Genomic DNA, 57,671 nt, shown 5'->3' with positions numbered 1-57,671 from the left:
GCTAAACGCCCAGGCGTGATTGCTGAAATTAAAAAAGCATCACCTTCAAAAGGGGTGATTCGTGCCAACTTCAATCCTGCTGAAATTGCTCAACAATATGAGCGTGCGGGTGCAGCATGTTTATCCGTCCTGACTGATGTCGACTTTTTCCAAGGTGCAGATGAAAATATTCAGATTGCACGCACACATTGTACATTGCCTGCTCTACGTAAGGATTTCTTGATTGATCCTTACAATGTGGTTGAAGCACGTGCTTTGCATGCAGACTGTATTTTGCTGATTGTGGCGTGCTTGTCCGATCAACAACTTCAGGAAATGTCACAAACTGCATTCGAGCACAACCTTGATGTTTTGGTTGAAGTGCATGATGAAGCTGAACTTGAGCGCGCATTACAACTCGATGAACGCTGCTTACTCGGAGTCAATAACCGCAATCTGAAAACTTTTGAAGTCGATTTAAACACTTCATTACGTTTGAAAAAACTACTTGATCCACAGCGATTACTCGTAACAGAAAGCGGCATTGCAACAACAGAAGATGTCAAAATCATGCAAGATCATGACATTCACAGCTTCCTTGTTGGCGAAAGCTTTATGAAACAACCTGATCCTGCACAGGCATTCCAAGCCCTATTTGGAACACCTGAACAGTTATAAAAGCATCTTGATGCAAGCCGAATTTAGATACGTCTAGATTCGGTTTTTGTATTATTTTGATTGCTTAGCGGGATTAAAATAATTCAAAACCATCCCTTGCCGACTTAACAAAATTTATATTACAAATAAGCATTCAGCTTTTGATCTCTCACCCATAGCATTTCGTACTATACTGACTAAGTCAAATTTCACTTTTTTATGTTTATTATCATGAGTAATAAAGATTCTGCTCTGTCTAAAGAGCAACAATCACTGCTCAAGCAGTTTAAAAAACAAATCACTCATCCTCAGACGACTCAACTGTTACAACAACAGGCTGTAGAAAAAGCGAAAGCTGAAGAACCTGAGAATGACTGGGATTTATTTAAAAAAGCTACCCAAGGCGTGCAAAAGTTAGATCACGCCAATATTGCCAATCTCAATCAAACCAAACGTAAAAAACTCGATGCTCAGACGCTTGCAAAACGCGTTGCTGCGGAAGGTTCAGCCGAAACTGAAGGAGCTGAACTCTCTGATACTCAAGCTGCACTAAACCCCGTTGGCAGCCAGCAAACTCTAAGTTATCGCATTGCAACTTTACAGCATCGGGTATTTGAAGATTTAAAAGCAGGCAATTTACGCTGGTTCGAGGCGGTAGACCTGCATGGCTGTACTGTTGAACAAGCGCGTGCTGCTGTTCTACAAGTCATTCAAATGGCAAAAGATGAAAATCAAAATGTCATTAAAATTGTACATGGCAAAGGCCCTGAAGCCATTTTAAAAACTTATGTGAATGGCTGGTTACGCCAACATCGAGATGTACTGGCATTTGTCAGTGCGCCTGAAAACCAAGGCGGAACAGGTGCAGTTCTGGTGCTTCTGAAACGTACAGAGAAAAATCCAAAGTATAAACAGTAAGCTGTTTTAATAATTATTGTCGGTCTTTGGCAAGTTTTCTGTTAAAATGCCGACCTTGCTCAACCAGTGTAAGTGAACACCTGTTATGTCTATGCAGCAATCCTACGAAAAAATTCTCACTGCGGTCGGTGAAGACCTTCAACGTCCGGGTCTTAAAGACACGCCTGTTCGTGCGGCGCGCGCTTTTTCGTATTTGACTTCAGGTTATAACCAAACGCTTGAAGAAGTTACAAACAACGCGGTTTTCCCATCCGAAAACCGCGAAATGGTTTTGGTGAAAAACATCGAATTTTATTCGCTATGTGAACACCATTTATTACCATTTTATGGTCGTGTGCATATTGCCTATTTGCCTGAAGGACAAGTCTTGGGACTTTCTAAATTTGCCCGCATTACTGAAATGTTTGCGCGTCGTTTGCAAATTCAGGAAAATTTAACGCAGCAAATCGCGGAAGCCGTTGCAAGCGTAACGCATGCACGCGGTGTTGCCGTGGTGATTGACTCGGCACATATGTGTATGATGATGCGTGGCGTTGGCAAACAAAACTCAACAACGCGTACGGTCTCTTTTGTTGGTGAATTCAAAACTGATGAAGAAGTACGCCGCGAGTTTTTACGCGTTGTGCCTGAGAGCTATTAAGCTTGAACGACCAAAGGCAAGTTTTTACTTGCCTTTTTTATGTCTGCGATGTTGAACATATGCTTCGTGTAACTGCCAGTTGCCCTGTGCGTCACGTTGCCCCAAAATTTTCAGCACCAGCACCAAACTGAGCAGTAGCAATAAGTACCACGAGCCAATTTTTCCCCACCAAACAATGTGCCAACCATCCATCTGACTTGGATAAACCCAAATGTCATAAAAAGTACTAATATTTTCCGCAATCCAAATCAGAAAAGCTAAAAATAGTAAGACTGGCAGCATGGGCAAATGCCATGAGTGACTTAAAATCTGAAAATTCACCTTGGTCTTCCAGAAAATCAACACACTCCACACAAATAAAATACTGCGAATATCAATAATAAAAAACTTACTGATGAAGTTGATATAAGCACACAATGCCAGTGCCAACATATTGACCAAGTTTGGCAATTTTTCAAATGAGAGATGAAATAAACGAATTGAACGCGCAAAAAAACTGCCAATTGCCGAATACATAAAGCCTGCAAATAAAGGCACAGTCAAAATTTTGAGAATTGCAGGTTCAGGATACTGCCATGAACCAATATTCGGTGCAGTCAGTACCAGTTCCATAATCATCGCCATCACATGAAATAGCGCAATGACTTTCGCTTCCTGCCATGACTCCAGACGAAAATACAGCATCAAACCTTGGATCAGAATCGCACAGAAAAACAAATAATCGTAACGATACAAGCCCCAATAAGACTGATGCCCCATTTTAAAACTCAAGGCAAAAACGATCAGCAATAAAATACCAAAAAGTGCAGCGGACATGGCACGCTGCACTACAGTAAAAATAAATCGAACGGCAAGGTTCACGCAAATTTAGCCTAGATACTTGGCGCTATATTCATGAACAGTATCGACAAAAACTTTGGCATGATCTGGATCAACCCATTGAGTGATACCATGTCCAAGGTTTGCGATATATCCTGTTTTTTCACCATTTGCATAGGCATCATCAAGCATGGCATGAACGGCTTTTTGAATCGTGTCTGCTGAGCCATATAAAGTTGCAGGATCTAGATTACCTTGTAATGCAACTTTACCCTGCACCATTTCACGTGCAGTCTGTAATGATGTTGTCCAGTCTAGTCCTAACGCATCCGCACCTGTGTTCAGCATTGGTACTAACCATTGCCCACCACCCTTGGTAAATAGAATGACAGGAATACGCTGACCATCTTTTTCACGCTGTAAACCTGCAATAATTTTCTGCATATACTGCAAAGAAAATTCCTGATATTCACGATGTGCTAACGAGCCGCCCCAACTATCAAAAATCTGAATCGCCTGTGCACCCGCATCAATTTGCGCATTAAGATAATCAATCACAGAGTCAGCCAAATGATCAAGCAATGCATGGAGTAACTCAGGCTGTGCGTACATCATCTGTTTGGTAAAACGAAAGTCTTTGCTTGAACCACCTTCAACCATATAAGTTGCCAGTGTCCAAGGGCTGCCTGAAAAACCAATCAGTGGAACTTGCCCCGCCAATGCCGAACGAATGGTTGAAACGGCATTCATCACATAAGCCAAATCAGTTTTGGCATTCAATTTAGGTAACTGAGCAATATCTTGTTCTGTTCGTACTGTTTTATGAAATTTTGGCCCTTCGCCTGCTTCAAAATACAGACCTAAACCCAAAGCATCTGGCACAGTTAAAATATCTGAAAATAAAATTGCAGCGTCCAAATCATAACGACGCAAAGGTTGCAGTGTCACTTCACATGCAAAATCAGTATTTTTACATAAAGAAAGGAAATCACCCGCTTGGGCACGTGTTGCACGATATTCTGGTAAATATCGACCTGCTTGACGCATCATCCAAACAGGGGTGGTATCGACAGGTTCACGCAATAAAGCACGTAGGAAACGATCATTTTTTAAAGTCGTCATGTCCTTTCCATGAGTTAGAAAAAATTTACCTATCATAACAAAAAGCCCGTATTTTGAATAATCAAGCTGTTGGTTATTTTTATGGGTGCAATATGAATACGAAATAGTTAATGCATGGGTTTACAAATTCTGTAATACTGACCGCGTTTTTTCATCACAGATACATAATTCTTAAGGTTGAATTAGATGTTCGTTCGCTCATTGCTCGCTATGAGTTTAAGCTATCTCATGCTAAATACTGCTTTTGCAGCTTCTAATGCAGAGCAACCATTAACTCCTAAAAAAGTCGCTTCAGCGGCGACCATTCAAGATCCGATCAATCCACTTGCGCTAGATACTAAAGCCGCATCAGAAGTCATGGGTGATGAGCATTCGGCATCAAATGTTGTTAGTACAGCAGCATCCGATGTCAGCTCAACTACGGCTACATCTGAAGTACAAATCTCTCAGCAAGAACAAAAGAATCTTAACCAAGTCACTAAGACCGTTAAAACCATTGATCAGGGTTCTGAGAAAACGACAGCACCAACAAAAAATAATGCTGCACGTAATGCATGGACATTAGACAATTTAAATAATATTCAGTGGTATGCAGATATTGCTAAGGGTCAATTCCCTGTCTATGCACGTGCACAGGTTATGCTCAATAATAACCATGCTTCGCCAGGCGCAATTGATGGCAGCAGCGGTAAAAATACATTAAAAGCATTGGCTTCATTCCAACAAATGCAAGGTCTGCCAACAACAGGTGAGCTAGATCAAGCGACTTGGAATGCACTCGTCGCTACTCAAAATAAGCCTGCTTTTATTGAATACACGTTGACCGAAGCTGATCTAAAAGGGCCTTATGCAAAAAGCATTCCTTCTGATTATGCGCTACAAGCTAAAATGCCAGGTTTGTACTATACCCGCGTAACAGAAATGCTTGGTGAAAAATTCCATATGGATGAAGCATTCCTCAAACAGCTCAATCCTAAGGCAACGTTCAACAAAGTTGGGGAAAAAATTATTGTGACCAACATTCGCAATAATCTCCCTGAAGATATTCACTTGATCGTGGCACATAAGGGCGCAAAACAACTGTACCTGTTTAATGATCGCAATCAAATGATTGGCTCATTCCCTGCAACGATTGGCAGTACAGACACACCATCGCCAACAGGAACTTATAAGGTTGTGGGCGCAACCAAGAACCCTTACTACAGCTACTCGCCGAGTAACTTTGTTCAGGGTAAAAACTTAAAACCTTTAATGCTACCACCAGGCCCTAACGGTCCTGTAGGGAATGTATGGATTGGTTTAAGCAAGCGTTCATTTGGTATTCATGGTACGCCAAACCCATCTTTAATCTCTAAAACAGCATCTCATGGTTGTATTCGTCTAACCAACTGGGATGCCAATGATTTAGCAAGTAAAGTAAAAGCTGGTGTTACAGTTAAATTTCTTGAATAATTAAACTTCAGTATTCCAATAAGCTCAGAATTTCTGGGCTTATTTTTTATGCTTTTCGCTTTAAAGTGCAAAAGCTTAACGATATAAGAAGAATAGTCATGGATATGAAGCAGATCTTTTTCCTGCCAGGTGCATCAGGAAGTACCCAATTTTGGCACCCTGTCCAACAAGCACTTGCGGACACCTACCAAAGTCATGTGATTGGCTACCCTGGTTTTGGGCATACACCAAGCATTCACAATCTCAATAATTTTGAGCAGCTGACGGATTATGTCATCAATCAAATTCAACAGCCTTGTTATCTCGTTGCACAATCTATGGGTGGCATTTTTGCAGTTGCCGCAGCATTAGCCAAACCCGAATTGGTACAAGGATTGGTACTGGCTGCGACATCTGGCGGCATAGACCTTGATCGCTTTCATGTTGCAGACTGGCGGCAAATGTATAAAGAAGAGTATTTAACTCATCCTGATTGGTTTATCACCACTCAAACCAGTTATGAAGATCAATTACAGCACATTCAGTGCCCGAGCTTATTACTTTGGGGAGAGATCGACCCAATTAGCCCTATTGCTGTCGGTGAATATTTACAGCAACAATTGACCCAAGCCGAACTCCATATTATTGCTCAGGGTCAACATCATTTTGCAAAAACACATGCGGATGAGGTCAGTCATCTAATCCGAACATTCCTTGCCCGACATGAACAATAACCACCAAAATCAAAAAAGCCTGTCATTCTTAGACAGGCTTTTTGATTAAAAAACTGAATTTAATTAAAGTTTAGGGTCGCGTAACTGTACCAATGATTGGTTGGCTTTCGTCAACATCTCAGTAAATTTATTCATCACTACAGGCATAAGCTGATCGGCAACCTGTGCTGCCTGTAAACCCAACTTTTCTCCTAAAGTTGGCTTACGGCGAGTATGAATCAAATAAACATCATGATCTGGAAGTAATTTTAAAATGACTTCATCTGATGTTTGTAAGGCATCAACCAAGTTCAGTTCTAAAGCGTCCTGACCATACCAGTGTTCACCTGTTGCCACTTTTTCAACATTGAGTTTTGGACGGTATTTTTCAACAAAGTGTTTAAATAAAGTATGGGTTTGTTGCAATTCCTGCTCAAACTTATCTTTACCCTCTGGTGTATTTTCTCCAAACATGGTGACTGTACGTTTGTACTGCCCTGCAGTATAAAGTTCAAAATCGACATGATGTTCGCGCAGTAAACGATTAAAGTTTGGCACCTGCGCAACAACACCAATTGACCCAACAATGGCAAATGGCGCTGCGATAATTTCGCTGGCAATACACGCCATCATATAACCGCCACTTGCAGCCACTTTATCAACCACAATCGTGACATGAAAACCTGCTTCACGTAGGCGAACAAGCTGTGCAGCCGCCAAGCCATAACCATGCACCATACCGCCTGGGCTTTCTAAACGAATCAGAATACGATCCTGCCCTGCTTTTGCAGTTGACAAAATCAGGGTAATTTCTTCACGTAATGCACTGACCGCAGATGCTTGAACATCACCTTTAAAGTCAATCACATAAACTTTTTTATTGTTTTTCTTACGCTGTTTTGCTTCTTTCGCTAACTGTTTATTAAATTGCAAAAATTCAATTTTTGATGTGGTACTTTGAATAATTTTCTTTCTTTGTTCATTGACACGTGCATTTAAATGGGTCACGTGCATTTCAGCAGGAATTTTGGGCAATTGAAATAACATATCTTCGCCTAATACATAAAGTTATAAGCTCAAGATGAGGGTTACAGCATTAAAAATCAATAGCCAAATGATCATGACTACAATTCAATAAAAATCCCCATGCCTGCACATAGGGATTTGATCACAATCTATAAAGTCGTTTAGACAAGAATTAACCAAAACGACCTGTAATATAGGCTTCTGTAAGTTGATGATCAGGTTGTGTGAAGACTTTCTCAGTTGAGTTGACTTCAATCAAATCACCTAAATGGAAATACGCCGTACGATCTGAAACACGCGCAGCCTGTTGCATCGAGTGAGTCACAATCGCAATGGTATATTGATCAGATAATTCTGAAATCAATTCTTCAATTTTTGCTGTTGCAATCGGATCAAGTGCTGAACAAGGCTCATCCATCAAGATCACTTCAGGACTCACAGCAATGGTACGTGCAATACACAGACGTTGTTGCTGACCACCTGACAAACCCGTACCTGATTGTGTTAAACGGTCTTTCACTTCATCCCATAAACCCGCTTTACGCAAGCTATTTTCAACAATTTCCTCTAAATCATACTTGTCACGCGCTAAACCATGTAATTTTGGCCCGTATGCAACGTTGTCAAAAATTGATTTTGGAAACGGGTTTGGTTTTTGGAAAACCATACCGACTTGTGCTCGCAGCAAGACCACATCAAGATTTGGATCATAAATATCTTGCTGATCCAAAGTCACTTTCCCCGTGACACGACAACTATCAATGGTGTCATTCATACGGTTTAAAGTACGCAAGAAGGTAGACTTACCACAACCCGATGGCCCAATAAAAGCAATCACTTCATTTTGGTAAATGTTCAGATCAATACCTTTAATGGCTTCGGTTTCACCATAATAAACATGGACATTTTCAGTGCTGATTTTGACTTGCTGTGCTGCTTTTTTCTTTGCACTCTCAGGTTGTTGATCAAACTGTCCAACATGAATATTGATTGGACGATGAGCTGTACCTTCATGTGAAGTATGAGATTCTGGAACCACCTGTGTATCCTGCGCTTGGAATGGACTTGTATTTGCTGTATTCATTTTTTTGCCTCAATTACCAACGTACTTCAAATTTCTTACGTAACCAGATTGCCAAACTATTTAAGCCGATCATCAAGCCTAACAACACAATAATGGCTGCTGCGGTACGCCCTTCAAAGAAGTTACGCAATTCATTACCCTGCCACAAATAAACTTGTACAGGTAATGCAGTTGCTTGGTCTAATGGAGTATGTGGAATGTTTGCAACAAAGGCGCTCATTCCGATCAAAAGTAATGGTGCAGTTTCACCCAATGCGTGAGCAACACCAATAATTGAACCCGTCATAATCCCGGGTAATGCCAATGGCAAAACATGGTGAAAAACGGTTTGTACATTTGATGCGCCTAAGCCCTGTGCGGCTTGACGAATCGATGGTGGCACCGCTTTTAACGATGCGCGTGTTGTAATAATGACTGTTGGCAAGGTCATTAGACTCAAGACCAAACCACCAACAAAAGGCGCTGACAAAGGTAAATGCATCCAACCCACAAAGATCGCAGCACCCAATAAACCAAAGACAATCGAAGGAACTGCTGCCAAGTTGTTGATGTTTACTTCAATGATGTCAGTGATAATATTTTTCTTAGAGAATTCTTCAAGATAAATTGCACTTGCCACACCGATTGGAATCGAAATAAAGATCACGATCAGCATCATGAACAATGAACCCATAAACGCACCTGCCAAACCGCTGCTTGCTGGTGAACTACGTGAGTCTGTATTGGTAAAGATCTTGAAGTTAAACGTATGCTCAAGTAAGCCTTGTTTCTCCATACGATCAGCAAGCTTACGCACTTCTGGACTTAACTGCTGCTGATCATCAGGCAAACTGCGATCAATTTTACCTGTTAACCAAACATCGATATTGGCATCGGCAAGGAATTTAAGATCAAGCTTCTGACCAATCAGACTGGTATCTTTAAATACCATGTCACGTACACGGAAAGCTTCTGAACTGGTGTAGATACTGCGTAGATCATCTTCTTGACTAGCAAGGCTTGGGTCTTTAGCGATCATGCCTTTTACAATCAGACCATCCCAGTCCACCATACCCATTTTGGTTTGCCAATCGACATAACGCTCTTGATATTGAGCAGGTGATTCATTGGCAGTTTGGATAGGCTTTGGCCCTGCATCAATGATTTTCGGGTCAAAATAAACAGGTACAGTCAAACTGGTTTGCCAAAATGCAGGCACACCTTTATACAAAATACTGCCAAATAATATCGCAACGAAGCATAGACCCGTAACAACCGCAAATAACCCAAAAAAGCGGAAGGTTTTTTCTTTACGATGGCGCTTTGCCAAAGACTGGGTAATGGTTCTTTTACGTTTTTCACGCAATTCAGCCGCAGTATTTGGGTCAAATACTGGCTGCTGCGTTGAGGTATTTGTCATACTCATTCGTATTGCTCACGATATTTACGCACAATGTAGAGCGCAACAATATTAAGACCAAGGGTGATTACAAACAGGGTGAGACCCAATGCAAAGGCAACCAATGCTTGTGGACTTGCAAAGTCAGTATCACCTGTTAATTGCTTCACAATCGTAACAGTTACAGTCGATACCGCTTCAAGTGGGTTAACATGTAACAATGGACTATTTCCTGCTGCCAATACCACAATCATAGTTTCCCCAACAGCACGAGAAACTGCCAATAAGAATGCGCCTGTAATCCCTGGCAATGCAGCTGGAAGAACCACTTGTCGTATGGTTTCAGATTTGGTCGCACCTAAACCCAATGAACCATCACGTAAAGCACGCGGAACTTGGGTAATAATGTCATCTGACAAAGATGAGACAAATGGAATAATCATCACCCCCATCACAAAGCCCGCGGTGAGTGCACTGGTCGCATTAATTTCAACGCCAACTTGATCACCCAAATATTTGAAAAATGGCCCAACCACCATCATGGCAAATACACCATAGACAATCGTTGGAATACCCGCCAAAATCTCAATGGTTGGTTTTGCCCATGCTCGCAAACGTGGTGAAGCGTATTCAGCTAAATAAATCGCAATCATTAAACCAACAGGAATAGCAACCAATAAGGCAATGGCACTGACCATGAGTGTGCCCCACAACAATGGTAATAAACCATAACTGCCTTCTGCATTACCTGTGGTACTAAATCCTGGGTTCCATTCTGTTCCAAAGAAAAATGCTGCAGGACTGACAAAGTGAAAGAAATGCAAAGCTTCGCTAAGCATTGACATCACAATGCCGATGGTTGTCAAAATTGCAACACCTGAACAGAGTGCCAAGCCAATACGAATAACTTTCTCAACACCATTACGGGCACGGTATTTTTGATTAATTCTTTTTTGTGCGAAGATAAGACCTGCCATTGCAACACAGATCACAACAGCAAACTTGGCATAATCACCAATTTTTGCCATCTGTGCATATTGTTCTGCCGCTTTCAACTCATACGCTTGTGGCTGATCGGTCACACCAAATCCTGAAGCGATGGCTTGTACACGATCGAGCAAGACGGTTCTGCTCGCTTCATCAAGACCAGACAAGATCGAACTTGGAACTTGGTTGAAAACCGCCTGATGTAACAGGACAGGTTCCAAAGCATTCCACAATATAAGAATGATAAATGCAGGAATACCACACCAAATCGCGACAAGTGCGCCATAATATCCCGGACGAGAATGCAAACTGACTGAGCTATTGCCTTTCCCTGCCAGTTGGCGGCTTTTTTTCAAGCCTAACTGGTATGCAACTGCAACAAAAGCCAGCAGTACACCCAAAAGAAGCAGATTCATCTTATCTCCGCTCGGTTTCCATTTTAATTAAAACGCCCAAGGGTCAGTCCAAGAACCTCAGACTGACCTCTTTTTGAGCACAACCAATTACTTAACAGTTTTACCTGATTTGAAATCTGCCAATACTTTTGCACGTTCTGCATCAGACATTGCGATCAGACCCGCACGTTCAAGTTTTGAGCCTTTACCTGAAACACGTTTGTTCAAGAAGAATTCAGTGTATTGTGGTAAACCTTTAATCACTTTGACATGCTCACCTTTTACATAGAAGAACAATGGGCGAGATACAGGATATTTACCACTCAAGATGGTTTTTTCGCTTGGTACAACATTGTTTACTGTTGCAACACGAAGTTTGTCACGGTTTTGATCATAGAAACCTAGACCAAATACACCCACTGCACTTGGAGAAGTTTTTAAGCGTGCCAATGTTTCTGTGTAGTCACCTGCAATTTCAATTACACGACCATCTTTACGGAAAGTTGAACATGCTTTTTTCTGAGCATCTTTATCTAACTTTTTGAAGTAGTCATAAGTTTCACAGCCAGCTTCAACCATTTTTTCTTGGAACACTTCGCGTGTACCATGGTTAGATGCAGGAATAACTAAAGTAATCGGTTCATTTGGTAAAGTTGGATCAATTTGATTCCAGCGTGTATATGGGTTTGGAACAAGCTTACCATTTGAAGGAAGTTTTTCAGCCAGTGCTGCAAACACATGATAAGGCTTTAATTTATATGCTGGCTTTGAGCTGTTTGATGCAAAAACAATACCGTCATAACCAATTTTGATTTCTTGGATTTTGTTTACACCAGCTTTTTTACATGCTGCAATTTCTGTATCTTTAATTTTACGTGATGCATTTGCGATATCGATTGTGTTATCGCCTACACCTTGACAGAACTGTTTTAAACCAGCAGATGAGCCACCAGAACCTACAACAGGTGCTTTAAACTGTGGAAAAGTGTGCCCAAAATCTTCAGCAACAATACTTGCATAAGGAAGTACTGTAGAAGAACCTGCAATTTGAATGGTATCACGTGCAGCATGTGCACCTGTTGCCAAAGTTACCCCAGAAAAAGCAAATGCCAAGGCAAGGTATTTTTTGCTAAAATTCATTTTCATCTCTCAATTTATGTCAAGAAAGCTGCTGTTTTTCTTGCACGAGTCCGTATTTGATAGATGCATTTTGATTTTTTTATGTGACACTTCGGTTACAGCTTTATTACGCTTTAATGATATTTATACAATCAAAATAAAATTTATATAAATCAAATTATTATGCAATTTAAAATTTATTTTCTTATTCAGTATTTTTTTAAATATGTCACAAAAGGTTCTAAAGTTGGCTTATCTAAATACAATTTGAGTGCTTTTCTGGTTATTTTTAAACCAATAATTGGTGAATTTATAGCAAATCTGTTCAGTATTTATGACTATTGTGTATCGAATGTATCGCTGGTCTAATACGTTAATCTCAGCCACTTAGATGGCTTTCAAGACACAAAAAATAAAAACCGAGCTAATGACTAGCTCGGTTCAATATTCAGCCTTTAAGAATGCAATCTAGACTTAGTCAATCGCTGGAACATAAGTTCCTGCTGCAATCGCATCTTTAATACGATCTGCTTCAGCCAAGACCAATGCAAGCAAGTTCTGAACATTTTCTAGTGTTGCTACTGGGCTTAAAGTAGTCATTTTCAATGATTGAACATCGCCCACTTTCGTTACACCAATATTTGCCTCACCACGTGCAAACAATTCATCTGCAACGTTCTGGTTCAAGCTATCCAAGAATTCAGCAGGATAACCTTCAGGCACAACACGGAACAACACAGACGCAAATTGTGGCTCAACCAACAATTCTAGACCTGCCGTTGCTTGAATATAGTCAGCAACTTCACGTGTCAATTTAACACCGTGATCGATCATTGAACCGTAAAGTTCTTCACCCAATGCTTCAACTGTCATCCACAATTTCAATGCATCAAAACGACGAGTCGTTTGTAATGATTTAGAAACAAGGTTAGGTACACCATGTTCTTCATCATAAGCAGAGTTTAGGTATTCTGCTTCATAATGCATAAAGCGATAGTTGGCTTCATCTTTCAACAAGAACGCGCCACAGCTAATGCTTTGGAAATAGTGCTTATGGAAATCCAGTGTCACTGAGTCTGACAATTCAATACCGTCCAGCATTGAACGATAGTCATTAGAAAGAATCAGTGCGCCACCCCAAGCTGCATCGATATGCATCCATGCGCCATACTGGGTGGTCAGTTCACGGATTTTCTTGAGTGGATCGATTGCACCAGCATCGGTTGTACCTGCTGTTGCAACCACACAAGCCACGATTTTGCCTTCAGCTTGTAAATGCGCCATGGTTTTTTCAAGCGCATCAACATCCATCTGTGCATTTTCATTCACAGGAACAGTAACAACTGACTGGAAGCCCATGCCCATCATTGCCATGTTCTTTTGCACAGAGAAGTGTGCATTTTCAGAACAAATGACTTTGACTTTTTTCAACGCATCGGCAGGTACGCCATCACGCTGAACAGACCATTCCTGACCGTCTTCATTTTTCCAGTTTTTAGCAATACACCAGTCACGTGCAAGCAATACACCCATAAGGTTAGATTGCGTACCACCAGAGGTAAATACCCCTGCCTGACCTGAGCCATAACCGACTTTTTGACGAAGCCAGTCAATCAACTGAACTTCCATCAATGAGCCCGCTGGGCTTTGATCCCAAGAGTCCATTGATTGGTTGGTTGCATTGATTAACACTTCCGCGATTTGGCTCATCACCATGGTCGGGCAGTGTAAATGTGCTAAAGAATGTGGATGATGTACTTTTAAGCTTTTATTGAGAAAAAGCTCAACCATACGTTGCAATGAGTCTTGTACACCCAAACCATCTTTTGATGGCTTGAAAGAAATCGCTGCACGCAAATCTTTGATGCTGCCGCCCGTGTACATTTTGTCATTTTGCAACCATGCTGAAACTGCTTTTACAGCTTCACCCATTGCTGACTCATAGTCAGCAATAGATTGTGCATCATTACAAAGTAGAGCTTTACGATGTTGCGCAAAATCAACCATTAAGCACCTCGAACGGCAACAAGCGCCTCAGCAATTGCTTTCTTGAAGCGTGCAATAACTTCTACACACTCTTCTTGAGTGATGATCAATGGGCAAAGTAAACGAATTACTGTACCGTTACGACCACCTTTTTCTAACAACAATTTGTTGTTAAAGCATGCTGTCTGAATTGCTGCTGCAAGTTGTGCATCTGCTGGTAAAGAACCCATGTGATCAGCCGCTTTGCGCTCATCTACAATTTCAATACCAACCATCAAACCACGGCCACGTACGTTACCGATACATGGGAATTCTTGTGCCAATTGTTTAATTTCAGCTTGTAAGAAATCACCGCGTTCTTGGGCATTTTGAGCAAGTTTTTGTTCAGTAATGGTTTTTAATACCACTAAACCTGTACCCATTGCCAATTGGTTACCACGGAAAGTACCCGTGTGACCCGCTGGTTGCCAAGCATCAAATTTACGTTTAATACCCAATACAGCAAGTGGTAAACCACCGCCAACCGCTTTTGACATGACAACAACATCAGGCTCGATTCCTGCGTATTCAAAGGCGAACATTTTACCTGAACGTGCGAAACCAGCTTGAACTTCGTCCAAGATTAAAACAATGTTGTGCTTTTCAGTCACTTCACGGATTTTACGTAACCATTTGGTTGGCGCAACAACTACACCACCTTCACCTTGAATGGCTTCAAGAATCACAGCTGCTGGCTTAGTTACACCACTTTCAACGTCTTCAATGAATTGTTCAAAGTAGTAAGTTAATGCATCAACACCCGCTTCACCACCAAGACCGAGTGGGCAACGGTATTCGTGTGGATATGGCATAAATTGCACGCCAGGCATTAAGTTATTGACTGCATTTTTTGCACTCAAGTTGCCTGTCATAGCCAATGAACCGTGTGTCATACCATGATAGCCACCAGAGAAGCTGATCACTGTTGAACGGCCAGTATATGTTTTTGCAAGTTTAATTGCTGCTTCTGTTGCATCTGCACCAGATGGACCACAGAACTGTAAACAATATTCTTCTTTACCACCTGGCAAGTACGCCAATAAAGCTTCGGTAAATGCATCTTTTAAAGGAGTCGTTAAATCCAAAGTATGCAAAGGAATGCCACTTGTCAGTGTGTCCTGAATACTTTGAACAACCGCAGGGTGGTTATGACCTAATGCCAATGTCCCTGCACCAGCTAAACAATCAAGGTACTCAGTACCTTCAACATCAGTAACCCAACAACCTTGTGCTTTCGCTATCGCTAACGGTAATTTACGTGGATAACTACGAACATTCGATTCCATCTGACTTTGGCGAGTCAAATAATATTCGTTAGTAGAATTGGTGGCAGGATTTACAGAAGTAACGCTCATATCGAATTACCATCTCTGATATGGGTTGAAAGAAATAAGTCTGGTGACTTGTGGTCCTTTGACTCGGTGCTTGTAGAGTTCTAGTTAGACAAAATTTATATCTTTTAACTAGGAGGGCGATAATACCCTTTTTTCTATAAAAATAAAGACCTTTTAGCTCTTTATTTAACCTAATTTCATTGAAAAAAACATTTATCTAATCAATGAGCTTCATTATCATCATACTCCATGACAAAAATAAGAAAATCCATGTATAAAGAAATATTTTTCTATCTTTCAGTCAATCGCTTTCATCATCCATTACTCAATATTTAAGCTACTGAATTTAAAAATTTTTATACTTTAACAACAGATACAAAAACCAAAAAACTATATACAAAGAAGCGACAATTTCACTTTATATAATCCGTTTTATACAATTAACATGAGTCTGATAACAAACACAGTAAATTCAAGGAACTTTTATGCGTCATTTACTCTTATCGAGCCTATTACTTGTCAGTGCTAGCAGCCCTGTTTTTGCAGCAACTGCTGAGCCGTTAAACTACAATGTTGTGAACATTCAAGCTGATGCTTCCCGCGAAGTATCTAACGATCAAATTCAAGCCGTACTTTATATCGAAAAGAATAACAAGCAGCCTGCCGAGCTTTCCAATCAAATTAATCTGAATATGAATCAAGCGTTGGCAATTGCAAAAAAATACCCTCAAGTAAAAGTCACAACAGGCGCTCAAAGTACCTATCCAGTGTATGACAATGACAACCAAAAACTCAAAGAATGGCGTGGTCGTGCTGAGTTACAGCTTCAAAGCCGAGACTTTAAGGCGGCAAGTCAACTGATTGCTGAATTACAGCAAAACTTTCAAACCGAATCGATTGGTTTTAGCGTATCTGATGAACAACGCAGTAAAGTTGAAAGTGAACTGATGCTTGAAGCATCAAAGAACTTCCAGCAACGCGCCCAATTGCTGGCACAGTCTTGGCATAAAAATAGCTATAACTTAGTCAATTTAAATATCAATACCAACAGCAGCTATCGTCCAATGATGATGAGTTCCTTACGCACTGCAAAATTTGCTGAGGCTGCGCCCGTTGCGCAAGACATGAATGCGGGTGATTCTAAAATTAGTGTCAGCGCAAATGGTTCAATTCAATTAAAATAAAGAATTGAACCCATGAAATGGAATGAACTCAATGAAATCTTTTTATGCCAATCATATTTCTTGCAGCCAAGATGATGATGTTCTCAGTATTGGTTTAGCAGATGATGAGTTTGATCCGATTGATTTTGTTATTTTAAGTCGTTTTGCTGAGCCTGATCGCTCTGCCGATCAACAGATTGGACTTTTAGTCAATGAAACTGATCTGGAGTTTCAGCATGCCATCACAGCAATTCGTCTTTTTGGTAGCCAGATGGTGATTCATTTAACTGATACAGTTGCCGAAGAGCTAGATTACGACAGTATTCATATTGAGTTAGAAGCTCCACACGATCATTTGTATAAGTCACTCAAACAGATGTTGATTGGCTCAAGTATCAAACTGAGTTCTAACTAATCAAAAAAGCGCAGTTTAAACTGCGCTTTTTTTATGCTCAAGAGCTTATTTTTTAAATGGTAATGAATATTTCAAGATACGCCCAATCACTTGTCCATATTGTTTAAACAGGCTGGCATTGTTGTAGTTCAAACCATATTTTTTACAGACTGCTTCAACTTTTGGCCCCATTTTACGATAACGACGCGCAGGAATTTCTGGGAACAAATGATGCTCAATCTGATGGCTCAAATGCCCAGTCAAGATATGAAAGGCTTCTGAACCCGTTAAGTTCGAAGAACCACGAATTTGGCGCATATACCAATGTCCACGGCTTTCGTTTTCCAAGACACTCTTTGGAAATACTTCAACATCTTTGGTGAAGTGACCACAGAAAATAATACTGAATGTCCAAATATTACGAATACCATTCGCCGCCAAGTTTCCTAAGAATACAGGCACTGCACTTGGACCTGCAATCAGTGGAAAAAAGACATAATCTCTAAATAATTGCTTTTCGGCTTTACGCTGTACAGGACGCATTTCTTGCAAAAATCTAGCTTTGGTTTTACGACCCATCATCAGTTTCCCGACTTCTAGGTTTTGAATCGCAACGCCCCATTGGAACAACAAGCAAAATGGAATACTGTACAATGGTTGCAATAAATAGCTTTTCTTCCAACGTTGTTCTGGGAATAAACGTACCAGACCATAGCCAATATCATCATCCATGCCTTTAATATTGGTATACGTGTGATGCTTATAGTTATGGGTTTGGCGCCAGTTATCCCCTGTCCCTACGTTGTCCCATTCGTAAGTTTGACCCATGAATTTCGGATCGTTCATCCAATCATACTGACCATGCATGACGTTATGACCGACTTCCATATTTTCTAAAATTTTAGATACACCCAACAAACCTGTACCTAAAACCCATGCTGGTGGAAACCAACCTGCGAACAATAATGTACGACCTGCAAGGCTGCTATAACGCACTACTGAATAAACACGGCGAATATACTTGGCATCTTGCTCGCCCAAGTCATCCACAACTTCTTGTTTGATCGCATCTAACTCTTGAGCAAGCGCATCTAAGTCTGCTTCAGTAAGTTCACGGTTCTTTGGATTTTTAAAATATTGTGTTTTTACTTGCATATTCATAATAGATGCCTCTCTTAAAGGTCTAACACAAGGTCAGTTTGGGCGGAGTTGACACATAAACGGAGTAAACTGTGTGGTTCAGTATTTTCAGACTGATCATTTAAGTTTTTGGTTGCACCCGAAACTTTCGTACATGAGCATTTATTACAAATTCCCATACGGCAACCATGTGTTGGTTTTAATTGAGCCTGCTCCAAACCCACCAAAATCGGTTGACCTTTTGCTACCGTCACGATTTTGTTTGATTTGGTCAGCGTAATATTGACGACACCAATATCATTGGTTTCGATTGGTGTTAAGCTAAATGCCTCAGCTCGAAATAATTTTGCACCTGAGAAAACACGTTCAGCAGTGTTGACAAAACCTGATGGACCACAGGCAAAAACACTACGCTCAGTAAAATCAGCAGCGCACTGAGTATGCTTTTCATTAATACGTTCAGCAGCTGGTTCATCACGTGTACATAATGCTGTAAATTTGAAATTTGGATAGCTATTTTGCCACGCTTCAAATTGTGTTTTAAAAGCCAAGCCTGTTGCATGCTGCGCCCAGTACATCAGGTGAATGTCATAATCTTTGAGATGTCCTGAACGGTGTAAACCTTCAAGCATACTGTACATTGGGGTAATACCACTGCCCGCTGCCAGTAACAAAACCTTTTTCTGGTTTTGTGTTGTCAGTAACATGTCACCATAAGGAGCTTCAAATTCAATTACATCACCAATTTGCGCTTGCTCACAAAGCCATGTACTCACAATCCCACCTTGAATCTTCTTCAAAGTCAGCTGTACATGATGTTCATCAAGTTGAGTCAAACTATACGTCCGCTCATAACGGCGACCCTGAATTTCAACATGAACAGGATGATGCTGCCCTGCGATACCAAATTGCATACGTTGGTTACAGTGAATTGTTAAACTCACCATGTCATCTGCAATACTTTGCTTTTTGACAATTTGACCCAACATTTCATGGGTTGACCATAATGGATTTATTTTTTGAAGCCAAAAATTTACAGTGTTGCTGTCATAAACACTGCCAGAGAGAAAATTTAAAAGCTGTTTTTTAGGTGCGACTACATGATGCATTGTGGCCATCTCAATTATGCCTTTTTAATTATTATACACATGTATATATATTTGTATAGTATTTATGCACTCAATAAACAATTCCTTGCACTATTTCTTCTCAGTCAGTTCTAAGGCTATAATCTTGCAATAAATCCGAGCTTGCTACATGAGTTTACATGCCATCTTTATCGACAACTGCTATGCCGACTGATCACGCATTACTTGACGCTTCTGCGGTTCAAGCCAAATCCCCTGCACGCAGTGCAGGACGAAAAGCCACCATTACCAAAGAAGAATTATTTCAGGCGACGCTTAACTTAATTGGCCCAGAAAAAAGTATTTCAGCATTAAGTCTGCGTGAAGTTGCACGTGAAGCAGGGATCGCACCAAACAGTTTTTATCGGCATTTCAAAGATATAGATGAGCTTGCGATTGAACTTATCAATCGTGCGGGTGTGGTGCTACGAAAAATTATTCGTGAAGCCCGTCTAAAAGCATCTAAGCAAGAAAGTATTATTCGTACCTCTGTTGAAGTTTTTTTACAGCAGCTTGATGCTGATGATGGCAACTTAAGTTTACTATTGCGTGAAGGCTATACAGGTTCTATTTCCTATAAACGTGCAGTAGAGCAACAACTGAGTTTTTTCCAGCAGGAATTACAAGAAGATCTCATTCGTTTAGAGCGCCTAAATCACAATAAATTATTCCACCCCGATCTTGTTGCCAAAGCGATCACTCAACTTGTGTTTAATATGGGAGCGAAAGCAATCGACTTACCTCGTCATGAACGGGATTTAGTCGCACAGCAAACCATGATCATGATTCGGATGATTTTGGAGGGCGCGCGTCGCCTTGATGAAGCACGAATTCGCTAAACATAAAAACCGATTTTTTTATTTCTAAGTATTTCAGAAGTGGTTAAAATGACTCCTTGTCTAGGGTGAATCTTATACAGCGATGGCAATTTTTCTGCCTAGCACATTTCTTCTTGCAAAAATCGGGTCAAATTCACCATGAATATTTTGAGCGACAGACAAAGTACTCTGGCAAGCTATATTCTTGTTATTTTGTTTCTGTTAGTGGTTATTCCTTTACATTTACTGCCAAGTTTTTTTGCAGGTTTCCTGATCTATGAAATTATTCATAGCTTGAGTAAAGTTATTGACCGCTATATTGACAGCCATCGAGCAAAACTGATTATCAGTATCGCGCTCAGCATCGTGATTGTTTCTTTATTGAGTTTCTTAATCACCAGTCTAGTCAGCTTTGTCATTTATGATCTGCAAGGCCCTGGTCTTGCAGCATTTAGTGAAAAGGTCGATCAAACACTGATCCTTCTACAGCAAGAAGTTTCAAAATATGTTCCGATTTATATTCCAAATAGCGTGACAGATCTCAAAAATCATATTTTCATTTTACTTAAAGACAATGTATCTCTCCTAAGACATACGGGTTCCGATATTCTGCATAATTTTGCTACGATGTTGATTGGTCTGATTATTGGTATTTTGATTTCAATCCATTCATTTACCTATCGAGAAGCTCAGCCTGTTTTTAAAACAGCACTGATGCTACGAATCGAAAAACTCGCATTATCATTTCGCAATGTGGTGTTTGCACAAATTCAAATTTCTTTAATTAACACTATTTTATTTGTGATCTTTGTGTTTATTGCGCTCCCTTTATGCAATATACAACTCCCTTTTGCCAAGACATTAACCATCTTGACCTTTATTTTTGGGCTAATCCCAATTGCTGGAAATCTGATTTCCAATACCCTGATTATTATCTCAGGTCTAACCATTTCTTTACCTGTCGCAGCGGCTGCTTTAGTTTATTTGGTTCTGATTCATAAACTTGAGTATTTTATTAATGCCAAAATTGTTGGCAGTAAAATTAATGCTCATGCATGGGAAGTACTGCTTGCCATGCTGATTTTTGAAGCAATTTTTGGCTTTGGCGGACTGATTGCAGCGCCAATTTTCTATGCCTATATCAAGCTTGAGATGAGCGATGCCAAACTGATCTGATTCATCTGCAACTTAAAATTTTAGTAGGTCAATGTCACTGTTACCGTATCATTATACTGCCCAGCAGGTTGGTTTGCTTGACTAGCATCAATTGTTGCTGTGTAGTTAATGGTCTGTGCAAATCCCGTACCTGTACTACTATAATCATTGGTCTGTGTCCAAGCGACATTAGAGCGATAGAGCTGATACAGTAAATAATAGCTGGTACTGTTGATATTGGCAGACATACGGCGAAGGTTGTTGACCTCACCATTGGCACTGGTCAGTTTTACGGTATATGTTGCTCCCTGTGTACACCGTGTCTGCATGCTGCTATTGATACTCGTAAAAGCATTCGGCAAAGCTGCGCTTCCAAAATCTATATCAGGTGCACTGTCGATATAACAATAATTACTCACCACCAAAGTCACTGTAATAGTTGAATCTGCTGAACCCGTATCATAAAGACAAGCGCCCAATACACCAACATCACAGAGAGTCCATGTCCAATGCATATTAATGGTATCGGTATATGTACCTGCTGGAACATTAGCACCTGCTGTTGTCCGTACATAAATCGGTAAACTTCCATCCGTGCTATTAAATAAGCCCAATAAACCAAGCAGTGTTGTTGAACTCCATGTAATCGTATCTCCAACTTGATAAGTAGTTGTACATGCAGATGTTTTGCATAAACTATAAGGAACATAGCTCCCTGTCGTTGAATTATACAAACGTGGTGTACTACCACTTTGGTTGTTCGTAGATACAATGTTTCCTGAAACCGTGTTAGTACCTAAAATGCTAGCTAGGCTTCCCGTACAGAAAAAACCTGTTGTTCCACTGGTAATTTGTGGCTGACTTTGAATAAGAAAAGAATTCAAAGTCCCAAAATTAGCTGATCCTGATGTTGCATGACAATGTGCAGCATGTGCTGAAGATGTAAATAACAGCAATACATAGCATAGAACACTATAAATAAACATTTTTTTCATTATGGCACTCCTTGTGGAGGTGACAAACTCAAAGGGCACTGTATGGTCGCATGATTAATATGACCCTCTTGTATATGCAGGTCTTGCTCGCACTGTTGTCCATTTGCCAATTTAATCTGCAATTTATTATCTTGATTTAAATGTGTCAGGTATGCCCAACCATCATAGCCAACAATGGTACTTTGCTTTGCTTCAGGAATATCAATCAATGTGCCAACAGGTAAAGCTTGCTGATTTTGATCCACAACTTTAATATTCGCTGCTCTCATTTTCTGAATTGGAAACTTAATCACAGCACCTTTATGCTCAGCAACAGCAATACGTGTTTCTGTTTCTAAAGCCTCGACATCCGCGGGCAAATTTAAGGTATCAACATATAATTTTGCTGGATAATAAGCACTGACCCACGGCACAAGGACTTGTCCATTCTTATCTGTTCGTCCTACAGGACGATTATCATAATACACAGGAAGATCAGGAAAACCGCTCGTATTTACAACCAAGAATGCATCATTGACTTTATTTGTAGCAAAAATACTTCGATCCATATAAATCAATGAACCACTAAATTCCGCCCAATAATTTGTTGCATCATTATTGCCATACAAGCCACCTTGCAAATTAAAATGTTGGGTTTTCCATGTCAGAGCAGCCTGTCGATACTGATCATCGCTAATGCTATAGCCTAAATTCCAACCAAAACCTTGGTCTGTTGGTGTTGGCTTTGTATAAAGAAACTGCTGAGCATATTTACCTTCGGTATCCCGTATTGTACTGGTACTCAACGTACCGCGGTTATGATCCAATGGAATCGTCAACTGTAACTGACTATTAAACCCTGATGTTCCAATGATTTTATTCATTGAAAAAGTGAGAGAAGTATTTTTCCAAAAACGCTGGCTATATGACAAATTTGCTAGCCGCGTTCGTGAATTATCTTGAGCTAAAATATCAAAATATCCTAAGCCAATTGAACCATACGTCTCCCCAAATGGCTTAAAGCTGAAAGATCCTTGAAAGACTTGTTTGCTCAAACTTAATTCAGTATTGAGAACTGACAAATCTGTAAATTGAGAGCTTCGTTTTAGAAATTGTAAGTTTAGATTAAACTTCTTACTGTTATACGAATAACCCGTACTATATTGATAATCTGTTCCTTGATCACTATGACTTTGTGCAATCGCATTGCTCCAAACGCCCCAATAACCCAATCGGGTATCTGTACCCGCTCCCCATAAGGTCAAGTCTTTATTCCACTCAACATGACTAGAAACAGTCATATAATTGGTTAAACCATAACGATAAATTCCACTAAATGATGGGGTATGTTCATAATCAAAGCTTTTATCGCCATAATTTAAGCGGCGTGCGCCTAAAGAAAAATCAAAATCACTTAATCCTTTTTTTAATAAAGTATTGGCAACATAAAAAGGAAGTGTTGTTGCAACCTGACGCCCCAAAGCATCCGTTGTGACCACTGTTGCTTCGCCTGCACCATTGATAAATGGTGTATTGGTTAGCGTAAATGGACCAGGATTGACATTATTATTACTAATTTTATTGCCATTAATAAACAAGTCGATGCTACTTGGTGCTGATGCGACTCCCGTATAATTAAACAACGGATATGTAACCAAGTCAGGACGTACAGAGAAATTTCGACTGACACGAACACCCCCCATTCGTGTTGCATTACTCCAGCTCAATGCATTACTAACAAAGTCCCCCAATTGATAACTAACCAAATATTTTTGGTTGCTATTTCGCCAATAGGTATCGTATCGCAAATAGCCATCTTCAAGATTACTATCCTGATTATCTTTGAGTAGTTGCCGATAAACCCCCGTATTGATTAATACGCCTGCTGGGCTAAAATAGCGCTGCTCCAACCAAGTATTGAGTGCATATGATTTGGTTGTTGGGTTTGCAACAAAATAACTGTCATAGTTCAGTAAAAGACCTGTGCTACTTTGCGCAGGGAAATAGTCCAGATTAGATTGATTATCTAAATACTGTTTAGGTAACCAGTCACTTGGTACCGTAAGTTCTAATGTTTGCTGTGTCGAAACATATTTGACACTCACTTGATCCAATGTGCTTATATTGACCAATTGGCTAGAATCAGCCACAGGAATATAATTACGCACGAGATCGTGAGCACTAACCCAGTATTGCCCATCTTTATATAACACTGTCGATAAGCGTTGATCTGCCTGACCATTGACCGACAATGTCAAATAGTATGTCATTTGTTGAAACTGAGGCACCTCACGAGGTGGCTCAGGCAAACTGGTATATTCTTGAGCACAAATTTGTTCCGCAAACACCATCAAAATTAGACACGGCAATATATTTATAATGCCTGTATGTTTCATATCAGAACCTAATTTTGTTAGTTTTTAGGTATTTCTATCGCTGGTCTATTGTCTTCAAGCTGAATAAAGAGTTTCTTATCGCTTGGAATTTTCTGATCCTTAGCAAGTGTCCAAGCCATTTTTTTCTCAGGAAGTACATATCCCAACAACCCTATTCTTACCACTGCTGTGGCTTGTCCTATATTGTTATTGTCTCCAAAGAAGACATTGCTGATCCTTGCATGAACTTTTCCTTGATTCACCAACACAAGAAAATGCTGATTTCCTTTCGTTTCAATACTCCAAGACAACTGTGGTTGAGCTGCTGTTTTTAAATCACGTTTTTTATCTGTACGCTCTGCTGTCCAAATCCCATCTCCCTGCATAAATAATGGCAGTACATAGCGCATTTGCAGATTTAAACCAATCATAGGTTGTGTTGGTTTTGTTTGCTGAGCAGGTATTTCATCAATCACGATCCGATATGCCGATTCTTGTTGTGGTGACATATCTATTTGTCTAAGTAGGCGAACAATTTGACGCTGCCCAGCTGGCACCACCATAAATGGTGGACTGGCCAATACATCCTGTTGATCGGCGTACACATCCTGTTGATCTTTTTGACTCCAGCGTAATATCCTTATCTGTAAGGTCACATCGTTTTTCCCACGATTTTCCAACCATAAAATCGAACCTCGCTGATCAGCTTCGATTGTCTGGTAGACTGGCCAAACCAGCATATTACTTGCTGCTAGACTCCACTGGCAGATCATGCTAGCGAGCCACATCATTATTATTTTTTTCATATTATTCAATTTTAATAAGTTAATGTAACCGTTACGGTGTCCGTATATGTTCCCGTAGCAGGCATTGTTGCTGTTGCAAAGAGTCGTGCATACACGGTATAGGTTTGGGTCGCACTCGGAAATGATGCGATGTTATAAGCCAAACCATCTGCCACTGTCCCCCATACTTGACTATGAGATGAATCACGATACAACTGATATGCCAAACTGGTTGTACCATTACTCACATAACGAGCACTACTGCTACCGTTATGTAAGCCATAATCTAAAGCCAAACTGATTGAGGTACCTGGGGTGCAGGTTACTATGACAGAACCTGCACCACTTGAACTTGCAATATCGACATGATTTGGAATATCCACCATAGAGCCAAAATTGATTGTCCCAAAGTCAACTCCATTCACAGCTCCAGAACTCCCTAATACACAACCGCTTGTAACAGTTGCTGTAACAGCAAAGCTATCTGTAACCGTATCAGCATATACTCCAACACAACAACATAACCCTGCTAGAGCACATAGAAAGCGATATAAAGCCATAACACATTCCTTATGCTCTAGGCCATTTTCACCACATTACTGTTGCAGTAATGGTATCGACATAAGTACCCTGAGTTGGTGCGACCTGAGATTGATCTGACGGTAAAATACGACCGTAGATTGGAATACTCACGAGATTACCAGTCCCTGTAAAACTAAGCGTACCTCCTGATGCAATTTCAGTGGAACGTGTTGCATCTGAGTAAAGACGATACGGCACTGCTGTTGAGCTGGCAGTATCGAAAACATTACGTAGACTGTTGGTGTCTTCATTTAGACCACCATCAAGACTAAGACTATATGCCAAACCATTAGTACATGTGACTTGTAAACCTGATGTACCACCTGTACCCATAACAGAACCGTCAATTGTATTTCTCAAGTCAGCATACGAACCAAAATCAAGGGAACCCCATGTATTGGTTGCTGTAGTTGAACTATTTGCAATTGAACATCCTGTACCAATAGTTAATGTCACGCCGATTTGCCCACTCAGTGTTCCTGCTGCATTGGTAACACCACTAAAACCCAGTGTTGCAACTGCCGTAGAAAGTAAGAGTGCCGATAATTTTAAACTTTTTTTCATTTTCTGAATCCTCAATACTGTTTTTACTATTTTTCCTTTTGATTCTTATCTAGGTCATGTATTGAAATATAAATATTCTGCATGCCCTGAATATCAATATTAATTCTTGCTTAAAATATAGTGTTTATTTTTTATTCTGTTTTTGTTGCCCAAAATAAACGAAAAATATAATCATTATTAATAAAAGTATTCTAATTTTAATAATGTAATTACATATTAAAATTATGCTATTTTTAAATAATAATCAACCCATTTATAAATAAAATCAAAAAGATAAATAATTTTTTAAAAATACTTGAATAGTATTATATAAAATAAATAAAAATACTTTAAAACTATTACCAAAAATAAAAAAGACACTCTAAAGTGTCTTTTTAAAATAAAGAATATTCAAATAAATTTAGGGCTTAACCACGACCAAAACCTGAATCGCCTCTGGTGTAATCGACAAGCTATCTAACAAACTCAAACCTTCCTGCTGGAATTTTTGCAGGCGTTCAATTTCATCCTGACGAATACTTGGGTTGAACTGTTTTAAATAGCTTAAACGTTCAATTTCATACTGCCATTGCTGACCGTAATTGTTTTTCGCTTGCTGTTTCAATTCAGGCAACACAGTTTTAGCGATGTCGAGTGCCTGACGATAGCGTGATTCAATCACATCACGGCGCGCTTTCACCACTTGGCGACAACTATTGCCATCGAGATGATGCAAATGTGGTCTCAACATCATTGGATCAATCTTAGCTGACAAGTCCTGACCATTTTCACTGAGCAATACACGCACCAACTGCTGTGGCAAGCTTGCAGGTAAATTCAGTGACTTCGGTGCAATTACATCGACCTTAAACCAAACTTCAATCAGCACTGAACCTTGTTTCAAGGCATTCGATTTCAACACGGCAACGTTGGTACTGCCAAACGCTTGGGTGTTGATCATTTCCATCATACTTTCAATGAATGGATGCTCAAGGGTCAAATACTGTGCATCTTCACGAATCTGCGCCTGATCACGATAGAAAGTCGCAGTCATGCCTTCTTCATCCAGTGTTAAACCTTGAACCTGCATTTGATCGGTTGGCTTGATGATGACTGTCCCATTGCTTTGCTCGTCAAAGTCGATGTTGGTCGAAGACATAAAACGCTTCACAAACATTGGTAAGGTTGTATTGTCATCGTAGTCTTCAAGTGCCTGTACAATTTCCTGTGCAATCACTGGACGGCATGAGTTGTACTCAAGCAAACGGTCACGACCTGCTTGGAGTTCTGCTTCAAGTGCTTCACGCTGAACATTGACTTCTTCAAGTAAATCTTCAAACTTCTGCCCCATATCCGCCAGTAAGCATTCTTTCAGATCAACAATAAAGTTTTCTTGTAGAGTCTGTGCAGTTGGTGAAATGTTGCCAAAAATATTTAAGGCTTCGTTATACCAACGGAACATGCGCTCTTGCGCTGTCCCTTGTAAGTATGGCACATGAATCTGAATACGGTTTTGCTGACCAATACGGTCTAAACGACCAATACGCTGCTCGAGTACATCTGGGTTGGCAGGCAAGTCAAATAAAATCAGGTCACTGGCAAACTGGAAGTTACGCCCTTCTGAACCAATTTCAGAACACAGTAAAATTTGTGCACCGTAGCTTTCTTCAGCAAAATATGCCGCTGCTTGGTCACGTTCGAGTAGGCTCATGCCTTCGTGGAACATTGCGGTACGTACACCCGCATGCAAGCGTAAAGCACTTTCCAATGCTTCAACCACTGGCCCACTACGTGCAATCAATAAAACTTTTTTGTGTTTTAAATCTTTACGCAGAATTTCCATGAGCCAAGCCACGCGTGGATCTGTTTCCATCCAAGAACCATCAAGCTGTTCTTCTTCTGGCCACATTTGCTCACGTAGCTTACCATCGATTGACCAATCCGCAGGTGCAGGCAATGCCGCAGGCTGACAGTCACGTCCTGGGAAACCTTGAATGGCTTCACGGGTATTACGGAATAAAATACGACCTGTGCCATGACGGTCAAGCAATTCATGAATCGCCTGATAACGCTGCTCAGGCTGATCTTCAATACGATGCCCCAACAAACCTTCAAGCGCAGTTAAATGCTGTTCAGTCAAGGCTTCATCGGACATTAAAACTTCTGCAATTTTTGCAGTATGTTGATATTGTTCTTCTTCATCCAAGAAACGATCTAGGCTGCTAAAGCGTTGTGGATCAAGCAAACGTAAACGGGCAAAATGGCTTTCAACACCCAACTGTTCAGGTGTCGCAGTGAGCAATAAAACACCTGCTGTTTGTTCTGCCAGTTCCTCAACCAAGTCGTAACGGTCATTGCCGCCCTCTTCTTCACTCCACATTAAGTGGTGTGCTTCATCGACTACCAGTAAGTCAAAGCCTGCTTCTACTGCCTGTTCACGTAAATCTTCATGGTCAATCATCAAATCGACGCTGGCAATAATACATTGCTCAGTCAGGAACGGATTGAGTTCAGGATCATGTTCTTTAATCGATGCTGTACGGGTCAAATCAAACAATGAAAAATTCAGATTGAAACGGCGACGCATTTCAATCATCCACTGATATTGAAGTGAATCTGGCACCAAAATCAGGATACGTTCAGCACGCCCAGTTTTAAGCTGCTGATGTACGATTAAGCCTGCTTCGATGGTTTTACCTAAACCGACTTCATCGGCGAGTAAAACACGCGGTGCAAAACGCTTACCCACTTCATGTGCGATATAAAGCTGATGTGGAATTAAGCCGACACGTGCGCCCAACAAACCACGTAAACGACTGGTTTGCATGCCTGCTTGTAGTTGTAGAGCCTCAATACGCAGGTCATACCAAGCTTTAATATCAACTTGGCTTGCCAATAAACGATCGAGGGGTTTAGAGAGCTGAATTTGTGCGCCAATACGGGTTTCATTCAGCGTTTTACGCTCTTCTTCACCGTTGTCTAAGGTACGAACAGCATTGTAACGAATTACGCCAAAACGCTCTTCTAATGACTCAACCAGCCACAGCTGACCTTCCTGATCGTGGATTTCATCATTGATATTAAAGATAATTCGAGATAAAGGTGCATTGCTACGCGCATACACTCGTGTTTCGTCACTTTTTGGGAATAAAATGCTGAGGGAACGCTCATCTACATCAATGACCACGCCCAGACCAAGTTCTGTTTCAGTATCGGATAACCAACGTTGACCAATAGCAAACTGTTGCAATTTTTTCACCTTTATTTCAAGTTTGCACTAAAAGCACGCATTGGCTTTTAGCTTCAATCTAAATATTTTCGCACAAAGCATAACAAAACGTCAGGTTATGCTGCTGATTTTTTAAAACGGTACGGCACATTCAAAGTTTAGCAATTCATCCGTTTTGGGATGATGAAAACTGAGCTGCTGTGCATGTAAGCACAGACGATCGGTCAATTGCTGGTGTTGCGCTGTTGCATACAGGGTATCTCCGACAATCGGATGTCCCAAGTATTGCATATGTACACGAAGTTGATGTGAACGCCCAGTAATTGGAGTTAATTTGACACGTGTCACCACCTGACCTGCCAGTTCAAACTGTTCGAGTGCTTGCCACTCGGTGAGTGCTGGCTTGGAATGTTGTGGATCGACCATGTGAAGTGGTGGTCGGCTCGGATCATAGACCACAGGAATATCAATCGTTCCCTGACTTGAAAGTGCGCCTACCACCAAAGCTTGATAGGTTTTATCGGTTTGGCGTTCTTGGAACTGCCGTGAAATACGGTTTTGCCCTAAGCGAGACAATCCAAAGACCAAGATGCCTGAGGTATCTCGATCTAGACGATGGATCAGCAAAGTTTTCGGCTCAAGTGCCACCAAACGGGTGAGCATACTGTCTTGTAAAGCTTCGCCCTTTCCCGGTACGCTGAGTAACCCTGCCGGTTTATGGATGACCATAAAATCTTCATCTCGATGAATCAGATGATCGGTTAAAAAATTACTCAAAATTTAATCCCAGGCTGATCGCGAAAACAAGCGGGCAATAATAAAAAGCTTAGGACTGAAATACAATAGACAATCTGCAACAAAAGCATAAATTCCCGATATTTCATCCGAAAGTACGCCCAATAAAAAACGGAATCTGTTGATTCCGTTTTGATGGCACTGGCTTAGGTCTGTTTCATCTCGGCAAAGACTGCTTTGGCTGCCGCAATGGTATAGGCAATATCTTCATCACTATGTGCAGATGAGATAAAGCCCGCTTCAAATGCAGACGGTGCAAAATGAATGCCACGATCTAACATGCCGTGGAAGAACTGTTTAAAGGCATTCACATCACATTTCAAAATGTCATCGAAACTGGTAATTTCAGTTTGATCGGTAAAGTACAAACCAAACATGCCACCAATTTGTTCAGTTTTCAGTGCAATGCCCTCTTCCTGAGCCACTTGTTTGAAACCTGCAAGTAATTTCGCCAACTTTGCAGACAAATCGCTATAGAAGTTCTCTTGACGCAAATGTTTGAACATTTCAATGCCTGCACGCATAGCCAATGGGTTACCTGACAATGTACCTGCCTGATAGACACCACCAAGTGGCGCGATGCATTCCATGATTTCACGTTTACCGCCAAATGCGCCTACTGGCAAACCAGCACCAATAATTTTACCTAAAGTGGTTAAATCTGGTTTAACGTTATACACCGATTGCGCACCGCCCAGTGCAACACGGAAACCTGTCATCACTTCATCAATAATAAAGACAGACTTGTATTCATCACACATTTCACGGATGGTTTCCAAGAAACCTGCAATCGGTTTCACCAAGTTCATGTTGCCCGCAACTGGTTCAACAATCACCCCTGCAATCTCACCACCAAATTTGGCGAAACACGCTTTGATCGCTTCAATATCATTGTATGGCAAGGTAATGGTGTGTTTGGCAAAGTCAGCAGGTACACCTTTAGACGTAGGTTCACCCAAAGTCAACATGCCTGAACCCGCTTTTACGAGCAGTGAATCTGAGTGTCCATGATAGCAACCTTCAAACTTCACGATTTTGTCACGCCCCGTATAGCCACGCGCCAAACGGATCGCTGACATAGTCGCTTCTGTACCTGAGTTGGTCATACGCACCATTTCAATGGATGGCATGATCTCGCAGATCACATCGGCTAAAGTCGTTTCATGAACTGTCGGTGCACCAAAGCTTAAACCGTCTTGTGCTGCTGCTTGTACTGCTGCAACAATCGCAGGATGAGAATGCCCCAAAATCATCGGCCCCCATGAACCGATATAGTCGACATAGCGTTTACCATCGACATCCCACAGATATGCACCTTGTGCTTTTTCAATAAAAACAGGCGTTCCACCGACACCATTAAATGCACGTACTGGCGAATTGACACCACCTGGAATATGTTTGCTGGCTTGTTTAAAAAGTTGCTGTTGTTTTGCAGAAAGGCTCATAGCATTACTCAAATGGATTGAATGATTTAGGAATGTTTGACAAATAAACTTGCCCATGCATTCACACGTGCAGGAATCTCAGCGACCGACCGCCCTAATATATCACTAATCACCGCACATAAGTCTGCACCTGAGTCGACCACAACTTGAGAATTCTCAACACTTAAGCCACCAATCGCACAGATTGGCACATTTTTAAACTGCGATGATGCTTGTTTTAAAGTCTCTAAACCAATATTTCCCGCTTCAGGTTTGGTCGATGTTGCATAGATTGCACCAAATGCAACATAGCTTGCCCCTTGTGCAATTGCCAGTTCAGCCAGTTCAAGTGAATTGGCGCAGGTTCGCCCAATAATTGCACCGTCAGCCAATTGGGCTTTCGCATCGGTAATTTCACCGTCTGTTTGACCTAAATGCACACCAAGACCAAATTGGGCTGCCAGTTTTAAGTCATCGTTGATCACAAATGGTGTTTGATATTTTTCACAGAGTTGTTTGATTTGTTCAACTTCAGCAGGCTGATCAGCTTTAGCCACTTTTTTACGGCGATATTGCAAAATTGCCACCTGAGCTGTCGCCAGTGCAGCATCGAGTTTTTCGAGTAATGTTTCTAAAGGGTCATCATTGGTAATGAGATATAAACCACGCATAAAAGCTCTAAATCACAAACAAATTTGGGGTTAGTGTAACGCTCGACTCTCTGAAGCTCAAACTACAAATAAAAAAACCGAGAAGTAAACTTCTCGGTTGATTGACTCACTTTAGTTAATCTTAGAAACGGTAACCTATCCCCAAGTACGTCACAACTGGGTTAATCTCAATTTTACTTTTACCCTGTACATAACGAGTATTACCCGCATAGACATCTAACGTTGCATCTGTACTGAGATGTACATAACTGACTGAAGCAGTTGCAAACCAGTTTTTATTAATATTGTAATCAGCGCCAATAAATGCAACTGGGGCAACAGCATCATCAATTTTTACATTACGAATACTTGCACCATAATTGGCTAGATACGAGCTAACTGCAGAATCTAATTTAAAATTATGGAAGTGAGCATACATAATCCCTGCACCAACATAAGGGCGGAATTTACTATCGACTGTACCAAAGTGATATTTACCCGTTAAGACTGGACTATAAACTTCAACATCACCCACTTTACTAAATTTATCTAGATTTAGAACCCCACCCAGTAAAGAGCCTTTCCCTTTAATATCGAGCTTTGGCGGTACACCTAAAATCAATCCGAGACTAACATTATCATTGACTAAATAATCAAGTTTAAATTCTGCAGTATCTGTATCTTCAAGTTCAAATCCTGCTTGAGAATTAAATTCTGTTGTACCTGAAAGAAGATAATCAGACTGCACGCCTTGTTTTGTCCCTTGCGGCATAATATGTGCCCAACCCGCAGAGACAGCGACAACTTTGCCATCGGAGGTTTCTGCATGTGCAGCCATTCCTGTAACAAGTAATGCTGTAGGAATAAATACTTGTGCCAATTTTTTCATATGATGACATCCTGTGATGTTTAGTTCTTTGTAGAGTGGTATCCAAACCACCAGTCCTTTACTTTATTGAGATATTAACCGTTAAACTTGGTTTATATTTATTGTTTAAATGACTGGTGAATTCAAAATCTAACACCAGTCACTTGTCGACGATCTTATGATTCAAAATCATCGACTATCTTGGATCTAGTCACTGACTTAGAAACGATAACCTACTCCAAGATAAGTCACAATTGGATTAATTTCAATTTTAGTTTTACCATTTACAAGTGTTACATTTGATGCATTATTCACTACATCTAGACTTGCATTGGTATTTAAATGTACATAGCTAACCGATGCTGTTGCAAACCAATTTGAATTAATATTGTAATCGGCACCAACGAATGCAACTGGAGCAACTGCATCATCAATTTTTACATTACGGATACTTGCGCCTGCATATGTCGCTAAATATGAACTAACACTTGGATCTAATTTAAAATTGCTAAAATGCGCATACATCATACCCGCACCAGCATATGGACGGAACTTACTATTTACTGTACCAAAATGGTATTTACCAACAATAACTGGACTATAAACTTTAACATCACCCACTTTGCTAAATTGATCCAGATTTAAGGCTCCACCCAATAATGAACCTTTTCCTTTAATATCTAATTTTGGTGGTACACCAACGATTAAACCTAAGCTTACATTGTCATTTACCAAATAATCAGCCTTAATTTCAGCAGTATCAGTGTCTTCTAATTCAAAACCTGCTGATGAATTAAAACCAGTTAATGCAGGCAGTACAGTTGATGTTGATTGAACACCTTGTTTCTCACCTTGAGGCATAATGTGTGCCCAACCTGCTGCAATTGCAAAATTTTTACCATCTGAAGTTTCTGCATGAGCAACAGTCATTGTTGCCAAAATTGCCATAGGGAGAATCGCTTTCATCAACTGTTTCATCGAAAATTTTTCCATTAATTTGATTTTAAATGGTTTTCACCATCTCTCCGCGCAATATTAGAATAATTACTTTAAATATCAATAGCCTCAAAAATTGAACTATTAAAAAAAATCTATAGAAAAAATATATTTTGTTTTAAATCAAAAATTTAAAATATAAAACATAAAATACAATACTTTCTAAATGTTTATCTTTTGTCCTATAAATTTAAGTTGTATTCATAAGCTCAAAATTTCATCAAAAATTCAATTTTAAAGTCAGCTTTCTAGGTCTATAGTTGCTCTATCTTCTGAGAAAATAACAGGATCACACTCATGCATGAAATTGAATTAAAGCTGCAAATTCCAGAGCAGAAACGTGCCGCAGTCGTGAAAGCATTTGAAACCAAAACGACTCAGCACATCGAGTTACATGCACGTTATTTTGACACTGAAGACTCAAAGCTTGCAGCACAGCATATTGCCATTCGAATACGTAAAGAAGGTCAAATATGGGTTCAAACGCTGAAAGGTGCAGGTGCAAATCCATTACAGCGCTATGAACACGAAACGAGTTTAGGTGAATCAAGTGAAGCACCTGATTTAGATTTGACTGTATATGAGCAAGAACCTCACGCACTCAAATTACTCAAAAATGCGCTCGGTGATGACTTTTCGAGTCTGCAATTAAAGTTCGAAACGATTGTGCAACGTGCGTATCGGATCGTGCAGTTTAATCGTTCAAAAATTGAAATCTGCCTAGATCGTGGTACGGTACAAAATACGCAGCAACAGCGTGAAATTTATGAAGTTGAATTTGAACTCAAACAAGGTCAGATTCAAGATTTGATTCAACTCACTCAACAATGGGTGAAAAAATATCATATTTGGCTCGATGTCAGAAGCAAAGCAGAACGCGGTAACTTATTGGCGCAAGGTACACAGGTAAGTCCTGCAACGCTAGCAGCGCCTGTACATTATGATAAAAAAGCATCCAATGAAACGATTGCCCAACATCTGATTGCAGCTGCTCTACGCCACGCACTTCCTAATTTTGCAGCAATTGCAGATCAAGTTGCAGAATCTGCCCATTACTATCAAGCCTATTTAGCACTACGTCAGTTAGTGAGTAGCCTACAACTTTTTCAAAGTGTAATACCCAACCAAATCCTAGAACAGGTTGCACAATTACAGCATTTGCTACAGGCAGCACATGCAGCCTATGTTGCGACCAGCCTGTACCCTGCTATTTTACTGCAATCTGAACTTACCCAAGTTGCCGAATTGACGCTTCAACCAACTGAGCAAGTATTTAAGCAGAATCATAGTACTTTATTAGTTTTAGATTTATTGGCTTTTAGTTTAAATACAACCCAGTCCACTGCATCTGAAATCTCTGTGAAAAAGCAATTTAAGCAATATATTGCACAATTTAGTACCGATATTGATATGTTTGCTCAACTCAAAAATACAGAAAAATGCCAAACACTGGCACATCTACAGACTTGGGGAGATGCGCTTGCACTTGGCACGCCATTAACCAGTAAAAAACAACTGGCACTTTATGTTGAATTACAACCAGAGCTTAGTGAAAGTTTTGATCTGTGGGTGGCTCAACAAATTGCTTTTCAGTATTTAAAAGCGCCTGAACAGCAATATTTTGTACTTGGTTGGTTGTCTAATCAGATTCCTCAACAACAAGCACATCTTGAGATCTCATTAAGAAAATTATTGAAAAAAATCACCTAATCAAAATTGCTGCTCACACGACACAATGTCGTGTGAGTCGCTGCAACTTAATTCTAGCGATATTTTCCAAAAATCTTCCAGACACCATTATCTGCAAGTGGGTCACTATAACGATCACTACGTTGTTTACGTGGTTTTTCCCGAGCATCCACCACTTTAAAATGTTTTTCCCCGCCTAAAACAATTCCATTGTTATAAAAACGGGTACGGGTATATTCACTTTGCCCATGTTGAAATACATAAGTTCTCAAATCAATAAACTCGCGATGTGCGACCAAAGCTGCTGTAGTGTCACTTTCGAGCCATGCTTTCATTGCAACGATTTGTTCAGCATCAAACTGACCGCATTTTTCAATCAAACTGAGTACCCCACGGAAGGTTTTGGATTCTTTTGCGCGGGTTTTATTGATACGAATACGATCTACATGAAAGAAAAATAAGGGTAAATTCAAATGACTGGGTAAATGAATAGCATCAATCACGTCATCTTCTAAAAAAGGCTGACAGAGTTGCTGTGCCCGCTCGATCAGTTCTTGCCACTGACTAAAATACTGTTCAACCTCTGCTTGAGGTGCATAATAAATTGGCAAGCCTTCAACATGTTCAAGTTGCTCGGGTGGCCAAACCTGTTGTCGTAATAATTGAATATCTTGTTTTAAAGTTTGTATAGCAATGGAATCTTGCATTTAGGTGACTCGTTTTGCTTAGGCTATTTAAAGATTAAGCCAACTGTTTAGTTTCCGCAAGGCTTTGCCTATAATAGACCGTCATTTTTGTGTTGGAATAGTCCCATGACTCAAAAGATTCAAGCAACGGATGTTACAGAAGAAGAAGCACAAAATGCGGTCTTTTTTGAACGTACCGATGAATTTATTAAGCTAGCAAACGAGTTTTGCCGTCCTGAAAAAGGTCAAAAACCTCAGCCTGTTGAGTTGCGTGGACAAGTCAGCGCTGCCATGCTTTTTGCTACTGCCCGTTTTAATACATGGGTGGCTGCCAATAACTTCAAAGATGGTGATGAAATGCGCGATGCAAAAGAGCAAGTGATTTCATACCTGATGCAACAATTTCATATGATGCTTGAAGATAATTTTGATGAATATTGTGAGCAATTTGAAAACTATTTACGTTTCCGTAAAAATGAAGATTTTCACACTCACAAACATGATCATGACCACAATCATTAAATCATCATCGACCCACCCATAAAAAAATGAGCTGTTATCAGCTCATTTTTTTATGTCTTATCGACATGATTTATTGCTGAGATTTTGCAATAAATGAACTGGCTTGTACTTTGCCATAGGGATCAGCCATTACCTCAATATAATGATCCAATTGGATATATTTTTTAATGACAGCATCCACGTCTGCTTTACTTAAACCTGCAATTGCCTGATCTCGTTGTTGACGAGAGTGCATCGTTTTTCCACGTTCGAGCTGACTATTGAGCATCTGATGAATAATGCGACTGTCTTCAAGGCTCGTGACTCGTTTTTTCAAGATGTTCGCTTTTGCCGCTTCAAGTTCTTGTGGAGTCACCCCATGTGCAAGTAAATCTTTGAGAACTGTGTGAACAGCTTGTGACGTTTGTTGCGCTTTATCGGTCGTATAATTCGCTTCTATGCTGAATACACCAACCGAATCATGTAAATCTAGATCTAAACCACTTGAGAACCCATAAACCAAATGATTCTTTTCACGCAACTCTTGACCTAAACGTGAAGATAGTTGTGAATCACCTAAAATATAGCTCAGAACTTGCAAAGCTGGAGCATCTGCATCGTCTATACCCACAGGCAATAGCAAAAGCCCCTGATAATGACCAAATTCGCGTTGTTCGGCTTGTACATGAACTTGCTGTGCTGGATACACTTGATATTTTGAAGATAAACGCTGATAAGGTGCTGATGATGACCATGTTGCCAGTTTCTGATTCATAACTTGACGAATTTGAGCGACATCAAAATCACCTGTTACGGATAACTGAGCATGATTAAATCCCATAAACTGTCGATAAAGCTGCTCTACTTGGGCTTGCGTTGCAGATTGCAGTTGTTGCTTGACTTGCTCAGGCTCAAAATGAAACCGTAAATCGCCTGCTGTGTACTGCTCAACAATCCGCGACATGGTTAAACCTGCAACAGTTTCAGGTTCAGTATAGGGACGATTCAAACTTGCCAGACTTTGGGATTTAATTAAATCAAACTGACTCTGTTCAAAGCTTGGATGCTGCAAAATACTTAAAATATAATTAAAGTACTCAGTAAAATGCTGCTTATTGGCGCGAATCTGTATCTCCAAACCATTATCTTGACTCACCACTGTCGCCTGAGCATCTGCCGCAATCGAGTGATCAATAATCTGCTGTAAGCTCTGTTGATCTGAGCCACGTAAGAGCAAATATGCTGTTAAATCCAAAACCTGCCCTTTATTCCATAATGACTTTTCTGTACCAAAATTGAGATTAATACTGGCATAGACTTTATTGTCATTTGTGGTTGTTGGGAAAAGTGCATACTGCAAACCATTTTTTAACGTACCACGCTGGATTTTTTGCTCTGTTGTCTGCAAATATTGCTGTGAACGTGTCAAATAATCTTGAGTTTCCTGCTGATATTGTTTGACGTCTTTGACTGGTTCAGCTGTGACATTTTCAGCAGATTGACTTTTTGCTTGTCGGCTCGCTTGTTGTGGTTGGATGGCTTTTTTTTGTGATTCAGGCGTTGGCTGAATATCGCCAGAGAGACGATGTTCTGCAATCAGAAATTGATTGAGTGTTTGATTTACCTGTGTTGAGGTCAGATTCTGTACAGCATCTATATCTGTAAAATATTGCTCCCAATGCCCTGCCGAAGATACTGCATAATCACTCAACCGCCCACCCAGTGCAATCGAATTACTGGTAATACTATCTACCTGATTTTTAAATAGACCTTTTATACGGTTCAAGTCTGTATCATTGAACTGCGCAGGTTTCTCAACATTTTGCACAAGTGCTTGAGAAATTTGCTGTGGATTTTGATTGGGTGCATAAATCGCTCCCATAAAAACCACATTAAAATCTTGATCTAACCATGTCGTTGCTTGAACGGTTGTTGTCATTCCTGTTTCAACCATTGTTTTATACAAGGAACCACTTGGTTGCAGCGTATACAAATAAGGGGCAACTGCCAAAACAGGCTGAATACTCGGATTGCGCCCATTCAAGTACATATTCACTTTAGCGAGATCACTGCCTTTCTGCACACTAAACTGACGCTGACGAATTTTAGTCGCATCTAGCATTGGAACTTTTGCCATAGCAGGCACAGGATGTGTATGAATATGCGCAAAGTTTTGTTCAATACTTTTAAGGAGTTGTGCCTGATCAAATTTTCCAGTCACGACCATAATTGCATTATTGGGTGCATACCATGTCCGATAAAACTGGTTGAGTTCGTTCATCTTGATTGATTTCAACTCATCTAGATCACCAATCGGCAAACGCCCCAAAGCCTGATTGCCATAAGCAGCTTTAAACATTTGATCCATCAACACCGCAAAAGGTTGATCTAAACGTAATTCCCGTTCACGGCGTACAATCTCGATCTCCGTTGCGACAAATTTCTTTTGTAAAACCAGCTTATCCATTCGCTGTGCTTCCAAATAAAGCACCTGATCAATCACTTTTTGCTCTGGGCGAATAATATTGGTGTATTTGGTTGAGTAATAGTCAGTACTGGCATTTGTCGCCAATGTATATTGATCTAAACGACGTTGAAATTCATTGCCCTGTACATCTTGTGTGCCTTTAAATGCCAAATGTTCCAATAAATGTGCCAAACCTCCTTTTCCCTTAGGATCATTTAACGAACCTGTTAAATAAATGGTATTCATAAAGACTTTATTTTCATTATTATTTGGTGCAAGGATAACCCGTAACCCATTCTCTAATTGATACTCACTAATTTGATGCTGACTTTTCACTAAAATGGTTTGTGCAAAACTTGTGGTTGTCCAGCCAATTAGACACAGTGATAACGTGAGTTTCTTTAATTTTTTGAACATTATAATGATCCGATTTGATAAAAATCTGCTTGAGTTGCAAGATGCAATTTTGGAAAATTAAGTAATTTAATATTTAAAAAAATCATAATCTTATGATTTGAGTTGTCATGAATGAGCAATTTACAATATAAGTTGCTTAACTGCTCTGATTGACCGATCCATGCTGTTGATGTTTGACTTTGACCCATTGATACCAGCCATAGACTGCCATGAGCACAAATGCAGCATATAGACCCGCCGTAAGATATAAGTCTTTATAGATAAACATGCCCACATAAATAATATCGACCACCACCCAAAGTGGCCATGTTGCAATATGCTTACGACTTGTCCAATACGTTGCTAGCAGGCTAAATGCTGCCAACTGGGCATCTAACATAGGAACAGCTGCATTGGTAAAATGCTTTAAGCTTAAACCAAAAATCAGACCTGCTATTGCGGCAAGTAGCAATTGCCATGCAACCGTCGAATAAGCTAAAGGTTCGATCTTAATGTCATGATCAACTTGCTGACCTTTCATCCAGACAAAGAAGCCATAAAAATTGACCACAGAGAAGAAAATTTGCAAAATCACTTCACCATACAACTGATAAGTGAAAAACAAATAACCATATAAAATATAAGCCAGCATATTAAATGGCCAACACCACATATGGCGCAACACGGTTAGCCCAACACCAATTAAGCTGACAATGACCGCAAAAATTTCTAAATTTGACATGGAAAACACACACTATATCGTTTGGGCTAAACGACCAGATTGAATCGTTAAGACTTCATCGCCCATTTGGCTAAAGCATTGCTGACAGTAATTGATAAAGTATCAACATATCGGCTATATAAATCAGAGATCAATAACACACTGCTCAAACAGATCAATACTGAACACAATACGGCAAGATCATAATTAAAGCCCAGCGCCATAAACCAGTTAAATGCAGGAATACAAATCAGATAAATCATCATCATGTGTAATAAATAAATTGAGAATGATAATTTACCTAAATAAATCAATGGTTTTTTATCAAAAACATCTGAAAGCTGCTGACAGAGCAAAATACTATAAACAATCAAAATACCTGAGAAGAAATTACTGTAATCATAAGTTCTCCAACCCAAAATTTTATATAACCAGTGATATGCATGGCTACTATTGTGCGCCCCTGCGAAATACAAACCTGCAAGAAACATTCCCCATGCCAAAACGGGTTTGATTTGCCGACCGTATAAATACATATAACAGCCAATCACAAAACTCGACATACCTAAAAAGAAACGTTCTGCTTTCCACAAGGCACACAGAGGTAATACAACTGAAGCAATATAAAATAGAGGTTTTTTATAATGGTAAAGTAACAATAAAATAAACAGTAAAATGGAACCAAACAATTCAATTTGCATTGTCCAAAGTACCCAGTTACTGCCACTTTCAGCAAATAAAAATGCACCTATGCTGCCCTCATAAGCGGCTTGCTGCAAACTAATTTCCTGAGTTGCATAAGCTTGTAACCAACCATTAACCAAGTCACTGTTAATATGGGTATAACTCAGTGCCAACCACGCCAAAATACAGGAAAAAAATGCGGGGATTGCCAAACGTGGATAGCGCTTAATCGCCATTTCAGCCACTTTTTTAGGGACATTTTGATGTCTTAAAATCGCATAGCTTAGAACAAAACCACTTAAGACAAAAAACACAAAAACGGCTGCGGTACCTGAATACCAAAATGCAAATGGTGAGTGATGGATAAAATAATCCCAACTGCCATGTGCGCGATCATCTGGGCTAAAATGGTGTAAGTATGGATAGAAGCTCAAAGAAAGGTGTGAAAACACCACTGCTAAACATGCCAGACCACGAATGCTTTCTGCTGCGTTTAATTTTGCCATAGTGGTAGTGGGAGCAATAGGAAGTTTAAAAACTTGCCAAGCATAGGACTGAATCTTAATTCATGCAAGAATAAATCACAAAAAGCCCCTGTAACAGGGGCTTAGATCACGGATCTAGAACTTAATCCACGCGTACAATTTCGCCATGTTCATTGTGATGAACAACGCAGATTTTTTGCTTACGTCCCTGAGCGACTTCTTGCTCTGGCAGATCAAAATGGCGAGCATAATCATTGATATTTTTTGCTTTAACATGTTTTACCGTGTGTGCAGGAATCAACTTACACCACAAGCACAACACTGCCGCACAGGTCAACAAAGTGATCATATCCATTTGTAGACCAAACCAAAATGCATTGAACAGGCGATGAAAACCATAAGGCTGATTTGCACTGATTAAACCGATTAAGACCACCATCGGACGCCACAATAAAAACCACACACCCCAAAGCATCGCAGTTGAAGTGGTTGACATATAACGTCTATGCCAAGGCAACTGCGCACGTAAGTCAATAATTAACGAATTTGTACTCATGAATCTATACCTAAGTGATCGATGATTTTAGCGGATACCGCGATCTGGGCTTACCCAGCGCGCACGTTTACCATCCCCTCTCATCAATACTTTTGGGAAGGCAAGAATGCTAGCAGTGACCGTAATCAGCCAAAATACGAATGGATACCAAATCATCCAATAATAATTTTTCAGTAAACCTGGCTCATAACGACTATCCATCCATTTACTAATCATGAACTGGAATAAGCAGGTTGCACCTAATAAGATACCTGTACCGTATGGGAGAAATGGTGAGCTCATGACAGGTAAGACATGATTAGGAATAATTAAATCCACTAACCAAATACAAGCTACCAACAACATTAAATATGACCATACTAATGTCAGAAGTAATTCTAACATGAGTGGCCACAAAAAATTCAGACCTGGTTTGAACAGCACGTCAAAATTTTTAATCAGAACTTGCGCACCACCCATTGCCCAGCGTAGACGTTGTTTGTATAAGCCTTTTAAGGTTTCAGGCATCAAAATCCACACCAGTGCATTGGGTTCAAATTCAACATCCCAACCTGCACGCTGCAATTTCCACGTAATATCAATATCTTCAGTCAGCATATTTGGAGACCAATAGCCAACTTCGTGTACAGCACTCTTACGAAATGCTGTAATCACACCCGATACCGTAAATAATCGTCCAAATACACGCTGAGCACGTTTAATCATACCCACAATCGATGAAAACTCACCCACCTGAATACGTCCAAGTAAAGTTGAACGTGTACGGATACGTGGATTTCCTGTCACCGCTGCAATTTTTTCATCGGCAAGAAAATGTCGAATCATCCATTTTGCAGCATGTGGGTCAAGCAAAGCATCACCATCAATACCAATGAGGAACTCAGCATCGGTCAGTAAACTCCCTGCTTGAAGCCCCATTGCTTTACCTTGGTTTTGCGCTAAATGTACAACCCGCAATTTTTCAAATCGCCCTGCCAAACGGTCTAGCACTTCGCCTGTATTATCTGAACTTCCGTCATTAATCGCGATCACTTCAAAATCGGGATAATCCAATTTTAGTGCATGACTAATCGTTTCTTCAGCATTATCCCCTTCGTTAAAGCAAGGAACCAGTACCGCAACCTTTGGGTATGAAGGTAAGTCTTTAGGTTGAGTATAAACAGGGTCTTTGCGTTCTTTCATGTAGAACACAATTGCCCCGATCATCCACAAATAGGACATAAATAACGGATAATAAAATACAAACTCTAAAGCAGAGTGCCAAAAGTGCTGTAACGCAGACATAATGCTCAAACTCCTACGGCACTATGCGATCTGATTTAGAATCAAAGGCTTTACGCATAATATCCACATTTGGCAATTGCTTAATTGGATCATCTGGATAATACGCCACGTGTAAAGCACCTTGTTTATAGAGTGACTCAATGGTATCACCCAACTCTTGCGATGGTACAGGCTCATTGGTACGCCAATTTTGTGCTTGTAACTCAAATACGGTTTTGTGCAAGCCATTCGGATAAGATTTCACACGATTCACAATATCTTGATAGAACTTATCTTTATTTTCCGCCTGCTCCATATATGGCATTGCCATAATCGCAGTAAAGTCATAGCGTTTTAAAGACTGCTCTAAGGATTGTGCATACCAATTTTCTGCATAAGGATTTAAAGCCACTTGTGCATATAAATTACGGGCAGTCATCAAAAATGGTTGATATTGGCGCACTTCACCTGCCAACTGCAAGGCAAAGTTATCAATATAATTGGTTTTAAACTTTGTCCATTTTTCCAATTCAGCATCATTATTACGAACTTGCTCTAAATTGGTAGATAAACCTGCTGATGCGTAGGCTTTCAATGCATACGGGCTTGCATCTTCATAATCTGACAATGTGGTATCGTCATGGAACAAGATGCCATTAAACGTTGAAGATTTCGCCAAATCTTGATACAAGCCTTCAATCACACGACGCGCTGGAGCAGCAAATGGGCTTAAACGGATATAACCCATATTTAGATGATCACTGTCTTTCGGCTGCTGAGTCACAACCAAATCTTTCGATACAGGATTTGACTTTGGCAATTCCCATGCAAGGAGTGGCATCCACGCATATAAACGAGTCACCTGTGTACGGCTTTGAATTTGCCAAGCAACACGGTTGAACAAATCGGCACGTACAGGAATATAACGGTTTGGGAAATACACCATATCGGCTGAACCATTGGCATCTGGATCAGAGAATGCTTGTAAATATACTGTAGTGATATGCATTTGCTGGATACGATCTAGCAAATTCCCCAAATTACGTTCTTGTTGTGCTGGATCTGGATCATAAATGTAGTCTAAGTCAACATGCATGATCTTTTGTGGACGGTAATTGTCGCCCCAGTTTTTATCACGAATCTCAATTTCACGTGACAGGCTGTTCAAGGTCATATCATGTTCAACTAAGATACGGTTAATCGCACCCAAAGACTTCTTCAGATAGACAGGGCCGTCATCTAGACTTACTGTAATTGGCATGCCTAATTCTTTGGCAATACGGACTGTTTCCAAGTTATAACGACCATATGGCCAAACCATCACGCGTGGTGAAGGAATACCATGTGCTTTAATCAAGTCATTATTTTTCTTTAAGTCATCATAAATACGTTTGGCATAAGCACCATCACCTTCATAGGTTTTGGTTTTTGCATCATAAAAACGTGTGGTTGCCGCAGGTTCAGAGTTTCCTTGTGGGTTGCCTATGATGCCACGGTGTAAATTGTAACTGTGGCTAGCAATTTCAACATAACCACTTTGGCTCATTTCTTTGAGTTGAGCCCAAGTTAAAATCTTGTTACGTGCAATTTCTTCATCACCAAAGTTCACCATCTGGTTTGGTTTTGGCTCTAACCAAGAACCCACTACAGCCAAAACCACAGGAACTTTGTTGGCTTTCACAAATGGATAAACATTTTGATAGAAATTTTCATAGCCATCATCAACTGTTAATAACACAGGTTTTTCAGGTAAAGAGATTTTACCCTGATGTGCTTTTAGAAGCTGATCTACACTAATAAAGTGGAAACCATTTTTCTGTAAGTAGCGAACTTGCTCTTCAAAATGAGCTGTTGTGACCGAATATTGCGGAATCAACGCATCTTTATCATCGGTAACTTCGTGATAACCAATCACGGTCAGCGTTGTTGGATTAATTTTTGGCTTCTTTGCAGAAACAGCCTGTGTCATACCAACAGCAGCCATACCAACGCAAGTTGCAAGTACCGAACTTAAAAAGCGATTAAACATAATATGCCTGTTTTATAAATCGTGATGTGACCAATCTGATATGACATTTCAAACATTCAAGTCGTAGAAACAAGCTTTTATATTGCATGATGCTTCAGATTAGTAAGTACGATATATTTTCAAAAATTAAACTGAAAACAAGCTTAAAAGTTTGGCTGTTTGCTGCAAACATCCTGACATTCATCTTGTGATTTTTTTCAAAATCTAGTGAAATTTTTAAACTTAAAACCAGAAACAAAGTTGAAGAAATTCATAGAGCTGATAAAGATATGAACTAATTTTAGGATACAAAATTGTGTGAATTATAAAATAATCATGTATTTTATCTACATCATAAATTCAGATCTTACAATTCAGCACATCTTCGCGACATAATTTAACACACTTGGATTTCATTTTTTTGACATAGATCATTTGGTAGATCACCAAATGATCTCCAATCAAAATGGATTACTCATCGCGAGTTTTGACATCAAATAATTCGATTTCAAACACCAAATTTGAGTTTGCTGGAATAATTTTTCCGATCTTGCGATCGCCATACGCCAAATGTGCAGGAACCAGCAATTTACGTTTACCACCAACACGCATTCCGATAATACCCTGATCCCAACCTTTGATCACACGTCCTGTACCAATGACACATTCAAAGTACTGACCACGATCAATTGATGCATCGAACTGAGTTCCATCTTCTAACCAACCTGTGTAATGGGTCGTAATCAAAGCACCTTTCACTGCTTCTTTGCCTGTTCCAAGTTTAAGATCAATAATTTCCAACTCTTGCATGATGAGTCACATCCAAAATCAAAATGAATCGGTATTTTACGATTTTCCAGAGATAAACCGATGCCTGACCGTTTATTTTTTCTTAAAAAAAGACTCACGCCCAATATGTAACCACAATGTAAAAACCATGCTGTTTTTTTCAGCATGAAATACACATTTTATTCACAATTTTACACTTTTCGAGTAACACATTTTTTACGACCTATTTACAAAAATATTGCTTCTGTGCTCAAGCCGTAACTCAGATGTGATTTTTTGTCAGATGATTTGCCGTTTTACTATGCGCCACTTACGATGAGTTCACATTCAGATTGATCCAAATCAGATGAATGAATCTAAGACTTTAAAGGATGCCATTTTATGAAACTTGTCAAAATTCTACTTGCAACATCTCTAGCAGCAGCATCGATTGCGGCATTTGCAGCAACGCCAAATGCTTCACCCAGCACAGTAAATCAGGATGGTAAAGTCGTGGTTTCCACACAAGAGCAAGGCAACAGCACCACCAGTGGCAGTTTAGACAATAGTGCCCAAGGCTCAACACATACTGATCAAACGCTGCAAAACTCAACCACACCGAGCCATGCATCGGGTCAAAGTAAATCCAAGCACTAAAGGAAAAGACCCAAGACAATACAAAGTTGTATCAATTAAATAAAAAAAGACTGTGGTTGCTACCCACAGTCTTTTTTTCACTCAGCAAAATTTAGCCTTGTTTGGCACTTTCTTTAAAGATACTACAAGATTGGTGGTGATTTTCTTGTAAACGTAATTGCTTACGCTGTTCAGCCGCCTCAAAACGGCAGCGTTTCCACTCATTATCAAGTTTCAAAGGAGGTACTGCTTGCGGTTGACCATGTTCATCTACAGCAACCATGGTAAAGAAACAACTATTGGTATGACGCATACTACGACTACGAATATTTTGTGCTTCTACACGAATCCCGATTTCCATTGAAGTACGACCTACATGGTTGACACTTGCAAGGAATGTAACCAACTCACCTACATAAATCGGTTCTTTAAACGTTACTTTATCGACAGATAAAGTCACAACATAACTACCCGAATAACGGCTTGCACAAGCATATGCCACTTGATCCAGTAATTTTAAGATGGCTCCACCATGTACATTCCCTGAGAAATTTGCCATATCAGGTGTCATTAACACCGTCATGGTTAATTCAGATTGGTCATCCGCTGACTGTAGAACTTGATCTAAAGGTGACATTAAAACACTCTTCGACTAAAGAATAATTGACAAGCGTGGATTATAGCCGATTTTTTTATTGTTATTGTTCAGTTTATTCATCAATATTTCAGATAAAAACACTCAGGATTATACAGCGTATCTTATCAAAATGCGCTGTATTTATGATTTTTCTTAAAAAGATGCTGATCAATCAATCAAAAATTAATGAGATGCGACAAGAAGTTGTTGCTCTTTTTCTTGAATGACCTGTTGAATATCGGCTAATTTTGCCTGTGTTGCATACACACCTGCCAAACGAGTTTGGTCACGCTCAGTCACATCAAAAATATGCGCTTTTTCACGCAAGTCAGGTTGAATGACAATATCGGCATGTCGTAATTCGGCATGTGATAACTGTTGCTGCATAATATTAATGTTCTGATTGAACAATCCCCACATATTGGCTGTTTCGGTATATTGTGGTTGAGCCAAAATATCGACCGCAATCACGACATCCGCACCCAGTTGTCGCGCAACATCGACAGGAACAGGGCTGACCAAGCCTCCATCAACATATTCTTTGTTTTGAATCATTGCAGGAATGAACATGCTCGGTATCGCAGACGATGCACGCACTGCTTGCCCTGTATTGCCATAATTAAAGACCACTTTTTTGCCTTGTTTCAATTCAGTCGCAACCACAAATAAGGGGATTTTCATTTTTTCTAAAGGCAGATTTCCAATCTGATCATTAATAAAATGCTCAACTTTAGCCCCATCTAAGAATCCATTTTTACGTAAGGTAATCTCACGGACATCTTGTACTTTCATATTCAGGGCAATCTCTCTAATTTGCTCAGGTGTTTTACCACTGGCATAAAGTGCCCCAACGATACTCCCCGCACTGGTTCCCACAATAAAATCAGGACGAATTCCATGTTCTTCCAAAACCTGAATCGCCCCAATATGGGCATAACCACGTGCGCCACCACTCCCGAGTACTAAAGCCACAACTGGTCGATGCTGTTGCTGTTTAATCTTCTCAAAATCAATTAAATTGGGGCGTGCCTGAGCCTGTTCTGTTGTCACGTCATTCACAAGATTCGTGATGAGTGGTACAGGTTGAGTAACGCTGTGCGGGATGCTTTGACATGCTGTGAGTAGCGTCAAACAAGTCGCAGAAAGAATCCAATTTTTCATAAGCAGCATCACTAAAATTACAACAAACAAAGGCAATCGCAGGCATTTTACTGTGAAAGAATAATCCGTTTTGAACTGTTTCTTTACAGTATTGTTTCATTATGATTAATCGTTGCTTTTTACCAAAAAACAACTGGGTTTCTATGCGAATTTTCTTAATCACTTGTTTTCGAATTATTTTATTTTTAGTCGCAAGTCTTTTAATTGCAGACAGTTTATATCTCTTGTTACAAGGAAAAATTCATATTGGGATTGTGCTGCCACTTTTGATTGGCACAGGTTTTCTGGTCATCGCGCTCGCATGGACACAGATTCAAGATTATTTAAATCGGCATCCAAAAATTAAAAAAACTTATTTCATCCTTTGGGGACTGTTTGTCATCTGGCTCATGACCTTGGCAATATTCGCCTATCAACTCAAAAATCATATTCGAGATCAAATCATCAATCAGCCTGTCAAAGCGATCATTGTTTTAGGCAGTGGTACAATTCGGGGACAACCTAGCCCAACTTTAGCTTTGCGTCTTGATCGTGCTGCTCAGCTTGCTCAGCTTGCTCAGCAGCAACCTCAAGCATGGATTGTACTTTCAGGCGGTTTAGATTTTAGTGAGCAACATACTGAAGCAGAGGTTATGGCAACCTATTTACAGCAAAAATACAGATTATCGACACAGCGTATGCTGCAAGAAGATCGCAGCACCAGCACAGAATTAAATCTCAAAAATAGTGCAGTTTTATTGGTGCAGCATCAGATTAGCAAAGATATGCCGATTGCCATTGTCACCAGTGATTTCCATACCATTCGTGCACAGGCGATTGCCAAAAAACAGAACTACAGTCATAGCATGATGCTGGCAGCAGAAACACCGTTAGAAACGCGTTATAACGCATGGCTAAGAGAATACTTTGCATTTATGAGTGGAAAAATTTTGCAGGAATATTAAGTCACGATAAATAAAAAGCCCGAGAAACTCGGGCTTTTGCGCTCACTCAACTCTCAACATCATCATATTTTATGAATGTTCAGGCAGTTGTTGCACATCTACTTCATTCAAAAGTTGTTGATTTTCCTCACTCAGTTCACGCTGTTTTTTGGTCGCCAAGAAATACACATAACCCACTATCAAAAACCCGACAAAAATCGCGCCAATTGTCCCGTTGTAGTAGAACATCGCTACAAAACACACCACTGCAATGACTAAAGCAATCCCTGGAATAATTGGATAACCGGGTGCCATAAATGAACGGTTCAAGTTCGGTTCAGAACGGCGAAGCTTGAACAAGCTGAGCATACTCATGATGTACATCAGCAATGCACCGAAACATGCCATAGTGACAATCGCAGCCGTTAAGCTCATGCCTTGAATATTGATGATGTTATCACTAAAGATTGCCGCGATTCCGACCACACCACCCGCAATAATCGCACGATGCGGTGTATTGAATCGAGAAAGTTTTGCCAAGCTTTTTGGTAAAAACCCTGCACGACCCAAGGCAAAGATTTGACGTGAATATCCTAAAATAATGCCGTGGAAACTTGCCACCAAACCAAACAGACCAATCCACACCAACATATGCATCCAAGATGAATTGTTGCCAACAACTGCTTTCATGGCTTGTGGTAATGGATCATTAATATTCGACAATTTGCTCCAGTCACCTACACCGCCTGCAAAAACCATCACCAAGAAAGCCAAAACCACCAGTGTCAAAATACCTGTGATATAGGCACGTGGAATGGTGCGTTTCGGATCTTTGGCTTCTTCGGCGGCCATCGCTGCGCCTTCAATTGCCAAGAAAAACCAGATCGCAAATGGAATGGCTGCAAAAATACCTGACATTGCAGTCCCGCTAAAATGATTTGAACCTGCCCAACCATTCAGCACAAAATTTGAAAAACTAAAGCCTGGTTGTACTACCCCAATAAACACCAGTAGCTCAATCACCGCTAAAATAGTCACGATGAGTTCAAAAGTTGCAGCGATCTGGACACCGACTATGTTAAGCCCCATAAAGACAACATAGGCACCAAGTGCAATCATTTTGGGATTAATATCTGGAAATTGCACATTGAGATAGGCCCCAATGGCCATCGCAATTGCTGGTGGTGCAAAGACAAATTCGATTAATGTGGCAATTCCTGCAAGGAATCCCCCTGTTTCGCCAAAGGCTTTGCGACTATAAGCAAAAGGCCCGCCTGCATGTGGAATCGCAGTGGTTAACTCAGTAAAACTAAAAATAAAACAGGTATACATGGTCGCAACGATGAGCGTTGTGACTAAAAAGCCCAGTGTACCCGCGACTCCCCAACCGTAACTCCAGCCGAAATACTCGCCTGAAATCACGAGTCCAACGGCAATCCCCCACAAATGAAAGGTTCCTAGTGTCGGTTTTAGCTGATGACTCATTGCAGCACTCCTCTCAACAGAAGAATAGAAATTGTTTGATGCAACACCCCTGTTGCACGTCCTTGTCTAGATAATGCGTCGAGCAACAATCAGAAAACTTGACTTTAAATGACGAGTTTTATCGGTTTATTGTCAAGTCGACAAAAATCAATCTCGCATACGCTGTATACAAATCATGGAAATCTTCCCATGCCCAAATCAACGCGACATGGTGAACAGACGAGGTCAGCACGGTATGAATCACGTAGAACAAAACGAATATTTAGATGCAAATACGCTCCTAACGCTTGCTGAACAAGCAATTTTGCAATATCCAAAAGCCTACCAAGGACAGGTCAAACTGCTTTGCCAATCTGAAAATGCGACTTTTTTAGTGCGTACTGATAAAGCCCGCTATGCTTTACGCATTCATCGCCCGAACTATCACAGCAAACAAGATATTGAGAGTGAGTTACACTGGCTTGATGCACTCACTGAAAGCGGAATTGCTGTACCTCAAGCCATTTTGAATGAGCAAGGCGAACGCGTGCTGACACTGGCGTTAAGCGATGGCACAACCCGTTATGCTGCCCTGTTTAACTGGGTTGAAGGCGACATGCCAACCACAGAAGTCGATCCGACTGCATTTCAGCAACTTGGACAAATCACGGCGAAACTGCACCGCCACAGCAAAACTTGGCAAATGCCTGACAGTTTTCAACGCATTATCTGGAATCACGACACCATGCTCGGTGCAGAAGGTCACTGGGGCGACTGGCGTAATGCACCGTATTTGAAAAAGTCCGATCATGAAATTATTGAAGAAGCGGTGGCGCGTATTGGCAGTGACTTGGCTACATTTGGGCAATCTGCCGATCGTTATGGTCTGATTCATGCCGACTTACGCCTGACCAATCTACTGCTACAAAATGACCGTATTGGCGTGATTGATTTTGATGACTGTGGCATGAGCTGGTTTATGCACGACTTGGCAGCGGCGATTAGTTTTAATGAACATCATGCTGCTGCACCAGAATGGGTAGATAACTGGATTGAAGGTTATGAGCGTGAAGCCCATATCAGCAATGAAGAATATGCACTGATTCCAACGTTTATTATGCAACGACGTATTCAAATGATGGCGTGGGTTGGCTCACATGCGCAAACCGAAATGGCGCTCAGTTTAGGCACTGATTGGGCAGATCACACGGTTCGCCTTTGCAAAAAATATATGAATCATCAACAACTGCCTGTTGGTGCTGCATAAATCTTGTTGAATGAAACTTCTACCATCAAGCCTTTATTTTTCCTTGTGGGAGAAATGTAAAGCAGGTGTCAACAAGGATGAAAGAAGTCTGTTATATTTTCATATTGAATATTTAATCACCACGGACAGGTGATTCCCCTTTTAAGCAAATGCATACCACTGCCATTTCAGGATTCCTCAGTTGGTATGCATTTTGCTTAATCTAATGAATATGTGATATATGGAGATTTCATATGATTCAGATGCGTCACATCGCCAGTTCTTCGCAACTTTTTCAGTCTAATATGGGTAATCAAGGCGTGTTGTCGGCTGCGGCATCAGGTCTGAGCGACTTTATTGTGCAAAAAGGTGCCGATGTCGACCGTGTCTTTGGTATCAGTGGAATCAATCCTGAGTTACTCTCAAGCCCGACATTAAGCTTGCAACTTCCTAATTATTGTAAAGTTTTAGAACAAGCCGCACACATCTCAGGCTGTGACAACTTTGGCTTGCACTATGGGCAACAGTTTCAACCCAAAGAACTGGGTTTAATTGGCTATATCGGTTTGTGCTCTGCCACCCTCGAAACTGCACTCCGCAATATGGTGAGCTATTTTCACCTGCATCAGAAAGATACCTTAACCCGCCTAGTCGAACAGCAAGATTGCTGGCGACTAGACTATCAAGTCCAACATGGTGCAATTTTAACGCGCCGCCAAGATGCTGAATTGACCATTGGCATGTTTATGAATGTGATTCGTGGTGTATTGGGTTCACATTATTCACCCCGTGAAATTCACTTTGAGCATACCCGCCCAGAATACTGGCAAGAACACAGCAAGTTGTTTAATTCAGCCGTGTATTTTGATCAGCCATTTAACTCGATTGTAATTCCCAAAAAAGATTTAATGCGCGATATGCCAAGTAGCGACCCACTGCTACTGACCATGATGCAAGATACCTTGCAACTCCTCAACCAGTCCAATACCACACAAGGTTTAAGCGATCAGGTTCGTTCACAGATTCAACTGGCACTGAGCGAAGGTGAACCCAATTTGGAACATATTGCGGATGATTTGGGGATGTCGAGTTGTTCCCTGACCCGCCGCTTGAAGTCCGAAGGCATGACCTTCACATCACTGGTCGATGGTGTACGCTGTGAGCTTGCTGAACATTATATGAAACAGAAAAATATCCCGATTTCTGAAATGGCATTTTTACTGGGTTATTCAGAAGTCAGTGCCTTTTCACGTGCCTTTAAACGCTGGTTTGGGATTAACCCAAGACAGTGGCGTAATTAATGTTAGACTTCAAAATACGATCTTAAAACCCTTGCATCTATGCAATTTTCTCTTGCCTATTTACAACCCATCGACATCTATCTGCACATTCCACTGCACGATTTCACAGCGTATGGTTCACTCAGCGATCTGGATATTTTCTGGGATGAATAGCTTGCTGAAGCGTTGAAAGCATCTTTACATCAGCAGAATTTTCAAATTTTGGCACAATCTGTCGATATTCAACCATCTCCTGAACGATTTATTGCCTATTTCAAAGTCGTGCACGCTCAACTTGAAGTCGACTTATCTGTGATCACAACGACTTTGCAGCAGCATGCACCTTTACTCCATTATCAAATGCACTACTGCTGCCCGACTTGATCGAAAGCTTAAAAGCCTTCTAAAACAATTTTGCCTTTTACAACACCTTGTTCAAGCAAGGCATGGACTTGTTTCAAATTTTTTGCATTAATCTTACCAAAGACTTCGGTCAATGTAGTACTGATTTTGCCTGCATCGACCAATGCCGCCACCTCATTCAGCAGTTCGGATTGCTTGCCAATATCAGCCGTTTGAAAAGTCGAACGGGTAAACATCGACTCCCAATGAATCGATACTGATTTGCGCTTAAATGGCATGATATTTAAATGTTCAGGGTCATCAATCAGACCAAAACGTCCTTGTGGCGCAATCAGTTCCGCAATTTGTGCCACATAATCATGGCTATGCTGAATCGAAAATACAAAACTAGGTGCTGCAAGCCCAAGTGCTTCAAACTGTGGCTGTAAGGGTTGATGATGATTCAGCACTGCATCTGCACCGAGCTGTTTGACCCATGCTTGAGTTTCAGGGCGAGAGGCTGTAGCAATAATTTGTAAATCAGTTTTGGCTTTCAGCAATTGCAAAGTGACTGAACCAACCCCACCCGCTGCCCCAATAATCAGAATACTCGGTGCAGCACCAGCTACAAGTTCTTGAACCCGTAAACGGTCAAACAGCATTTCCCATGCAGTAATCGCGGTGAGTGGTAAGGCAGCCGCTTCGACAAACGATAAAGATTGCGGTTTATGCCCGACAATTCGCTCATCGACCACATGGTATTCGGCATTGGTGCCTGCACGGGTAATATCACCTGCGTACCAAACTTCATCGCCCACCTTAAAATTACCCACTTTATCTCCAACAGCGACCACCGTACCTGTTGCATCCCAACCGAGTACTTTCCATTGCCCTGCTTCGGCAGACAGATTACGGCGCACTTTGGTATCGACAGGATTCACCGAAATTGCTGCAACTTTGACGAGCAGGTCATAGCCTTGAGCTTCAGGGATCGGAAGTTCAACATCGACCAAGGCATCGGCACGATCAATTGCCCCTTGTTGCTGATACGCGACTGCTTTCATTTTTTGATCTCCACTTGCGAAAGACTACAGCATACCCTAAGCTCAATTTTTGGTTATACAGACAAATTTCATACATAGTGTCAAAAAGGATACTGTCATGAGCAAGGTAAAACATTCTCGATTTAATTGTAGTCCAGGCTGTTCGGTAGAAGCGGCGATTGGGTTGTTAGATGGTAAATGGAAATGTATCGTGCTGTGGAATCTACTGATGCATGATGTTTTACGTTTTAATGAGTTAAAGAAACGCATTCCGAATGTCACCCAACGTATGCTGACCAATCAACTACGTGAACTTGAAGAAGATGGCTTAATTATTCGTACAGTTTATCCGCAAGTTCCACCCAAAGTGGAATATCAACTTTCGGAACTGGGCAAAAGCCTTGAACCGATTTTGATTGCGCTGAAACAGTGGGGCGACACCCATATCGGTTTATATGGTAAACCGCATCCGCAAGATATGATTGATGAAAATGTCGAACTAGAAACATCCTAAACTTCTCTCACCGAGCCTTTTATTTTTCTTGCACTGTACATCCTTCTCGCTTTGGGAGAAGGCTAGGATGAAGGAAACCGAATAAAAAAGCCCCATCTGCTGATCGGGCTTTTTTGCAATGAGATGCTTTAAAGTTTAGCCTTTGAGTTTGGTAATCGCTTGATCCAGCGCATTCACCAACCAGTCAATGTCATGTGCTTGGAATGCTAGTGGTGGGCGAAGTTTCAAGACATTGCCATAAGGGCCTGCCACTGAAGTCAATACACGATGCGTATTACGCAATTCTTCAATCAAATCGAGTGCTAACGCTTTATCAGGCGTTTTACTGTCACGGTCTTTGACCAATTCAAAACCGATAAACAGACCTGCACCGCGCACATCACCCACGCATTCGTGTTTATCCATCAGTTTTGCCAGTTCAGCCTGTAACAATGCACCGACTTTCTTACTATGCGCTTGCAATTCTTCTTCCTGAATCACTTTCAATACTGCTTGTGCCGCAGCCATCGACACAGGATTTCCCCCAAAGGTATTGAAATATGGAATCTGGTCGCTAAATGCAGCCAAAACATCACCTTTTGCCAATAAACCAGACACTGGAATACCATTGCCCATAGGTTTTCCTGTAGTAATTACATCAGGAACAATCCCGTGACGCGCAAAGCCCCAGAACGCATCGCCTGTACGGGCAAAGCCAGGTTGTACTTCATCGGCAATAAAAATCCCGCCATTGGCATGCACGACATCAACTGCTTTTTTCAAGAAACCGACTGGGTTTGGCATTACACCATCTGATGAGAAAATCGAATCTGCAAGGAAGCCCGCGAATTTAATGCCATGGGCTTTCATATCATCAATTTGTTGTTGGATTTGAGCAGCAAACCAGTCGCCTAAATCTTCAGTTTGAATACGGTAATAATCAGGTGCAGGCACTAAACGCGTGGTTGCATCCAAAGCTTGACCTGTACCTAGCGCAGGTGAACAGCCAGACGTTAAACTGCTGGTGCCGTGATAGGCTTCTTGCGACACAATAATCCCTGTACCACCGCTATATTCACGCGCAATACGAATCGCCAAGTCATTGGCTTCTGAACCTGTACACATATACATGGCACGATCGACTTCACTTGGCACTGTTTTGAGCAACTCTTCAGTGTAATCCAGAATATTTTCATGCAAATAACGAGTATGGGTATTGAGCATTTTCATTTGCGCATTGACTGCTTCGATCACCGCAGGGTGACAGTGCCCAATGCTCGCCACGTTGTTATACACATCCAGATACTGGTTGCCCGCAGCATCCCACAAATACTGCCCTTCACCTCGAACCAAATGCACAGGGTTACGGTAAAACAGCCGATATGAATCACCCAGAATCTTGCTGCGTTTATCCGTGAGTTTACGAGTTTCTGTATCGAGAGCATCCGCATGTTCAGCACGGAAGCTGTTGGTGTCCATAATGGTTGAGCGTGTATTCATGGGTATTCTCCTAAAACAAGCCTCATGCTGACCGAGGTTAATTTTTCTGCATGTTTTGATCATAATCGGCTTCTTTT

52 protein-coding genes (1 of these 52 only partly in view) are annotated in these 57,671 nt (G+C 40.6%); 17 read left to right on the top strand and 35 right to left on the bottom strand.

The genetic code is table 11. The features are described 5' to 3' along the window. The 3 genes from trpC to folE form a co-directional block, all read left to right on the top strand. Nucleotides 1–657 carry the 3' portion of an indole-3-glycerol phosphate synthase TrpC gene (gene trpC / locus LVY74_RS13025; RefSeq protein WP_237815410.1) on the top strand. 150 nt of this gene lie to the left of the window's left edge, so 657 of the gene's 807 nt are visible here — the last part of the coding sequence; its start codon lies off the left edge, out of view; its stop codon occupies nucleotides 655–657. A 210-nt stretch (nucleotides 658–867) separates the two neighbouring features. After that, nucleotides 868–1,554: a Smr/MutS family protein gene (locus LVY74_RS13020; protein ID WP_151710508.1), complete on the top strand. Its 687-nt coding sequence runs from the start codon at nucleotides 868–870 to the stop codon at nucleotides 1,552–1,554. A 91-nt stretch (nucleotides 1,555–1,645) separates the two neighbouring features. After that, nucleotides 1,646–2,194: a GTP cyclohydrolase I FolE gene (gene folE / locus LVY74_RS13015; protein ID WP_171494421.1), complete on the top strand. Its 549-nt coding sequence runs from the start codon at nucleotides 1,646–1,648 to the stop codon at nucleotides 2,192–2,194. A gap of 24 nt (nucleotides 2,195–2,218) precedes the next feature. On the opposite strand, the gene LVY74_RS13010 is transcribed toward folE, so the two are convergent. Both LVY74_RS13010 and hemE read right to left on the bottom strand, forming a co-directional pair. Further along, nucleotides 2,219–3,010 (bottom strand): DUF817 family protein, encoded by a 792-nt coding sequence (locus tag LVY74_RS13010; protein WP_237815409.1) that lies wholly within the window; start codon nucleotides 3,008–3,010, stop codon nucleotides 2,219–2,221. Between the two features lie 51 nt (nucleotides 3,011–3,061). Next, on the bottom strand, nucleotides 3,062–4,135 hold the full coding sequence (gene hemE, locus LVY74_RS13005; RefSeq protein WP_237815408.1) for a uroporphyrinogen decarboxylase: 1,074 nt from the start codon (nucleotides 4,133–4,135) through the stop codon (nucleotides 3,062–3,064). Nucleotides 4,136–4,321: 186 nt separating this feature from the next. On the opposite strand from hemE, the gene LVY74_RS13000 reads away from it, so the two are divergent. Together LVY74_RS13000 and LVY74_RS12995 are read left to right on the top strand one after the other, a co-directional pair. Then, on the top strand, nucleotides 4,322–5,587 hold the full coding sequence (locus LVY74_RS13000; protein WP_237815407.1) for a L,D-transpeptidase family protein: 1,266 nt from the start codon (nucleotides 4,322–4,324) through the stop codon (nucleotides 5,585–5,587). A 104-nt stretch (nucleotides 5,588–5,691) separates the two neighbouring features. Further along, nucleotides 5,692–6,300 carry an alpha/beta fold hydrolase gene (locus tag LVY74_RS12995; RefSeq protein ID WP_237815425.1) on the top strand — a complete coding sequence of 203 codons (609 nt, stop codon included), beginning with the start codon at nucleotides 5,692–5,694 and terminating at the stop codon, nucleotides 6,298–6,300. Nucleotides 6,301–6,363: 63 nt separating this feature from the next. Here LVY74_RS12995 and sohB read toward each other — a convergent pair whose 3' ends face one another. From sohB to LVY74_RS12960, 7 genes are all read right to left on the bottom strand, one after another. Then, nucleotides 6,364–7,326, bottom strand: coding sequence for a protease SohB (gene sohB / locus LVY74_RS12990; protein ID WP_237815406.1), 963 nt, complete (start codon nucleotides 7,324–7,326; stop codon nucleotides 6,364–6,366). A 151-nt stretch (nucleotides 7,327–7,477) separates the two neighbouring features. Further along, nucleotides 7,478–8,389, bottom strand: a complete 912-nt coding sequence (gene pstB, locus LVY74_RS12985) for a phosphate ABC transporter ATP-binding protein PstB (RefSeq protein WP_151710514.1) — start codon at nucleotides 8,387–8,389, stop codon at nucleotides 7,478–7,480. A gap of 13 nt (nucleotides 8,390–8,402) precedes the next feature. After that, entirely contained in the window at nucleotides 8,403–9,794 is a 1,392-nt protein-coding gene (pstA, locus tag LVY74_RS12980) for a phosphate ABC transporter permease PstA (RefSeq protein WP_237815405.1), read from the bottom strand. Then, a complete protein-coding gene (gene pstC, locus LVY74_RS12975) occupies nucleotides 9,791–11,170 on the bottom strand; it encodes a phosphate ABC transporter permease subunit PstC (protein WP_237815404.1) in 1,380 nt (459 codons plus the stop codon). The genes pstA and pstC overlap by 4 nt, the downstream gene beginning before the upstream one ends. Before the next feature lie 87 nt (nucleotides 11,171–11,257). Beyond that, nucleotides 11,258–12,289, bottom strand: a complete 1,032-nt coding sequence (locus LVY74_RS12970; protein WP_237815403.1) for a substrate-binding domain-containing protein — start codon at nucleotides 12,287–12,289, stop codon at nucleotides 11,258–11,260. Nucleotides 12,290–12,742: 453 nt separating this feature from the next. Then, nucleotides 12,743–14,275, bottom strand: coding sequence for a pyridoxal phosphate-dependent decarboxylase family protein (locus tag LVY74_RS12965; protein ID WP_151710518.1), 1,533 nt, complete (start codon nucleotides 14,273–14,275; stop codon nucleotides 12,743–12,745). Beyond that, nucleotides 14,275–15,648, bottom strand: a complete 1,374-nt coding sequence (locus LVY74_RS12960; RefSeq protein ID WP_237815402.1) for a diaminobutyrate--2-oxoglutarate transaminase — start codon at nucleotides 15,646–15,648, stop codon at nucleotides 14,275–14,277. Before LVY74_RS12960 ends, LVY74_RS12965 begins: the two co-directional genes overlap by 1 nt. Before the next feature lie 464 nt (nucleotides 15,649–16,112). On the opposite strand from LVY74_RS12960, the gene LVY74_RS12955 reads away from it, so the two are divergent. Both LVY74_RS12955 and LVY74_RS12950 read left to right on the top strand, forming a co-directional pair. Continuing rightward, entirely contained in the window at nucleotides 16,113–16,811 is a 699-nt protein-coding gene (locus LVY74_RS12955) for an SIMPL domain-containing protein (protein WP_151777081.1), read from the top strand. Between the two features lie 31 nt (nucleotides 16,812–16,842). Then, nucleotides 16,843–17,205: an Imm10 family immunity protein gene (locus LVY74_RS12950; protein WP_151777082.1), complete on the top strand. Its 363-nt coding sequence runs from the start codon at nucleotides 16,843–16,845 to the stop codon at nucleotides 17,203–17,205. A gap of 45 nt (nucleotides 17,206–17,250) precedes the next feature. Here the strand turns inward: LVY74_RS12950 and LVY74_RS12945 are convergent, their stop codons facing one another. Together LVY74_RS12945 and LVY74_RS12940 are read right to left on the bottom strand one after the other, a co-directional pair. After that, the gene (locus LVY74_RS12945) at nucleotides 17,251–18,345 is read right to left on the bottom strand and encodes a fatty acid desaturase family protein (RefSeq protein ID WP_237815401.1); all 1,095 of its coding nucleotides are present in this window, start codon (nucleotides 18,343–18,345) and stop codon (nucleotides 17,251–17,253) included. Between the two features lie 14 nt (nucleotides 18,346–18,359). Continuing rightward, on the bottom strand, nucleotides 18,360–19,442 hold the full coding sequence (locus LVY74_RS12940; protein WP_237815400.1) for a flavin reductase family protein: 1,083 nt from the start codon (nucleotides 19,440–19,442) through the stop codon (nucleotides 18,360–18,362). 173 nt (nucleotides 19,443–19,615) lie between these two features. Here LVY74_RS12940 and fabR point away from each other — a divergent pair, with 173 nt between their 5' ends. Together fabR and LVY74_RS12930 are read left to right on the top strand one after the other, a co-directional pair. After that, nucleotides 19,616–20,290 carry an HTH-type transcriptional repressor FabR gene (fabR, locus tag LVY74_RS12935; protein WP_151777117.1) on the top strand — a complete coding sequence of 225 codons (675 nt, stop codon included), beginning with the start codon at nucleotides 19,616–19,618 and terminating at the stop codon, nucleotides 20,288–20,290. A gap of 138 nt (nucleotides 20,291–20,428) precedes the next feature. Next, on the top strand, nucleotides 20,429–21,445 hold the full coding sequence (locus LVY74_RS12930; protein WP_151709020.1) for an AI-2E family transporter: 1,017 nt from the start codon (nucleotides 20,429–20,431) through the stop codon (nucleotides 21,443–21,445). A 20-nt stretch (nucleotides 21,446–21,465) separates the two neighbouring features. Here the strand turns inward: LVY74_RS12930 and LVY74_RS12925 are convergent, their stop codons facing one another. The 11 genes from LVY74_RS12925 to LVY74_RS12875 all read right to left on the bottom strand — a co-directional run bounded on the left by LVY74_RS12925 (nucleotide 21,466) and on the right by LVY74_RS12875 (nucleotide 34,627). Next, nucleotides 21,466–22,419, bottom strand: a complete 954-nt coding sequence (locus LVY74_RS12925; RefSeq protein WP_237815399.1) for a Csu type fimbrial protein — start codon at nucleotides 22,417–22,419, stop codon at nucleotides 21,466–21,468. Continuing rightward, nucleotides 22,419–24,794, bottom strand: a complete 2,376-nt coding sequence (locus tag LVY74_RS12920; RefSeq protein WP_237815398.1) for a fimbria/pilus outer membrane usher protein — start codon at nucleotides 24,792–24,794, stop codon at nucleotides 22,419–22,421. The genes LVY74_RS12925 and LVY74_RS12920 overlap by 1 nt, the downstream gene beginning before the upstream one ends. A 17-nt stretch (nucleotides 24,795–24,811) precedes the next feature. Continuing rightward, nucleotides 24,812–25,564, bottom strand: coding sequence for a fimbrial biogenesis chaperone (locus tag LVY74_RS12915; protein WP_237815397.1), 753 nt, complete (start codon nucleotides 25,562–25,564; stop codon nucleotides 24,812–24,814). A 26-nt stretch (nucleotides 25,565–25,590) separates the two neighbouring features. Further along, complete coding sequence (locus tag LVY74_RS12910; protein ID WP_237815396.1) at nucleotides 25,591–26,118, bottom strand: Csu type fimbrial protein; 528 nt, start codon at nucleotides 26,116–26,118, stop codon at nucleotides 25,591–25,593. A gap of 28 nt (nucleotides 26,119–26,146) precedes the next feature. After that, a complete protein-coding gene (locus LVY74_RS12905) occupies nucleotides 26,147–26,704 on the bottom strand; it encodes a Csu type fimbrial protein (RefSeq protein ID WP_237815395.1) in 558 nt (185 codons plus the stop codon). Nucleotides 26,705–27,104: 400 nt separating this feature from the next. Then, nucleotides 27,105–29,942, bottom strand: coding sequence for an RNA polymerase-associated protein RapA (gene rapA / locus LVY74_RS12900; RefSeq protein WP_237815394.1), 2,838 nt, complete (start codon nucleotides 29,940–29,942; stop codon nucleotides 27,105–27,107). A gap of 102 nt (nucleotides 29,943–30,044) precedes the next feature. Then, nucleotides 30,045–30,689 carry an RluA family pseudouridine synthase gene (locus LVY74_RS12895; protein WP_237815393.1) on the bottom strand — a complete coding sequence of 215 codons (645 nt, stop codon included), beginning with the start codon at nucleotides 30,687–30,689 and terminating at the stop codon, nucleotides 30,045–30,047. Nucleotides 30,690–30,853: 164 nt separating this feature from the next. After that, nucleotides 30,854–32,152 (bottom strand): glutamate-1-semialdehyde 2,1-aminomutase, encoded by a 1,299-nt coding sequence (hemL, locus tag LVY74_RS12890; protein ID WP_237815392.1) that lies wholly within the window; start codon nucleotides 32,150–32,152, stop codon nucleotides 30,854–30,856. Between the two features lie 26 nt (nucleotides 32,153–32,178). Continuing rightward, complete coding sequence (gene thiE / locus LVY74_RS12885; protein ID WP_237815391.1) at nucleotides 32,179–32,802, bottom strand: thiamine phosphate synthase; 624 nt, start codon at nucleotides 32,800–32,802, stop codon at nucleotides 32,179–32,181. Between the two features lie 121 nt (nucleotides 32,803–32,923). After that, entirely contained in the window at nucleotides 32,924–33,670 is a 747-nt protein-coding gene (locus LVY74_RS12880) for an OmpW/AlkL family protein (protein WP_237815390.1), read from the bottom strand. Between the two features lie 198 nt (nucleotides 33,671–33,868). Next, nucleotides 33,869–34,627 (bottom strand): OmpW/AlkL family protein, encoded by a 759-nt coding sequence (locus LVY74_RS12875; protein WP_237815389.1) that lies wholly within the window; start codon nucleotides 34,625–34,627, stop codon nucleotides 33,869–33,871. A 315-nt stretch (nucleotides 34,628–34,942) separates the two neighbouring features. Here LVY74_RS12875 and LVY74_RS12870 point away from each other — a divergent pair, with 315 nt between their 5' ends. Then, nucleotides 34,943–36,355 (top strand): CYTH domain-containing protein, encoded by a 1,413-nt coding sequence (locus tag LVY74_RS12870; RefSeq protein ID WP_237815388.1) that lies wholly within the window; start codon nucleotides 34,943–34,945, stop codon nucleotides 36,353–36,355. A 53-nt stretch (nucleotides 36,356–36,408) separates the two neighbouring features. Here the strand turns inward: LVY74_RS12870 and LVY74_RS12865 are convergent, their stop codons facing one another. After that, the gene (locus tag LVY74_RS12865) at nucleotides 36,409–37,041 is read right to left on the bottom strand and encodes a hypothetical protein (RefSeq protein ID WP_237815387.1); all 633 of its coding nucleotides are present in this window, start codon (nucleotides 37,039–37,041) and stop codon (nucleotides 36,409–36,411) included. A 105-nt stretch (nucleotides 37,042–37,146) separates the two neighbouring features. On the opposite strand from LVY74_RS12865, the gene LVY74_RS12860 reads away from it, so the two are divergent. Then, a complete protein-coding gene (locus LVY74_RS12860; RefSeq protein ID WP_151709028.1) occupies nucleotides 37,147–37,542 on the top strand; it encodes a DUF3144 domain-containing protein in 396 nt (131 codons plus the stop codon). Between the two features lie 70 nt (nucleotides 37,543–37,612). Here the strand turns inward: LVY74_RS12860 and LVY74_RS12855 are convergent, their stop codons facing one another. The 7 genes from LVY74_RS12855 to LVY74_RS12825 form a co-directional block, all read right to left on the bottom strand. Then, nucleotides 37,613–40,405: a M16 family metallopeptidase gene (locus LVY74_RS12855; RefSeq protein WP_237815386.1), complete on the bottom strand. Its 2,793-nt coding sequence runs from the start codon at nucleotides 40,403–40,405 to the stop codon at nucleotides 37,613–37,615. 136 nt (nucleotides 40,406–40,541) lie between these two features. Continuing rightward, nucleotides 40,542–41,126: a nicotinamide riboside transporter PnuC gene (pnuC, locus tag LVY74_RS12850; RefSeq protein WP_237815385.1), complete on the bottom strand. Its 585-nt coding sequence runs from the start codon at nucleotides 41,124–41,126 to the stop codon at nucleotides 40,542–40,544. A gap of 47 nt (nucleotides 41,127–41,173) precedes the next feature. Further along, on the bottom strand, nucleotides 41,174–42,295 hold the full coding sequence (locus LVY74_RS12845; RefSeq protein ID WP_151709031.1) for an acyltransferase family protein: 1,122 nt from the start codon (nucleotides 42,293–42,295) through the stop codon (nucleotides 41,174–41,176). Nucleotides 42,296–42,416: 121 nt separating this feature from the next. Continuing rightward, nucleotides 42,417–42,830, bottom strand: coding sequence for a poly-beta-1,6-N-acetyl-D-glucosamine biosynthesis protein PgaD (pgaD, locus tag LVY74_RS12840; RefSeq protein WP_151709032.1), 414 nt, complete (start codon nucleotides 42,828–42,830; stop codon nucleotides 42,417–42,419). A gap of 27 nt (nucleotides 42,831–42,857) precedes the next feature. After that, a complete protein-coding gene (pgaC, locus tag LVY74_RS12835; RefSeq protein ID WP_151709033.1) occupies nucleotides 42,858–44,114 on the bottom strand; it encodes a poly-beta-1,6-N-acetyl-D-glucosamine synthase in 1,257 nt (418 codons plus the stop codon). A 13-nt stretch (nucleotides 44,115–44,127) separates the two neighbouring features. Beyond that, nucleotides 44,128–46,122 (bottom strand): poly-beta-1,6-N-acetyl-D-glucosamine N-deacetylase PgaB, encoded by a 1,995-nt coding sequence (pgaB, locus tag LVY74_RS12830; protein ID WP_237815384.1) that lies wholly within the window; start codon nucleotides 46,120–46,122, stop codon nucleotides 44,128–44,130. Between the two features lie 450 nt (nucleotides 46,123–46,572). Beyond that, complete coding sequence (locus LVY74_RS12825) at nucleotides 46,573–46,914, bottom strand: FKBP-type peptidyl-prolyl cis-trans isomerase (protein WP_237815424.1); 342 nt, start codon at nucleotides 46,912–46,914, stop codon at nucleotides 46,573–46,575. 357 nt (nucleotides 46,915–47,271) lie between these two features. Here LVY74_RS12825 and LVY74_RS12820 point away from each other — a divergent pair, with 357 nt between their 5' ends. After that, the gene (locus LVY74_RS12820; RefSeq protein ID WP_237815383.1) at nucleotides 47,272–47,526 is read left to right on the top strand and encodes a hypothetical protein; all 255 of its coding nucleotides are present in this window, start codon (nucleotides 47,272–47,274) and stop codon (nucleotides 47,524–47,526) included. 91 nt (nucleotides 47,527–47,617) lie between these two features. Here LVY74_RS12820 and LVY74_RS12815 read toward each other — a convergent pair whose 3' ends face one another. After that, nucleotides 47,618–48,142, bottom strand: a complete 525-nt coding sequence (locus tag LVY74_RS12815; protein ID WP_151709037.1) for an acyl-CoA thioesterase — start codon at nucleotides 48,140–48,142, stop codon at nucleotides 47,618–47,620. Nucleotides 48,143–48,325: 183 nt separating this feature from the next. Then, entirely contained in the window at nucleotides 48,326–49,312 is a 987-nt protein-coding gene (locus tag LVY74_RS12810; protein ID WP_151709038.1) for a patatin-like phospholipase family protein, read from the bottom strand. A gap of 134 nt (nucleotides 49,313–49,446) precedes the next feature. On the opposite strand from LVY74_RS12810, the gene LVY74_RS12805 reads away from it, so the two are divergent. Then, nucleotides 49,447–50,247: a YdcF family protein gene (locus tag LVY74_RS12805; protein WP_237815382.1), complete on the top strand. Its 801-nt coding sequence runs from the start codon at nucleotides 49,447–49,449 to the stop codon at nucleotides 50,245–50,247. A gap of 69 nt (nucleotides 50,248–50,316) precedes the next feature. On the opposite strand, the gene eat is transcribed toward LVY74_RS12805, so the two are convergent. Continuing rightward, nucleotides 50,317–51,711 (bottom strand): ethanolamine permease, encoded by a 1,395-nt coding sequence (gene eat, locus LVY74_RS12800; RefSeq protein WP_237815381.1) that lies wholly within the window; start codon nucleotides 51,709–51,711, stop codon nucleotides 50,317–50,319. A 235-nt stretch (nucleotides 51,712–51,946) separates the two neighbouring features. Here eat and LVY74_RS12795 point away from each other — a divergent pair, with 235 nt between their 5' ends. The 3 genes from LVY74_RS12795 to LVY74_RS12785 all read left to right on the top strand — a co-directional run bounded on the left by LVY74_RS12795 (nucleotide 51,947) and on the right by LVY74_RS12785 (nucleotide 54,600). Then, nucleotides 51,947–52,957 (top strand): phosphotransferase enzyme family protein, encoded by a 1,011-nt coding sequence (locus LVY74_RS12795; RefSeq protein ID WP_237815380.1) that lies wholly within the window; start codon nucleotides 51,947–51,949, stop codon nucleotides 52,955–52,957. A 242-nt stretch (nucleotides 52,958–53,199) separates the two neighbouring features. Next, entirely contained in the window at nucleotides 53,200–54,237 is a 1,038-nt protein-coding gene (qhpR, locus tag LVY74_RS12790) for an AraC-like transcriptional regulator QhpR (RefSeq protein ID WP_111894895.1), read from the top strand. A gap of 165 nt (nucleotides 54,238–54,402) precedes the next feature. Beyond that, complete coding sequence (locus LVY74_RS12785; RefSeq protein WP_237815379.1) at nucleotides 54,403–54,600, top strand: hypothetical protein; 198 nt, start codon at nucleotides 54,403–54,405, stop codon at nucleotides 54,598–54,600. A gap of 8 nt (nucleotides 54,601–54,608) precedes the next feature. On the opposite strand, the gene LVY74_RS12780 is transcribed toward LVY74_RS12785, so the two are convergent. Further along, nucleotides 54,609–55,622, bottom strand: a complete 1,014-nt coding sequence (locus tag LVY74_RS12780) for a zinc-binding alcohol dehydrogenase family protein (RefSeq protein ID WP_237815378.1) — start codon at nucleotides 55,620–55,622, stop codon at nucleotides 54,609–54,611. Between the two features lie 97 nt (nucleotides 55,623–55,719). On the opposite strand from LVY74_RS12780, the gene LVY74_RS12775 reads away from it, so the two are divergent. Continuing rightward, the gene (locus LVY74_RS12775) at nucleotides 55,720–56,115 is read left to right on the top strand and encodes a winged helix-turn-helix transcriptional regulator (RefSeq protein WP_237815377.1); all 396 of its coding nucleotides are present in this window, start codon (nucleotides 55,720–55,722) and stop codon (nucleotides 56,113–56,115) included. A 135-nt stretch (nucleotides 56,116–56,250) separates the two neighbouring features. On the opposite strand, the gene LVY74_RS12770 is transcribed toward LVY74_RS12775, so the two are convergent. After that, entirely contained in the window at nucleotides 56,251–57,594 is a 1,344-nt protein-coding gene (locus LVY74_RS12770; protein WP_151709041.1) for an aspartate aminotransferase family protein, read from the bottom strand. Nucleotides 57,595–57,671 lie beyond the last annotated feature (77 nt).

Source organism: Acinetobacter sp. ME22, from assembly GCF_022012315.1.
GTDB classification, from domain to species: Bacteria; Pseudomonadota; Gammaproteobacteria; order Pseudomonadales; family Moraxellaceae; genus Acinetobacter; species Acinetobacter brisouii_A.
The sequence above is the reverse complement of the archived record's forward strand: the minus strand, read 5'-3'. Positions and strand labels throughout refer to the sequence as shown.

Coding starts and splice junctions, on each gene's coding strand:
- LVY74_RS13020 (WP_151710508.1), top strand. CDS start 868: ATGAGTAATAAAGATTCTGCTCTGTCTAAAGAGCAACAATCACTGCTC.
- LVY74_RS12960 (WP_237815402.1), bottom strand. CDS start 15,648: ATGAGCGTTACTTCTGTAAATCCTGCCACCAATTCTACTAACGAATAT.
- pstA (WP_237815405.1), bottom strand. CDS start 9,794: ATGAGTATGACAAATACCTCAACGCAGCAGCCAGTATTTGACCCAAAT.
- LVY74_RS12925 (WP_237815399.1), bottom strand. CDS start 22,419: ATGAAAAAAATGTTTATTTATAGTGTTCTATGCTATGTATTGCTGTTA.
- LVY74_RS12970 (WP_237815403.1), bottom strand. CDS start 12,289: ATGAATTTTAGCAAAAAATACCTTGCCTTGGCATTTGCTTTTTCTGGG.
- pgaB (WP_237815384.1), bottom strand. CDS start 46,122: ATGTTTAATCGCTTTTTAAGTTCGGTACTTGCAACTTGCGTTGGTATG.
- LVY74_RS12940 (WP_237815400.1), bottom strand. CDS start 19,442: ATGGCCACAATGCATCATGTAGTCGCACCTAAAAAACAGCTTTTAAAT.
- eat (WP_237815381.1), bottom strand. CDS start 51,711: ATGAGTCATCAGCTAAAACCGACACTAGGAACCTTTCATTTGTGGGGG.
- fabR (WP_151777117.1), top strand. CDS start 19,616: ATGCCGACTGATCACGCATTACTTGACGCTTCTGCGGTTCAAGCCAAA.
- LVY74_RS12930 (WP_151709020.1), top strand. CDS start 20,429: ATGAATATTTTGAGCGACAGACAAAGTACTCTGGCAAGCTATATTCTT.
- hemL (WP_237815392.1), bottom strand. CDS start 32,152: ATGAGCCTTTCTGCAAAACAACAGCAACTTTTTAAACAAGCCAGCAAA.
- pstC (WP_237815404.1), bottom strand. CDS start 11,170: ATGAATCTGCTTCTTTTGGGTGTACTGCTGGCTTTTGTTGCAGTTGCA.
- LVY74_RS12820 (WP_237815383.1), top strand. CDS start 47,272: ATGAAACTTGTCAAAATTCTACTTGCAACATCTCTAGCAGCAGCATCG.
- pnuC (WP_237815385.1), bottom strand. CDS start 41,126: ATGTCAAATTTAGAAATTTTTGCGGTCATTGTCAGCTTAATTGGTGTT.
- LVY74_RS12905 (WP_237815395.1), bottom strand. CDS start 26,704: ATGAAAAAAAGTTTAAAATTATCGGCACTCTTACTTTCTACGGCAGTT.
- LVY74_RS12920 (WP_237815398.1), bottom strand. CDS start 24,794: ATGAAACATACAGGCATTATAAATATATTGCCGTGTCTAATTTTGATG.
- LVY74_RS12810 (WP_151709038.1), bottom strand. CDS start 49,312: ATGCTGCTTATGAAAAATTGGATTCTTTCTGCGACTTGTTTGACGCTA.
- LVY74_RS12945 (WP_237815401.1), bottom strand. CDS start 18,345: ATGAATATGCAAGTAAAAACACAATATTTTAAAAATCCAAAGAACCGT.
- LVY74_RS12845 (WP_151709031.1), bottom strand. CDS start 42,295: ATGGCAAAATTAAACGCAGCAGAAAGCATTCGTGGTCTGGCATGTTTA.
- LVY74_RS12870 (WP_237815388.1), top strand. CDS start 34,943: ATGCATGAAATTGAATTAAAGCTGCAAATTCCAGAGCAGAAACGTGCC.
- LVY74_RS12910 (WP_237815396.1), bottom strand. CDS start 26,118: ATGGCTTTATATCGCTTTCTATGTGCTCTAGCAGGGTTATGTTGTTGT.
- LVY74_RS13010 (WP_237815409.1), bottom strand. CDS start 3,010: ATGTCCGCTGCACTTTTTGGTATTTTATTGCTGATCGTTTTTGCCTTG.
- hemE (WP_237815408.1), bottom strand. CDS start 4,135: ATGACGACTTTAAAAAATGATCGTTTCCTACGTGCTTTATTGCGTGAA.
- LVY74_RS12795 (WP_237815380.1), top strand. CDS start 51,947: ATGAATCACGTAGAACAAAACGAATATTTAGATGCAAATACGCTCCTA.
- LVY74_RS12855 (WP_237815386.1), bottom strand. CDS start 40,405: ATGTTCAAAAAATTAAAGAAACTCACGTTATCACTGTGTCTAATTGGC.
- pstB (WP_151710514.1), bottom strand. CDS start 8,389: ATGAATACAGCAAATACAAGTCCATTCCAAGCGCAGGATACACAGGTG.
- LVY74_RS12950 (WP_151777082.1), top strand. CDS start 16,843: ATGAAATCTTTTTATGCCAATCATATTTCTTGCAGCCAAGATGATGAT.
- LVY74_RS12995 (WP_237815425.1), top strand. CDS start 5,692: ATGAAGCAGATCTTTTTCCTGCCAGGTGCATCAGGAAGTACCCAATTT.
- LVY74_RS12780 (WP_237815378.1), bottom strand. CDS start 55,622: ATGAAAGCAGTCGCGTATCAGCAACAAGGGGCAATTGATCGTGCCGAT.
- pgaD (WP_151709032.1), bottom strand. CDS start 42,830: ATGAGTACAAATTCGTTAATTATTGACTTACGTGCGCAGTTGCCTTGG.
- pgaC (WP_151709033.1), bottom strand. CDS start 44,114: ATGTCTGCGTTACAGCACTTTTGGCACTCTGCTTTAGAGTTTGTATTT.
- qhpR (WP_111894895.1), top strand. CDS start 53,200: ATGCGTCACATCGCCAGTTCTTCGCAACTTTTTCAGTCTAATATGGGT.
- LVY74_RS12775 (WP_237815377.1), top strand. CDS start 55,720: ATGAGCAAGGTAAAACATTCTCGATTTAATTGTAGTCCAGGCTGTTCG.
- thiE (WP_237815391.1), bottom strand. CDS start 32,802: ATGCGTGGTTTATATCTCATTACCAATGATGACCCTTTAGAAACATTA.
- LVY74_RS12955 (WP_151777081.1), top strand. CDS start 16,113: ATGCGTCATTTACTCTTATCGAGCCTATTACTTGTCAGTGCTAGCAGC.
- folE (WP_171494421.1), top strand. CDS start 1,646: ATGCAGCAATCCTACGAAAAAATTCTCACTGCGGTCGGTGAAGACCTT.
- LVY74_RS12880 (WP_237815390.1), bottom strand. CDS start 33,670: ATGAAAAAATTGGCACAAGTATTTATTCCTACAGCATTACTTGTTACA.
- LVY74_RS12770 (WP_151709041.1), bottom strand. CDS start 57,594: ATGAATACACGCTCAACCATTATGGACACCAACAGCTTCCGTGCTGAA.
- LVY74_RS12860 (WP_151709028.1), top strand. CDS start 37,147: ATGACTCAAAAGATTCAAGCAACGGATGTTACAGAAGAAGAAGCACAA.
- LVY74_RS12875 (WP_237815389.1), bottom strand. CDS start 34,627: ATGAAACAGTTGATGAAAGCGATTCTCCCTATGGCAATTTTGGCAACA.
- LVY74_RS12865 (WP_237815387.1), bottom strand. CDS start 37,041: ATGCAAGATTCCATTGCTATACAAACTTTAAAACAAGATATTCAATTA.
- LVY74_RS13000 (WP_237815407.1), top strand. CDS start 4,322: ATGTTCGTTCGCTCATTGCTCGCTATGAGTTTAAGCTATCTCATGCTA.
- LVY74_RS12815 (WP_151709037.1), bottom strand. CDS start 48,142: ATGTCACCTTTAGATCAAGTTCTACAGTCAGCGGATGACCAATCTGAA.
- LVY74_RS12805 (WP_237815382.1), top strand. CDS start 49,447: ATGCGAATTTTCTTAATCACTTGTTTTCGAATTATTTTATTTTTAGTC.
- LVY74_RS12915 (WP_237815397.1), bottom strand. CDS start 25,564: ATGATGTGGCTCGCTAGCATGATCTGCCAGTGGAGTCTAGCAGCAAGT.
- LVY74_RS12965 (WP_151710518.1), bottom strand. CDS start 14,275: ATGGTTGATTTTGCGCAACATCGTAAAGCTCTACTTTGTAATGATGCA.
- sohB (WP_237815406.1), bottom strand. CDS start 7,326: ATGTTATTTCAATTGCCCAAAATTCCTGCTGAAATGCACGTGACCCAT.